Source organism: Kitasatospora sp. HPM-01-4, from assembly GCF_051374625.1.
Lineage (GTDB): Bacteria > Actinomycetota > Actinomycetes > Streptomycetales > Streptomycetaceae > Kitasatospora.
In genome coordinates, this window is the sequence record NZ_JBPQGP010000005.1 from 6,119,682 (window position 1) to 6,176,575 (window position 56,894).

The window sequence follows — 56,894 nt, forward strand, 5'->3', positions numbered from 1 at the left end:
GCCTTCACGGGGCGGCGTCATCGGTTCGCTGACGAAACCCGTTCCCTTGCAGGTCGTGCAGTACATGACTCACTCACCCCAGGTCGATTCGGCCGGTCCCTCCGCCCCGTGCCGCACCGGTGAGGGAGACCGTTCCGTGGGACGAAGCCTTGGCCGCCGCACGGTGTGCAGGGGATCGCTCCCATGATGCCCCACCCCTCCGCGCCGGTACGGCGGTTGATCCTCTCCCCGCGTCGGCGGGAGCTTCAGCCGATCGGGGAGAGGACCTCGACGGCGGCCGGGTGGAGGCTGGGGGCGGCGGCGAGGAAGCCGGCCGCGGCGGGGGTCCAGGGGGTGCCCTCGGTGGTGGTGACCCGCGCTCCGGCCTCGCGGGCGATCAGCGCGCCGGGCAGCAGGTTGACCGGGTCCAGGCCGTACTGCCAGAACAGGCCGAGGTGCCCGGAGGCGACCTGGGCGGTCTGGAGGGAGGTCGGGCCGAGGTTGCGGACGGCCAGGACACGGGGCAGCAGGGCCGACAGCGATTCGCCCGCCCGGCGCAGCGCGAGGGGGTCCTCGGCGACGGCCGGCGGCTGGCTGGTGGTGGCGACCGCCGCCGACAGCTCGTGTGCCCGCGGGCTGATCGCCTGCCCGTTCAGTCGGGCGCCGCCGCCGAGGGTCGCGGTGTAGGTGAACCCCTGGGCGGGCGAGTGTACCACGGCGAGCACCGCCTCGCCGTCCCGGACGAGGGTCGCGGTGACCGCCCAGTGGGGCAGCCCGGACAGGTACTGGATGGCGCCGTCGGTGGCGTCGCAGCTCCACCACTCGCCCTCGGCCGGGAGAGAGGTGGCCAGTTCGTCGGTCAGCCAACCGGCCTGCGGCCGCAGGGCGGTGAGCCGCTCTCGCAGCAAGTCCGAGGCGGGGCCGTCCAGTTCGGCGAAGACGGCCATCGCCTCGGCGATGTTCCCGGCGGCCGCGGGCACCGGGCGGTGGCGCTCGGCCAGGTACGCGCCCACGGCCTCGACGGCCTCGGTGACGGCGGGCAGCAGGGCGGTGATCTGGTTCATCGGGCTCTCCTCGGGTCCGGCGCTGTCGTGCGGCCGGGACAAGAAGTACCGTGTGGACAGCGAACCAGGGCGCCGGGAACCGCGATTACGGTTGAGATCGGACACGAGGGCGGCAGGTATGGCGGATCAGGTACTGGACGACCTCGACCAGTCACTGGTCTGCGCGCTCCAGGTGGACGGCCGTGCCGAGCCCGGCCGGATCGCCGAGGTGCTCGGGGTCTCGGCCCGTACGGTCACGCGCAGGCTGGCGCGCCTGCAGCAGACCGGGGCGCTGCGGGTGGTCCGGCTGCCGACGGCGGAGGAGGCGGCGCCCGGTGCGCTGCTGCTGCGGGTCCGGGTGCTGCGCGGCAGGGTCGAGGCGATCGCACAGGCGCTCGCGGCGCGCCCGGACGTGCCGTTCGTCGACATCATGCTGGGCGGACACGAGGTCGGTGCGGTGGTACTGGCGGACCCGGGCTCGCGCGACCACCTGGTGCACGCCCAGCTCCCGGCCACGGGTGCGGTGGTGGAGACGAGCGCGCACGCCGTACTGCACGTGTTCGCGGATGCCGGACGCTGGCGGGGCGGGAGGCTGACGGCGGAGCAGGTCGCGGCGCTGGAGCCGGAGCCGCCGTCCGCCCGACCGCCCGCGCTGGACGGGCTGGACCGTGGCCTGCTCGCGGAACTCGGAGAGGACGCACGGCGGTCGCACGCCGCGCTGGCCGCCGCGCTGGGCGCGCCCGAGTCCACGGTCCGCCGCCGGCTCGCGCGGCTGGCCGCCGGCGGTCTGCTGCGGACGCACGCCACCGTGGACCCGAGACTGCTCGGGATGAGGGTCGACGCCAACCTCTGGCTGGACGTCCCGCCCGGCCGGCTGGCCGAGGTCGGGGAGCGGCTGGCCGGACACCCGCAGGTGCACGGGGTGTTCGCCACCAGCGGGGCGGCCTCTCTGATGGCCACCGTGTTCTGCCCGGACCATGCCGGGCTCTACCGCTTCACCACCGAGACGCTCGGCCCGCTCGGGGTGTCCCGGGCGGAGACCGTGATCGTGGCGCGGGCGGTGAAGCGCGCGGGAGTGCCGCTGCCGGGTGGGCCGGTGCCCGGCGGGCGGCCGCCGGGGAGGCGGGCCGCCACCGGCTGAGCGGGCACCGGCCGGGTGGGCGGGGTGGCGGGGGTCAGGCGCCGGTGGTCGAGCCCGGGCGGATCACCATCATGACCGTGACCACGGCCCAGAGCAGGTTGAACACCCCGGCGGTCATCGGCAGCAGGCGCAGAGCGCCGGCGGCCCGGGTGTGCTCCTCGCTCCCGGGGGCGGCGTCGAGCGCGTCGACGGTGTTCTGCTGGGCGGGCAGCACGAAGAGCAGCAGCGAGGCGGCCGCCAGCACGGTGAGCGCGATGGCGACGATCAGCCAGGTCTGGCCGAGGACGCCCATCACCTGCGCGGTGCCCACACCCATCACCGGCACGGCTATCCCGAGCAGCGCGTAGACCTGGGTGATCCGGTGCAGCAGCTTCACCGAGGCGGCGGCCGAGACCTGGTCGGGGCCGTCCGCCAGGGCGGCCTTGGCGCGGCGCGGGAACATGCTCACGGCGACGGCCACCGGGCCGATGAACAGGACCGAGGCCAGGACGTGCAGGCTCAACAGGAGCTTGGCCATGGGAGGAGACACCCTTCGCGGACGGCGGCCGGTCCCGGTCGGATGGCGGGCAACCGGCGGGGTCCGGTCGACGGAGCCCCCGGCACGCTAACACCAGCCGGTCACCCGTCCGGCGGGCGGGGTGTCCGAGCGGTCCGGGGCAGCGGGTGCGGCCGGTGCCCGGTAGTGGTATCGGGAGGTGCCCGGAGGCGGCCTGGCACGGGCCCGGGAGGCCGATCGGGCACTCCGGTGGGAACTGATGATTCCCCGATATGCACCTAGACCGATAATCCGTACGGCTGAGCTTCCGATCCGCGCTGTGCGTGGTGTCGCGGCGGGTGCTGGGGACGGTCCTTGGATGGCGCCTGTCCGCTGCCCTTCGAGGGCAGGTCACCGCCTTTCGGAGGGCAACCAGTGCGTCCCGATGCTCGACCGCGTTCCCCCCAGCACGTCCGTACCGCCGCGCCACCCGGGCCGTCCGTACGGTCCCGGACCGTACGCAGCCGTGCGAACCGGCGCCTGGCGCTCATCGCCGGGCTGGCCCTGGTGCCGATGACCTCCTTCGTGGTCGTCGGCCACGCCGCGCAGCTGACCCCGCCGCTCGGTCCGTGCAGCGGCGGCCAGTGCCCTGCCGTCTACCCGCCGCCGAACAACGGCAACTTCGCCGGCTTCGACGCCACCGTCAACGTCTTCGCCGGTGGCGACTACACCGTCCAGGGCCGGGCCGCCGAGGCCGAGGGCAAGATCGTCGCGCTGGGCGACCTGACCGTCGCGAAGACCGGCGGCGGGGCCTTCAACATGGCCGTGGTCGGTGTCGGTTCCCGGGTCCCCCCGCCGATCGGCACGGACTACGTCACCGTCGGCGGCAACGTGCGGGTGGATCCCGGCAACAACCTCATCATCGGCGGCTCCGACGCCACCACCACCGCCTGGGGCAACCTCCGCTACGGCGGCGGACTCAGCGGCAGGGTGAGCATCACGCCACCCGGGCAGGCGATCCAGGACGAGACCGCGGGCGACGAGTTCCGCCCGCTGCGCACCACGATCACCGACACCTCCGAGTGCACGGGCACGGCCGCGGCCACCGGCACCGTCACCGTCACCAGGACCGAGGCGACGTTCGTCGGCGACGGCACCAGCGCCCGGCAGGTCTTCAACGTCCCCGGAAACCTCGGCGCGGTCGGCCAGCAGATCGGGCTGGTGTTCCGGGGCATCCCGGCCGGGGCGACCGTCGTGGTCAACATGCTCGCCACCAACCCGGTGATCAGCACCTACACCGGCACCGGCCTGCCGGGCGACCAGCTGACCGAGCTGCGGCCGAACCTGCTGTGGAACTTCCCGAACGCCACCGCGGCCCTGATCACCGGCTCGGCCCAGTTCCAGGGCACCGTGATGGCCGGCAACCCGGCCGGCACCACGACCATCTCCATCCCGGGGATCAACGGCCGCGTCTACCTGGCCGGGAACCTGATCCAGGAGGGCTCGGGCGGCTACGAGATCCACAACTACCCGTTCGACGGGGACCTTCCGGAGTGCGGCGCGACGGGGCCGACGGGGCCGACGGGAGCGACGGGGCCGACGGGGCCGACGGGGCCGACCGGGTCTACGGGTGCGACGGGTCCGACCGGTCCCACGGGGGCTACGGGGCCGACCGGTCCCACGGGGGCTACGGGTCCGACCGGGCCCACGGGGGCTACGGGTCCGACCGGGCCGACTGGTTCGACCGGTGCTAAGGGTCCGACCGGTCCGACCGGTCCGACCGGGCCGACTGGTCCGACAGGCGCTAAGGGCCCGACCGGTCCGACGGGCGCCACGGGGCCCACCGGTGCTAAGGGTCCGACGGGTTCGACCGGGGCGACTGGTGCTACGGGGCCGACCGGTCCTACGGGGGCTGCCGGTGCTACGGGTACTACCGGCGCGACCGGTTCGACGGGTGCTACGGGCGCGACGGGTTCGACCGGTTCGACGGGTTCGACCGGGCCCACTGGGGCTACGGGTGCTACGGGTGCTACGGGTTCGACCGGGGCTACCGGTGCCACGGGTTCGACCGGTCCTACGGGGGCCGCCGGTGCGACCGGTGCGACCGGCGCGACCGGTGCTACGGGTGCGACCGGACCGACCGGTCCCACTGGGGCGACAGGCGCTACAGGTGCCACCGGCGCCACGGGCCCCGTCGGTCCCACGGGCCCCGTCGGTCCCACGGGCCCTGCCGGTCCCACCGGCCCCGCTGGACCGAGCGGTGGCAAGCACCATCACCACCACGGCGACCACGGAGGCCATGACGGCGAGCACCATGAAGGCGGTCATCCCGGCCTGCCCCAGACCGGTGCCGGACTCGCGGTTCCGGCCGGGCTGGCCGCCGGCGGGCTGCTCACCACCGGTTTCGTGGTCTACGGGTGGTCCCGCCGGAAAGGGCACCGGGGCTGACGGTTCGTCACGAACTCCGCATACCGGTGGATCTCCCTCAGCCACCCGATAACCCGATGAATCGGTCACCCGCCCGGAGGGATCCGGTGGGAATCGATGCGCGGCGCACCGGGCTGTGCGACGATCGCGTCAGGCTTCGTCGGACGACCTGAAGTGATCGCTGAGGGGGAAGTCTTGCCTGAGTATGCGGAGTTCGTGACCGTCGACGGCGCCGTGGTGCGCGTCGAGGGTGCCGAGACGGAAGGCCTGGGCGCCGAGGAGCCGTACGGTATGCAGCCGGTCGGCCGTGGTTCGTCGGTCGTCTCGGCCGGGGTGGAGCGCGCGTCGGCGACCTTCGAGCAGGCGCTGGCGGGCGTCAGGGTCGCCGCCGAGTCGGCGCTCGCGGCCTTCCGTGACGGGAGCCTGAAACCGGACGCGGTGGAGATCGCGTTCGGCGTCAAACTCTCGGCCGAGGCGGGGGCGTTGATCGCCAAGACCGCCACCGACGCCCATCTGACGGTCAAACTCGTCTGGGCGCCCGAGAGAATCCCCGCCGGTCACGACGAATTCTGCTGACCGGACGGCGGACCCGGGACGAGCCCATGTTCGACGAGACGGCCCACTGCCCGCCGGACCAGGCGGTGCCCAACCCCTCGGGTCCGGCAGGCCACGGCGATCCGTCGCGCGGCGACCCGGCATCAGGTGCCCCGGCGCGCGGCGAGCCCGCGCGCCAGGAGCCCGCATGCGGCGTGCCGCTCCAGCGCGATCAACACGACCGCCGCGATCAGCACGACCGCCGCGATCGGTACGACCGGCCCGACCAGCCCGGTCAGTACGACCAGCCCGGCCGGTCCGGCCGGCACGGTCAGGCTGGCCCGGAGCCCGACTCGTCCCGGCGGGACGTCAGTTGGCTCACCCGGATCACCACCGAGGGCCCGCTCGCCACCATCGGCGCGGGAGTGCTGATCTCCGACCGCAGGGTGCTCACCTGCGCCCATGTGGTGCACGGCTGCACCCGGGCCGGCGTCCACCTGGCCGGCCGCCCCGACCACCCGCCGATCGGGGCCACCGTCGCCGTGCGCGGCCCGTGGGTGGAACGGTCCGGCGGCACCGGGGATGTGGCGGTGCTGGAGCTGGACTCCGCGCTGCCGCCGTACACGGCCACCCCCGCGAGGTTCGCGCCACTGCACGGCTGGGACGGGCTGCACGCACCGCAGTTGGCCGCGTACGGGTTCCCCGAGGGGTACGACGGCGGGCTGAGCAGCGAGATCCGGCTGACCAGGGGGGCGCTGCGGATCGGCGGCGAGCTGGTCCAGCTGGAGCACGAGGGCACGGGGATGCCGCTCGCGCCCGGGTTCAGCGGGGGGCCGGTGGTGATCGCCGCCACCGGAGAGGTGGTCGGCATCGTGACGGCGGCGCAGGACACCCTCTGGCGCGGCACCGACGAGCGGGCCCGGCGGCGCGGCGGTGTCCCGGCGGTCCGGCTCGGCCAGATGCTGCCCGGTGAGGCGATCGCCCGGTACGCGCCGGAGCTCGCCGACCGGCTGCCGGGAGCGGCCCTACCGCCCGGCGCGGTAAGGGAGTTGAGGCTGCTGCTGGCCGGAGCGCAGGTGGCGGCCGATCCGCTGGAGCTCTACCGGGCCGCGGCCGGCCGGCTCGGCTGCCCGGATCCGCCGACCCGGCCGCGCGACCTCTGGGAGGCGGGCTGGTACCTGCTCTCCGAGGTCGCGCAGCCGGTGGGCCGTCCGCACCCGGTGCTGGAATTCGCGGACCTGGCCGCGGAGTCGGCCGAGGACGAGCGGCTGCGCGCCGGGCTCTCCCGCTGGCGCGCCGACAACAGCGTCGGCAGCAGCGTCGGCGGCAGCGTCGGCGGCAGCGCCGACGACAGCACCGACGACAGCGCAGGCAACACCCCGTACTCCCTGACCTCCCGCCCCGCCGCCCAGACGCACGCGGAGCCCGTCCGCGCCGCCCCGCGCCGGGAGCGGTGGCGCCCGATCCTGGTGGACATCCAGCCCAGCGGTGCCGGTACCAGGATGTTCCACGTGTCGATCTCCGCCATCCGCGACGGAGTGCTCGGCGAGCCGCATTCGCGGACCATGCTCGGTTCGATGCTGCCGGGCTTCGTCCGGGAGCGGATCGAGGAGGAGATCGGCCGACTTGAGCCGGACGGGGCAGAGTTGATCATCTTCGCGCTGCCCCGGAAGTGGATCACCCAGCCGGTGCACAGCTGGGCCAGGCGCAAGGACTTCGGCCCGCTCGGCGCCGACCACGCCGTCGTGGTGGTGGACCAGCTGCGCCGGGGCAACGCGGCCGACCGGCGCCACCTGGAGATGAAGTGGGCCCGGATGCGCGAGGAGCACGGCGGAGCCGAGGTGTACCCGATCCCGTGCACCGAGGTCCCGGACAGCAAACGGCTCTACCAGCGGCTGCGCCCGGTGGCCCGAGCCGACCTGCCCATGCTGCCGGGGCCACCCAAGGGCAACCCGTACGAGCCGTTGCTCGCGGCGGCGCTCAAGGCCGGTGCGCCCGCCGTGCTCTGGATCCAACACGCCTGTACAACCGACCACACCTATGTGGAGACCTGCCGCAGCAGCCGGTTCCTTGACAGACTTGCAGTCGAGCTGGCCGATCTCCAGCCGGACGATCTGCCGCGCCGGGTAAGGGAGTTGCGCCACCAGGCGGAGGAGGCTGAGGACCCGGGCGCGCACTGGTCGGCCGGGCTCGTGCTGCTCTGGGAGGACCCGCAGGTCGTGCCGAGCCCTCACCGGCCCTACGGGGTCGCCCCGACCGCCCGACCACCCCGCCACCCGGCCGACTAGTACGAGAGGGTCCGCAGCATGCCGCTGAAGCCGATCTACCGGGGCGTCGAGGAACCCCACGACGCGCTGGCCGAACTCCCGCCGCCACCGCCCTGGCGCGCCTTCGACGGCGGCCCGCCGCTGGACGGCCCTGCCGTCCGGACGGACGGGGCGGACGAGCGCTGGGCCGCCCCCGCAGGCCACCGGGCGGGCACCTTCCGGCCGACCCCCGAGACCGTCGAGCTCGTCAACGCCGCCCTCTACCTGCGCCGCCCGCTGCTGGTCACCGGACCGCCCGGCAGTGGCAAGTCCAGCCTCCCGTACGCCGTCGCCCGCGAGCTCGGCCTCGGCCCGGTGCTGCGCTGGAACATCACCAGCCGCTCCACCCTGCGCGACGGCCTCTACCAGTACGACCCGCTCTCCCGTCTCTACGCCGTCAACCAGGCCGGGCCCAGGACCCACGGCAACGGGCTCGACGAGCACCTGCGCCTCGGCCCGCTCGGCACCGCCCTGCTCCCGTACCGGCGGCCCCGGGTGCTGCTCATCGACGAGATCGACAAGGGCGACCTCGACCTGCCCAACGATCTGCTGCACGTGCTGGAGGACGGCCAGTACGAGATCGACGAGCTCGTCCGCGCCGCGCCGCAGCAGCCTCAGGCCCGGGTGCTCACCGCCGACGGCTGCCACCGGGCGCCGATCAGCGGCGGCCGGGTGCGCTGCCGGGCCTTCCCGTTCACCGTGCTGACCAGCAACGCCGAACGCGAGTTCCCGGCGGCCTTCCTGCGCCGCTGCGTGGTCCTGGAGCTGCGCCGCCCCGAGGGCGCCGAGCTGGAGGAGATCGTCAAGGCCCATCTGCCCGAGGCCGACGCGCGGCTGATCGGCGAGATCGTCGAGGTCTTCCTGGGCCGCCGGGAGGACGGCGAGCTCGCCACCGACCAGCTGCTCAACGCCATATACCTGACCTCCCGCCCCGAACTCGCCGAGGCCGCCGACCGGGCGGCCCTCGCCGCCCAGGTGATGCCGTACCTCAGCAGAGGCCAGGACGACGATGTCTTCTGACCAGCCGCCGGGCACCGCCGGACCGCTCGACCGGCTCACCGCCCTGCTCACCGAACTGGGACTGGCCGACCCCGGCCCGCTGCAACTCGCCGAACTCCTCTGGCTCGCCGCCCGCAGCGGCGAGGGCGGAGCGGCGGACGGGTCGGGAGAGGGCGCCGCCGGGACCGGCGCCCGCCGACCCCACCCCCCGGCCGCCCCGCACCGGGGCGAGGGGCGCGGCACCCGTACCGCCGCCGGGGAGGGGCAGAGTGTCCGCACCGCCCTGCACCTGGCCTCCGGTGACCCGGAGGACGCGGTGGCCGCCGTCGCGGCCGTCCCCACCCCGAGCGTGCCGATGCTGGCCAGGCCGCTCGCCCTGCAGCGCGCGCTGCGCCCGCTCAAACGGCGGGTCCCCGACCCCAGGCGCGTCCAGCTGGACGAGAGCGCCACCGCCAACCGGCTGGCCGAGGCGGCCACCGCGGACCGCCTGGTGCGCGGAGCGGGGCGCGCTCCCGGCCCGCGCCCGGTGCTGCCGGTGCTGCGGCCCAGCACGGAACGCTGGCTCGACCTGCACCTGGTCTTCGACTGCGGCCCCACCATGGCGCTGTGGCGCCCGCTGCTCCGGGAGCTGCGCACCCTGCTGGTGCAGACCGGCGCCTTCCGCCAGGTGCTGCAGACCTGCCTCAACGCCGACGGACGGCTGGTGGCCCGGCCGATGGCGGACGCCCGTACGGTGGTCCTGGTGCTCAGCGACTGCATGGGCCCGCAGTGGCGGCCGGGCGCGGCCGGCAGCCACTGGTACCGGACCCTGCACGCGCTCGCCCGCCGCGCCCCCGTCGCCGTGGTGCAGCCGTTGCCCGAACGGCTCTGGCCGCTGGCCGCGCTGCCGCCCGAGGTAGGCCTGCTCTCCGCGCCCGGGGCCGGCGTCCCCAATGCGGGGTACGGCTTCGCGCCGTTCAGCGAGCTGCCGCCCGGGCCCGGCGAACTGCCGCTGCCCGTACTGGAGCCGGGCGCCGGGTGGATCGCCAACTGGGCCCGCCTGGTGGGCAGTCCGGCCGGCGGCGAGGTGGTCGGCTCGGCACTGCTGGTCGGCGCCGCCCCGGCCGAGCGCCCCGGCGACACCGAGCCGCTGCCCGAACCGCACGAACTCGGCCCGGAGGAACTGGTTCTGCGCTTCCGCTCGGTGGCCTCCCGGGAGGCGTTCACGCTGGCCGGACTCACCGCGCTCACCACTCCCGCGCTGCCGGTGATGCGGCTGCTCCAGCGTGCCAGCTTCACCCGCCCGCAGCCCCAGCACCTCGCCGAGGTGGTGGTCAGCGGACTGCTCAAGGAGCGCGAGGGCCGCCGCGACCACTTCGAGTTCCGGTCAGGGGTGCGGGAGTTGCTGCTGAACACGCTCCCGCGCTCGACCACCCACCAGGCGGTCGGGCTGCTCGCCAGGATCGGCGAGCAGATAGCCGAACGGGCCGGGCGGGTGCCGAGTGAGTTCGCCGCCCTGGCGGCCACCGACACCGGGGGAACGGCGGTCGCGGTGGAAAGCCGCGCCTTCGCCCTGATCAGCCCGGCCGCGCTGCGCCTGCTGGACGGCCCGTCCGCGCCCGTGCTCCAGCGGATACCGGAGCCGGACCGCAGGCCGGTGCCGGTTCCGGTGCCGGAGACCCCGCCCAGCCTGCCCGATCCCGAGCGGTCGCGGGCGGTGCTGCTGTTCACCAGCTCCCGCGCCTCGACGGCCGAGCCGCTCGCCGACCATGAGTTCCGCGCCCACGGCGACCTCACCAGCCTGGCCATGGCGCTCTCCAGCCGGTCCCTGGTCGGCCTCGCCCCCGAGCACGTCTGGGCCGGTGTGGACGATCCGGCCGGGTTCCAGCGCGCCCTGCGGTCCGCCGTCGGCGAGGCGGAGGACGCCCTGGTGGTCTACGTCGGCGGGGAGGTGGCCGGGCCGCGCGGTGAGCGGCTGACGCTGGGCCCCCCGAGCAGGCCGGTGGACTGCGTGGCGATGCTGGAGACCATGGCGGCGGCACGGGCCCGCAGCCGGCTGCTGGTCATCGACGGCTGGCAGGAGGTGCTGCCGGACGAGCCGGCGATCGTGGAGGACTCCTCGGACACGCATGTCGTGGTGAGCATGCGGCAGCCGTCCGCGCGCTCGTACGCCAGTCGGCTCTCCCGGGTGCTCCGGGACGGAAGTTCCTCCGGTCCGGCGGAACTGACGGTTGGTCAGATAGTGCGGGAGGTGCACGAGCGCGGCATCCGGGAGGTCGACCTCGCCCAGTCGCGGATCTTCTCCTGGGGCGACCGGCCCTTCCTCCTCTCGCGCAACCCCGCCGTCACCGGCGAGACGGGGCGGGCCTCCTCGCGCTCCTCGCAGAGCGCGCCGGCCCGCCGGCTGAACGTCCCCTCGCACTCGCGCACGTTCCGCCAGGGGGCCGGCTGGGAACCCGGGGCTCCGGGCCCCGCGCAGCCGTACTTCTTCCTGAGCTACCCCGTGGCCGAGCGCCCGCAGCCCCTGGTGGAGCAGCTCTTCGCCGATCTGACCGAGGAGGTGCTGCAGCTGACCGCCCTGCCGGGGGCGGTGCCCGCCGGTTTCATGGACCGGCTGGATCCGGTCGACGACGAGGCGCCCCGGCGGGTGTCCGAGGCGCTGGCCGGCTGCCGGGTGCTGGTGCCGCTGTACTCGCGGCGGTACTTCCAGTCCGAGCGGTGCGGGCGGGAGTGGACCGCGTTCGAGCGGCGGGGGCGGGCGGCCGGGTGGGCCAGCGGGATCGTCCCGGTGCTCTGGTCGCCGGTGCCGCGCTCCGAACTCCCGCAGGTGGCGGCCAGGTTGCAGTACGTGGAGAGCGGTCTCGGCTCCTCCTACGCGGAGGAGGGGCTGTACGGACTGGCGAGCCTGCGCAAGTACCGGCAGCAGTACGAGATGGCGGTGCACCGGATCGCCGTACGGATCGTGGACGTCGCCGAACGCACCGCGATCCTTCCCGGCACGCCGCTGCAACTCGACACCCTGGAGAACGCGTTCGCACGCTAGGGCCGCCCCCGCGTGCTCAGAACCGGTCGCGGACGGTCCAGAGTTCCGGGAAGACGTCCTGGTCGGCGGAGTGCTTCAGCCAGGTCAGGCCGCTGGAGCCGGCCGTGCCGGGCTTGGCACCCATGGCGCGCTTGACGGCCGACAGGTGGCGCTGGCGCCAGCGGGTCACCCGCTCGGCGGTGTCCAGCAGGGCCTCGCCGAGCCGCGCCAGCTCCGCGTACCCGGCCTCGGTGTACACCCGTCGCCAGGCCGCCTCGACCTCCGTGGTGGGCCGGTAGCGGGTGGTGTCCGGCAGGTGGGTCACGGTGAGGCCGCGCCGGGCCAGCAGGGCCAGGACCTCGTCGTACAGACCGGGCGCGTGCAGGGCGGCGGTGAGTTCGGCGTGCACGGCGGGGTCGCTCTCGTACATCCGCAGCAGCGACTCGCTCTTGTTGCCGAGCAGGAACTCCAGCCGCAGGAAGGCCGAGGACTGGAAGCCGGAGGCCTCGCCGAGCAGCGGCCGGAAGGCGGCGAACTCCTGGGGGGTCATGGTCGCCAGCAGGTCCCAGGAGGAGTTCAGGACGTCCTGGACCTGGGTGCCGCGCCGGAGGGCGTCGAGCGCGGCGGGCACGTCGTCCTGGTGCAGCGAGTGCTGGGCCGCGGTCCACTCGTGCCGCAGCAGGTCGAAGAGCAGCTCCATCACCTGCGTGGCGATGATGAACGACAGCTCGGCGTCCACCCCGGAGCGCGGGTGCTGCAGGCTGTGCAGGGTCTCCAACCGGGCGTACTGGGCGTACGGGGTGCCGTGGCCCAGGCCCTTGGCCTGGTCGAAGGAGAGTTTCGGGGTGGTGATGCCGTTCTGGACCATGCCGATTCCTTCTGGATACGCGGGGTCACTGCGGTCGCCGCCGAGTCACCGGCCGCTCATCGCTCGCGACACTATTGTGCGGCGGCCGTGGCAGCCCATTGAATGGGTGATGGACACCGGATCGGCGGATCTGCCTCACGTTCGGAAGCCGTCAGCCCGATCCGACCTTATGAAGCGAAACTCCCACTCCGGAGCTGCCATGGACGCCGTCGACCGCCTCCTGCTCGCCGAACTGCAGGGCGACGCCCGCCTCTCGTTCAACGAGCTGTCCCGCCGGGTCAAGCTCTCCCCGCCGGCCGTCGCCGAGCGGGTCCGGCGGCTGGAGGCGGACGGGGTGATCAGCGGCTACCACGCGCACATCGACCTCACCGCGGCCGGACTGACCGTCACCGCACTGGTGCAGATCCAGTGTTACGGCCGGCAGTGTGTGCTGCGCGACCCCGAGGTCGCCCGCTGGCCGGAGGTGCTCCAGTTGCACCGGGTCACCGGCGGGGCGTGCTGCGTGCTGCTGGTGGCGGCCCGGACCATGGCCGACTTCGAGCAGTTGATCGACCGCCTGGCGGCCTACGGCCAGCCGTCCAGCTCGATGATCCTCTCCAGCCCGGTCCCCTGGCGCCCGGTCGAAGTGCCCTGATTGCCACTACGCGTCAGTGGTACGGGATTTGGACGCCGAGGCTCTTCAGTCCGGCCAGGAACAGCTCCACCCCCACGGCCGCCAGCAGCAGTCCGAGCAGCCGGGACAGCACCTCCAGTGAGGTCTGGTGGCTGCGCCGCAGCAGCCTGGAGAGGGCCAGGACGCAGACACAGTTGATCAGCACCACCGCGAGATAGGCCCCGGCGATGGTGCTGTGCCAGGACCAGGTGTCCTTCTCCAGCGACTCGACCAGTACGGCGGTGATCGCCAGCGGGCTGGCGATGTACGGCAGCAGCAGCTCGCGCAGCCCTTCGGCGAGCGGGTTGGCCCAGTGGCCCTCCTCCGCCTCCGAGCCGCCGAGGTGGATGCCGAGTACCAGGGCGAGGGCGTAGATGAAGAAGATCACGCCGCCGGCCAGCTGCAGCGACTGGTCGCTGATGTGGAAGAAGGTGGTGAGGAAGTCCGCCAGGTACGCCATCGTGACGCCGGTCAGCGCGGCCAGCACGGTGCTCATCAGGGCCAGCCGGCGCAGCTCGGCCGCGTTGCGCTCGCGGGCGAGACGGGCGAAGGCCAGCAGGACCTTCGGCGGGCCGACCACGGCGAAGAACGTGATGAACGCACTGCTGAGGTTGAAAACGGACATGGTCCAAGCATGCGTGAGCCGTGGTGCGCGGCGGCCGCGCGCCGCGCCCCACGGACCGTCAGCCGATGACGGCCTGCGCGTCGATCTCCACCAGCATGGACTCGTGCGGCAGCTCGACGAACACCGTGGTGCGGCAGGGCTTCACGCCGCTCGGGACGTGCTTCTCGATGAACTCGCCGTAGACCTCGTTCATCGGCGCGAAGTCCTCCCGCCTGGTCAGGTAGACGCGGAACATCACCACGTCCTCGACGGTCGCGCCGCCGGCCTCCAGCACCGCCAGCACGTTCTCCAGGGTGCGCCGGGTCTGGGCCTTCACATCGCCGGGGTACAGGTACTCGGAGGTCGCCGGGTCCTGCGGGCCCTGGCCGGACACCTGGAGCATCGGGCCCTTGCGCACCCCCTGGGAGAACACCCAGGCGGGGGCGGGGGCGCCGTCGGTACGGACTTCGGTCTTCACGGAGTGCTCCTCATGGTCGGTCGGCCCGTGGGGCCGGTCATCGGCTGCCCGCCGGATGGAAGCCCGAAGCGTCCACGGCGGTCGCCGCCCAGTCGGCCTCCTCGGCCGCGAGCAGCCGCTCGGTCAGGGCGGCGGGCGGTGGCGCTCCGAGCTCGCCGCGGACGGTGAGGGCGGCGGCGGCCGTGAGGTGCCCGAGCCGCAGGCGCTGACTCTCCGTCAGATTCCTCAGTGTCCCGGCGAGATAGCCGGCCGCGAAGGCGTCGCCCGCGCCGCTCGGCTCCACCAGGTCCACCCGGAGGGCGGGTTCGGAGACGGTCGAGCCGTCCGGGGCGATCGAGGTGGCGCGGTGCGCCTCCTCCTTCAGCACCAGGACGGACGGGCGGGGGAGCAGCCTGCGCAGCGCTGCCGGGTCATCGGTGCCGAGCACCTCGCGCGCCTCGTCGGCGCCGAGCAGCACGATGCCGGAGGCGTTCATCAGGAAGCGCAGCGCCTGCCGGTCCCGCCCGGCCCAGAGCGCGGGGCGCCAGTCGAGGTCGAAGCTGACCAGCTTGTCCGGGACGGCCAGCAGGGTGCGCACCAGGCGGTGGCAGCTGTCGGAGAGCGCCGGTGTCACGCCGGTCAGGTGGATCAGCGGTGCCGCGTCCAGCAGGGGAGCGGCGGCCGGGTCGGCCAGCAGCTCGGGGCCCATCGCGGAGGCGGCGGAGCCGCGCCGGTAGTAGTGCAGCCGGCTGCGGCCCGCGCCGAGGTCGTACGGGTGGTCCTGGCCGGAACCGGTCTCCTTGACGTACAGGCCGGTGGGGCGGGACTCGTCGTAGCCCACCGCCGAGGTGTCCACACCGTGCGCGGCGATCCGCCGGGCCAGCTGCCGGCCGAAGCCGTCCGCGCCGACCCGGCTGATCCAGGCCGCCGGGATGCCGAGCGCGGCCAGGGTGCACGCGACGTTGGACTCCGGGCCGCCGAAGCCCGGGTGGAAGCTTTCCGCCTGTTCCAGCGGCCCCGGCCGGTCGGGGGTCAGGGCGGCCATCGACTCGCCGAGGCAGACGGTGGCGGGAGGTGTCACCTGGGTGCTCCTGGGGGAGTGCGTTGACCTCGGTCCAGGGCTGAGGTTAGATCAGAAAAGGCATAATATGCAACGAACGTTGCATATTATGCGGCACGGAGCTTCAGAGGAGGACGGCCATGGTGCAGGCCCCGCAGGTCATCGACCGCGCCCGAGTGGCGGCGCTCGCCGAGGAATCGCTCGACTGGCGGTTCAAGGCCGTCCCCGCCGCGGCCTGGGGCATGACCGTCACGGAGTACCTGGCCACCGGCCCCACCCTGGACGACCTCGCCACCCCGCTGGTCACCCTCGACGCCGGCGCGCTGGACCACAACCTCGCCGTCATGGCCGAGTGGTGCGCCAAGGCCGGCGTCGGTCTCGCCCCGCACGGCAAGACCACCATGGCCCCCGCCCTCTGGCAGCGCCAGCTCGACGCCGGGGCCACCGCCATCACCCTCGCCAACCTGCCCCAGGTCAACGTCGCCCGCGCCTTCGGCCTGCGCCGGATCCACCTCGCCAACACCCTGCTCGACCCGGCCGGGCTGCGCCGGCTGTCCGGGGAGCTGGCCGCCGACCCGGAGTTCCGCTTCGCCTCCTGGGTGGACTCCGTCCGCTCGGTCGAGCTGATGGACGCGGCGCTGCGCAGCGCCCCGGTCCCCGTGGACGTCTGCGTCGAACTCGGCTCGCCCGGCGCCCGTACCGGCTGCCGTACCCTCGCCGAGGCCCAGGCCGTCGCCCGCGCCGTGCACGCCGCGCCCGGCCTGCGGCTGGCCGGTGTCAGCGGCTACGAGGGTGCCATCGCCCATGACGCCACCGCCGGCTCCCTGGCCGCGGTCGCCGGCTGGGTCGCCGACCTGGCCGAGCTGTACCGGCTCCTGGACGCCGAAGGGCTCTTCGACCAGGCCGACGAGGTCTGGGTGACCGCGGGCGGCAGCGCCTACTTCGACACCGTCACCGAACTCCTCGCCCCGCTCGGCGACTCGCGCACCCGGGTGGTGCTGCGCTCCGGCGCCTACCTCGCCCACGACGACGGTTTCTACCGGGGCATCTCCCCGCTCGCCCGCGCCCACGCCGACCGGCCGTTCCGCTCCGCCCTGCACGCCTGGACCAGGGCCGTCTCCAGCCCCGAGTCCGGCCTCGCGCTGCTCGACGGCGGCAAGCGCGACCTCTCCTTCGACGACGGCCTGCCCGAGCCCCAACTGGTGCGCGGCGGCGGCCGGTTGGCCGGTGGGCGGATCACCGCGCTCAACGACCAGCACGCCTTCCTGCGGGACACCGGCGTCCAGGTCGGCGACATCGTCCGGCTCGGCCTCTCCCACCCCTGCACCGTCTTCGACAAGTGGACGCTGATCCCGGTGCTCGACGACGCCGACGCCGAACTCCCGCGCGTGGTCGACCTGGTGCGGACCTTCTTCTGATCCGTTCCGGTCCGTTCCGGTCCGCTCCGGCGGGAGGCCGATCCCCGGCCGATCCCCGGCCGGGTCCGCGGGGGGGTCTACGGGTGGTAGAGCTCGCTGATGCTGGTGATCACGTTCTGGCCGTTCGCCTTGATGACGTACTGGTTCCCGGAGCAGTGGTACGGCGCCGTCACGGCCGACTGGTTGTTCAGGCAGTCGTCCATGTGCTTCATGAAGGTGTTGAGGTCGACCTGCTGTTCGTGCACACCGTTCAGCAGCGAGGTCTTGACGTTGTTGTCGAAGGTGAAGACCGTGGGGGTGCCGTAGCCCTCGAAGTAGCCGTCGTCGGGGACGTCGGGGCCGCAGATGAACTTGGTCGGCTTGGCCCGCATCCAGATGTGGGTGAGGTAGCCGTTCTCGGTGGCCTCGACCACTCGGCCGACGCCGGCCGCCCGCGCGGTGCAGTCGTCGCTCGGGGTCGTCCTGGTCGGCTTGGCGGAGCTCTGCTTCGAGCTACCCTGCCCGGCGCTGACCGGCTTGACGGGGGTGGTGTTGCCGGATGCCTCCGGCGCGGTCGGCTGTGTGGTGCCGGCCGGGCCGGCAGTGCTTGCGGGGCCGGTCGTCGCGGCACTGCCGGCGTTGTCGGACGAGCTGTCCGGTCCGCAGGCCGTGAGAGAGAGTGCGGCCACGGCCAGAACGGCGGCGGCGGAGAAGCGCAGACGGCTGCCCTTCATGGTGTTTTCCCCCTGAGTGGTTCGGGCCGGCCGGAACGGCCGGGCACTACCACCCACGCCACGGGCCCGTCGTCCGTTGCGGCTGTTACCCGCTTGTGACGGTGGATTGCCAAGTGCTCCGCCGCTACGGGTCACGGGGCATGACGAGGCATCAGGCCGAGCCGGCAGGGGCCCGCCGCACATCCGCGCCGGTGTGTGGCGGGTGGTGCCCTTCGCTTCCGGTGCGCTCTCCTGCTTCGGGCAGGCGGTCCGGCCCCGCCGAACTCACCGCTCTCACCTGCCCGTTCGCCCCCGTCGAGGGCCGGGGCGCCGCGGCGTGACGGCCGCCTACCGCAGCTGGACGGTGACTCCGGCGTCGCTCAGGACGTCCAGGATGGCGTCGAAGTAGCTCCGGGAGCGGCCGCCCGGAGCCGGGAGGAGGCGGGTCAGACGGCGGCGGGCCTGTGTCGAGTCCTGCCAGATGAGGGTGAACGGGGGCTCGGGGCCGAAGCCGCCGCGCAGGCAGTCGGCCAGGGCGTCCAGATTGCTGCCGTAGTAGCCGTCCGGTGCCCGCAGGGCGTGGCCCAGGGCGGTGTAGAACGACGGCTCGTCGGTCACGGCCTTGCCGTCCAGGTGGTACTCGGGCTGGCGTTCCGGCACGGGTGTGTCCTCGCGTTCGGGGGCTCGCGGCCTACGGTGGCCGGGTTCGCCCGGATGGCGTTCCCGGGTCGTTCCGGGGCCGCCCTTCGGCTGGGATGGGAGGCGCACCGTCAACCGGCACGATCCGAGGGCCCATCATGACCTGTCTCAGCCGTAAGGACCTAGGACTGCTCGCCCTGCGCGCCGCCGTCGGCGGGGTGCTCATCGCTCACGGCACCCAGAAGCTGTTCGGCTGGTTCGGCGGCGGTGGCCTGGAGGGGACCGCCAAGGCCATGGAGCACATGGGATTCGTGCCGGGCCGCCGCAGTGCGATCGCGGCGGGCCTCGGTGAGGCGGGCGGCGGTGCGCTGCTGGTCGCCGGACTGGCCACCCCGGCCGCCGGGGCGGTCGTCGCGGGCACCATGGCCGGGGCCATCTCGGTCCACGCCCCGGCCGGTTTCTTCACCACCTCGGGTGGTTACGAGTACCCGGCCCTGCTCGGCGCCTGCGGCCTGGCCCTCGGCATCTCCGGGGCGGGCCGCCTCTCGCTGGACGAGGCCACCGGCCACCGCCTCGACCGCGCCTCGATCGGCGTGTTCGCCTTCGCCGTCGCCGCGCTGGGCGCCGTCTCCGTGGTGACCCGCCGGCAGGACGTGATCCGCCGCCGTGAGGCCCGCGCCGCCGACGAGGCGGCATCCCAGGTGGAGGGCACCGGCCTGTCCTGAGCAGTGGGGGACGGTCAGACGAGGAGAGGTCGTGGAGCGTCGCCGAGTTCACCGAGCACTCGCGGCAGCCGCAGCGGTGCTGACCGCCGGAGCCGGGCTCGCCGGATGTGCCTCGTCCGCCAGGCCCCCTGTCTCGCCGGCCTCCTCGGCGGTCTCGGCCGCGCAGTCCGCGCTCGCCTCGGGTGCGTCGCAATTCGCGACGGCCGCAAGCGGATTGGCGTCCCAGGCCGCCTCGGCGCTGGCCTCGGCGGAGTCCGCCGCCTCGTCCGCGCTGGCCGGGGTGAAGGGCGGTCTGAACGCCACCGGGGACGTGACGGTCGGGTCGGTGGTCAGGGGATCCGACGGGACTGCGGACGCACCGGTCACCGTCACCAACCACCAGTCCAAGCCCAGCCGTTACACCATCGAGGTCGACTTCAAGGACCAGTCCGGCAAGCTGCTCGACGCCGTGGTGGTCAACATCCCCGAACTCGCCCCGGGTGCCACCACCGAGGCGGCGGCCCGCAGCCATCGCGAGCTGCCCGGCCAGATCACGGCCGTGGTGGGTCTTGCACTGCGCTACTGATCCCTCACTCGTTGGAGTAGGGGTCAGGGTGCCCGGAGGGGGCCTCGCATGATCGCCTGGTTCATCGTGCTTCGCCGCTGAACTCTCGCGGCTCCGCCTCACAGCCGGCGCACGCGTCCCGCCTGATCTCCTCGCGCCTGGTCAGGATCTCGTCGGTGAAAACGTCGCGCCGGAACTAGGTGGCGAAGGCCAAGTGGGCGCGCAGGTCGTAAATGACATGCCTTCGTCGGTGTAGATCAGGGCGCCGCCCAGCATGGCGACGTGACCGAGTGTAGTACCATCGTTCCGTTTGGTAAGGATGGGGGTGGGCTGGATGATCCGTGCGTACAAGTTCCTCATCAGGCCCACCGTGGGCCAGGAGCAGCAGCTCGCGGCGATGCTGCGGGATCACTGCATGCTGTACAACGCCGCGTTGCAGGAGCGGCGCGATGCCTGGCGGCATGTGTCCAGGACGACGGTCCGGTATGGGCAGCAGTCCGCGCAGCTCAAGGAGGTCCGGGCGGTGGACCCGGATCAGGCGCGCTGGTCGTTCTCCTCGCAGCAGGCCACCCTTCGGCGTCTGGACAGGGCGTTCGCCGCGTTCTTCCGCCGGGTCAAGGCCGGTGGGAGTCCGGGTCATCCGCGTTTCCGCTCTGCAAAGCGGTTCGACACGGTGGAGTTCCCGAAGGACGGCGACGGCTGTCGCTGGGACAGTACCCCGCACGATCCCGTCACCCGCGTCCGGCTGCAGGGTATCGGGCACGTGAAGGTGCACCGGCACCGGCCCGTGGTCGGCACTGTCAAGACGATCAGCGTCAAGCGTGAAGGGCGACGCTGGTACGTCATCCTCACTGCCGATCGGGCCCAGCCCGAACCGCTTCCCGCCACCGGCAGCGCAGTCGGCATCGATATGGGCATAGCCAACTTCCTCGCTGACTCGGGCGGTGGGTTCATCCCCAACCCTCGCCGCGGCCAGTGCACTGCCGCCAGGCTGGAGGCCGCACAGCAGGCCCTATCCCGGTGCAAGCGCGGCAGCAAGCGCTGTCGCAAGGCCGTGGAGGTGGTGGCCCGACTGCACCGCAAGGTCAGCCGCAGGCGGGTCGACCATGCGCACAAGACCGCCCTCGGCCTGGTCCGCGAGCACGATTTCATCGCGCACGAAGACCTCAAGATCCGCAACATGCTCTGCAGTCCGGGGCCGAAGCCGGACCCCGACCGGCCGGGTGCCTTCCTGCCCAACGGCGCGTCGGCGAAGGCCGGACTCAACAAGTCAATCTCTGATGCCGGTTGGGGGGTGTTCCTTGCGATCCTCACCGCCAAGGCAGAATGCGCCGGACGGGAAATCGTTGCCGTGGATCCCCGCAACACCTCTCGGCGGTGCCCCACGTGCGGGCACACTGCCAAGGAGAACCGGCCCACTCAGGAGACATTCCACTGTGTCGGCTGTGGCCATAAGGCACACGCTGACACGGTGGGCGCTCTCAACGTCCTACGGGCCGGGCTGGTCCGTCGCGAGGCTTGCCCGGCTTAGCGAGAAGCCCCCTCGCTCACGAGGGGAGGAGTCACGGGAGTAACGATGACTGCCGTATCAGAGTGGCTCATCCCGCCGGAGGGCGGCTTCATGGCCGACGATCTCGACAACCTGCCTGGTCTCCCGCGGCACACGGAGTTGATCGACGGCAGCCTGGTCTTCAGGAGTCCGCAACAGGCCTTCCACAGTCTTGCGGTGAGCCTGTTGACACACGCTCTGAGGACGGATTGCCCAGCTTGGCTTCGAGTGGCATGCGGGATGACCGTGACTCTCGGAAGCCACGACCGCCCCGAGCCGGACGTCTCGGTCGTGCGCGCCGAAGCGGTCACCGAGGATGCCGAAGAGACCGGCTATCAGGCGAAGGACGTGCTCCTTGTGGTCGAGGTCGTCTCGCCGGACTCGCTCCAGCGGGACCGGGAGACCAAGCCGCGCAAGTACGCGCAGGCCGGGATCCCCCACTTCTGGCGGGTGGAGAAGGCGGAAGGGCGTCGGCCCGTCGTCTATGTCTTCGAGCTCGACCCGGCGACCGAGACCTACGTTCCCACGGGCATCTTCCACGACCGTCTCAAGGTCGTCGTACCGTTCGAGATCGACATCGACCTGACGGAGATCGACACGCTCTGAAGCCTCCCGCACGCCGGTCCCGCGCAGCCGCGGGGCCGGCGTTCTGCTGCCCGGACCTGAGGTGAACCTTAAGGCGGGGTCAAGCGGCAACTGGGCCTCTTGACGGCGGAGTTGGTCTAGTCCATTTTGTAGGACAGGTGCAGGGAACCCTGGGCCGGCGCCGGTGGTCCAGACCTCCGGCGCCGGTTCGGCGCATCCGGGCACCTCCGCAGCACCGTGCCTGTCCCCATTCAGCTGTCATGCCCCTGGCCACGTGGCCCCACCCCGCGTGTGCTCCTCCAAGGGGGCGGCAGTTCCCCCACGACGAGGAGTCATGCACTGATGGATCGTGCTCTCCCCCTGCGCCGGGAGCCGGCGCACAGAAGGCGGCCGAAGAGCCTGACCGCGCTCGCGGCCGGCACCGCCGCGTCCCTGCTGCTCGGCGCGGGCCTCGCCCTCACCTCGGGTGCCACCGCCCAGGCCGCGCCGACCAACTCCACCGGCGCCCCGGCGACCAGCGGCGGCATCAAGGTCGCCTACTTCGACCAGTGGTCGATCTACGCCAACGCGTACTACCCGAAGACCGTTCAGGACACCGGCGTCGCCTCGAAGCTGGACTACCTGATCTACGACTTCGCCAACATCGACCCGACCAACCTCACCTGTTTCGAGGCCACCAAGGCGGCCGACCAGAACGAGAACAACCCCAACGCCGGTGACGGCGCGGGCGACGCGTACGCCGACTACCAGAAGACGTACGACGCGAGCACCAGCGTGGACGGGGTCGCCGACACCTGGAACCAGCCGCTGGTCGGCAACTTCAACCAGCTGAAGAAGCTGAAGGCGAAGAACCCGAACCTCAAGATCCTGCTGTCGATCGGCGGTTGGACCTACTCCAAGTACTTCTCGGACGCGGCCGCCAGCGACAGCTCGCGGAAGAAGCTCGTCTCCTCCTGCATCGACATGTTCATCAAGGGCAACCTGCCCGCGCAGGGCGGTTACGGCGGGCCCGGCACGGCGGCGGGCATCTTCGACGGCTTCGACCTCGACTGGGAGTACCCGGGCGGCGGCGGACACCTCGGCAACCACGCCTCGCCGGCCGACAAGCAGAACTTCACCGCGCTGCTGGGCGAGTTCCGCTCCGAGCTGGACGCCCAGGGCAAGGCGGACAACAGGACCTACGCGCTCTCCGCGGCGGTCGGCGCCGGCCAGGACAAGATCCAGAACGTCGAGACCGACAAGATCGGCCAGTACCTGACGTTCATGGACGTGATGACCTACGACATGCACGGCGGCAGCTGGGAGCCGACCGGGCCCACCAACCACCAGGCCCCGATCTACTCGGGTCCCAACGACCCGATGAACCCGGTGCCGCCGGGCAACGGCAAGTACTCGATCGACAACGCCATCAAGGCCTGGACGGTCGGCGACCCGGCGTACGGGATTCCCGGCGGCTTCCCGGCCAACAAGATCAACATCGGTGTCCCGTTCTACTACCGCGGCTGGACCGGCGTGCCCACGGGCGCCAACCACGGTCTGTTCCAGAGTGCGACCGGGCCGGCCACCGGCGCCCCGGACTCCGGCAACGTCAACGGCATCCGGATGTACAAGGAGCTCAACGGCTTCGTCGACAATCCGGCCGACACCTACTGGGACGACGCCGCCAAGGCCGCGTACTTCTACGACGGCACCACCTTCTGGAGCGGTGAGAACGCCCAGTCGATCCAGGCCAAGCTGGACTACGCGCACTGCAACGGCCTGGGCGGCTCCTTCGCCTTCTCGCTCTACGACCTGGGCACCCAGACCTCGCTGTTCGACACGATGGTGAACGCGACCAACGGATCCGCCGCCAACTGCCCGGCGCCGCCGACCGGTTCGCCGTCCCCCTCCGCCAGTGGATCGCCGTCCGGCTCGCCCAGCGGCTCGCCGAGCAGCTCCCCCTCCGGCTCGCCGTCGTCCTCCCCGAGCGGCTCGCCGACCTCGTCCCCGTCCTCCTCGCCGACCGCCTGCTCGGGCGCCCCGAGCTGGGACGCCGCGACGGTCTACGCGGCCCCGGGCACCAAGGTCTCCTGGAAGGGCCACTACTACACCAACAAGTGGTGGACCCAGGGCGAGGACCCGACGCTCAGCGGCCAGTGGGGCGTCTGGGCCGACAACGGCCCCTGCTGAGACGCTCACCGACTGACACAGCCGCCCCGGACGCACCGGCGTCCGGGGCGGCTTCCGTCGTTCCGGGGATCAGATCGTCGGAGAGCTCCACGCGTCCCCGTCCGTCCGGACGGCCTGGCGGGGAGCCGACCCGGCCCGCCCGCCCCTGCCGCCGGGCGTGCTCAGTCCAGGTCGTCGGTGCGTCCCAGGGCGTCCGGCTGGGTCTGCTCGATCCGGCGCAGCATCCGGCCGAGCAGCGCGGAGAGCCCGGGGCGCTCGGCCTGGGTGATGTCCTGGAGCAGCTCCTCCTCGAAGACCGCGGCCATCCGCATCGACTCCAGCCACTTGTCGCGGCCTTCCTCGGTCAGCTCGATGATCACGCGGACCCGGTTGGCCTCGTCGCGCTCCCGGGTGACCAGGCCCTCGGCGACCATCCGGTCGATCCGGTGCGTCATCGCGGCGGGGGTGAGGCCCAGCCGCTTGGCCAGCTCACCCGGGCCCATCCGGTACGGGCTGCCGGAGACCACCAGCGCCTTGAGCACCTCCCACTCGGCGGAGGTGATTCCGAGCACAGTGAGCTGCCGGTCGTAGGCGACGCTCATCCGCCGGGCGACCCGGGACAGGGTGGACACTATGGTCTCGACCTGGGGGTCGACCGTGGGGAACTCCCGCTGGTAGAGGGCCACTTGTTCGGCGATGGCCAGCTCGTCGGAGGCCGCCGGAGGAGGCTTCGGTGCGCTCATGGCGCTCATTCTCCCATGAAGAGCTGCAGTCGTTAAGCCTTTGACGCTTCAGGCTTGGGATGCTTAGAGTTTAGCTCCGAAGTTTAGTAGTGAAATCTTCCGGATCGAAGAGTATCCAGTGAAAGGGTGTGCACGGTGACCGGCACGGTGAAGCAGCGGAGGCCACGGCGTCATGGGGCGGGCGGCCCGCTGCGCCGCGTCCAGATCGGCAATGCGCTCAGCGCGTTCGGCAGCGGATTCACGCTGCCGTACATGTACGTCTACGTGGACCAGGTCAGGGGCCTGGGCTCGCTCGCCGCCGGGATGGTCTTCACCGTCTTCGCGCTGGCCGCGCTGGCCGTACTGCCGTTCAGCGGCCGCGGGATCGACCGCTACGGGCCCCGTCCGGTGCTGCTCGCCGGTACGGCCCTGGCGGCCTCCGGCGCGTTCGCGTTCGGCCAGGCCACCACCGCGCCCGGCCTGCTGGTCTCGTCCTTCCTGTTCGGCGCCGGTGCCACCACCTGCCAGCCGGCCCTGGCCACGATGATCGTGCGCTGCTCGACCCGGGCCACCCGCTCACGGGCCTTCGCGCTGCAGTTCACCCTGGTCAACCTGGGCATGGGCATCGGCGCCCTGGTCGGCGGCCAGATCGTGAACGTCGCCGAACCCGCCAGCCTGACCCGGCTGTTCACCATCGAGGCGCTGACCTTCGTGGGCCTGGCGATCGTCACCGGCACCGCCCGCATCCCGGCGGCCGCACCGGTCCCGCTGGAGGAGGCCACCGGCGGCCCGCAGGGGCTGCGCGCGCTCCTCGCGGACAAGGCCATGATGCGGCTCTGCGTCCTCGCCGGGCTGATCTTCTTCACCTGCTACGGCCAGTTCGAGTCGGGTGTCGCGGCCTTCGCCACCGACACCGTCGGCACCGCGCCGTCCACCCTGGGGCTGGCGATCGGCGCCAACGCGCTGACCATCGTGGTGCTCCAGATGTTCGTGGTGAAGCTGACCGAGCGCCGCCGCCGCACCACCGCGATGGCCGCCGCCGGCCTGGTCTGGCTGGCCGCCTGGGCGATGGCGCTGACCGCCGGCCTGGTCCGCTCCGAGGCGATGGCCGCGACCGTGGCGATCGTCGCGGTGTACTCCCTGTTCGGCGTCGGCGAGGCGCTGCTGGCCCCCACCATGGGCCCGATCGTCGCCGACCTCGCCCCGGCCCGGCTGCTCGGCACCTACAACTCCGCGTACGCCCTGGTGAAGCAGATCGCCGTCGCCGTCGGCCCGGCCGTCGGTGTGCTGCTGGTCGGCTCCGGCACCTGGCCGCTGTACCTCGCGGTGATGGCGCTCTGCACCCTGCTGGTCGTCACCCTGGCCCTGCGCCTGCGGGCCCACCTGACGCCCGCGCAGGACAACGCCGTGCTGACGGCCGGCCTCCCGACGACCCGGGTACCGGCCCGCTCCTCGCTGACCTCCACCGGGGAACTCCAGGCCGTCGCCTGACACCGACTTCCGGCCGCCGCCCGCAGCCCCTCGGGGGAGAGGCTGCCGGGCGGCGGCCGGAACCGTTCGGGGCCCGTACCCGGCGCCGCCCTCGCCCCCCGGCCGACCGCCGGTGTCAGGACAGCGTGGTGGGCATCAGCAGGGAGAAGGTGTCCTCGCGGTGCGGGAAGCGGATGGCCAGCGGGGCGATCGGGCCGCCGAGCTCCAGCACCAGCTGCTCCCCGCCGCCCGCCGCGACCGCCTCCAGCAGGAAGTCGCGGTTGACGCCCACCCGCAGGCCGTCCGCCGCACCCTCCGCGTCAGCCACGGCCAGTGAGCCGTCGGCCGTCACGGTCAGCACCGACACCTCGAACGCCACCCCGTCCTGGCCGCGGACCATGTTGCGGGTCCTCCCGGCGGCCAGCTCCGCCCGCAACCGGGCGGCGTCCAGGGTCAACCGGTGGACGGGCTCCAGCCTGATCAGCTGCCGGTAGTCGGGGTAGTCCTGGTCGATCCGCTCACCCGGCACCGGCCGGCCGTCCACGGTCGCGACCAGCCGGTCGCCCTCCACCAGCAGCCGGGCCTCCCCGGCGCCGTCCAGCAGCGGGCGCAGCTCGTCCACGAAGGAGGCCGGAGCGATCGCGCTCAGCGCACCCTCGGCCGGACCGTCCAGCGGCACCTCGGCGACGGCCAGCCGGTAGCGGTCGGTGGCGACCAGCCGCAGCAGCCCCCCGTCCGTCTCCAGCAGCACGCCCCTCACGGCGGGCAGTTCGGCGTCGGTGCTCACGGCGAACCGGACCGCGTCCAGCGCTGCGGCCAACTCCCCTGCCCGTACGGTCAGTCCGGCGGTGATGATCGGGTCCATCGGGTTCTCCCTGCGGTCGAGTAGCGTCCGTACCGTGGAGAGTTCGCGGCGTGCGTCGGCCAGGCCGTCCTCCAGCCGCCGCAGATGGCCGTCCAGCACCCGGTGGGCCGTCTGAGCGGGCCCGTCCAGCACCCGGGAGATGTCCGCCAGCGGCATCCCGACCCGGCGCAGCCGGGCGATCAGCCGGGCATCGGCCAACTGCTCACCGGCGTACCAGCGGTATCCGCTCTGCGGATCGACCCACGCGGGCCCGAACACCCCGGCCCCGTCGTAGAACCGCAGCGCGCTCACGCTCAGCCCGCTGTCCCTGGCCATCTCACCGATGCTGCGCATCGCGCTGCCCCGCGTCACTCCGCTCTCCACGCCGACGACTGTGCGGCCTCGACCTGGTCGAGGGTCAAACCCACGGGGCCCACCGTAGTACGAGGTGCAGCGGCGGCTGCCACGTCGGATGCTGGCTAGGGTTCCGGTGTGAAGAGCGACATAGTGTCAGCCGGGGGCGATTCCCCACAGCGAACGAAGCGATGGATCGGCGAGGTCATGGCGGACGCGACAGTCACCGACACCGGCTCCCTGCCCCGTGCCGCCGGGCCGGCCCGGGTGGCCCGGTACCTGCGGGGGCCGACGGCGCGCTGGGTGGTGCGGCACTCGGGCTGGCTCGGGCCGGTCGCGGTCGCACTGTTCGCCGGGATCCTGCGGTTCTGGGACCTCGGCCACCCGAACGCCTTCGTCTTCGACGAGACCTACTACCCCAAGGACGCCTGGTCGCTGCTGCACCAGGGCTACGAAGGCGTCTGGCCGGACAACGCCAACTCCCACATCCTGGACGTCCCGCAGGACATCCCGCTCACCGCGGCACCCGAGTTCATCGCGCACCCGCCACTCGGCAAGTGGGTCATCTCGCTGGGCGAGGCGGTCTTCGGCCTGCACCCCCTGGGCTGGCGGGTGATGGTCGCGCTGCTCGGCACGCTCTCCGTGCTGATGCTGGCGAGGATCGGCCGCCGACTGCTCTCCTCCACCCTGCTGGGCTGCACCGCCGCGCTGCTGATGGCCGTGGACGGCCTGCAGTTCGTGATGAGCCGGGTCGGGCTGCTGGACGGCGTGGTGATGTTCTTCGTGCTCGCCGCCTTCGGCTGCCTGCTGATCGACCGCGACCACACCCGCAACGTCCTGCGGGCCGCCCGCGCCGAGGGCGGCCGGGCCGGGGACGAGGTCCGCCTGGGCGTGCGCCCCTGGCGGATCGCCGCCGGTCTGCTGCTCGGCGCCGCCTGCGCCACCAAGTGGAACGGCCTCCAGATCCTGGCCGCCTTCGGCCTGCTGACCGTGGTGTGGGACCAGTCAGGACGCCGCTGGGCCGGAGCCGCCCGCCCCTGGCGCTCGATGCTCCGCCGGGACGCGCTGCCCGCCTTCCTCTCCATGGTCGGCGTCGCCGCGCTGGTGTACCTCGCCGCCTGGAGCGGCTGGTTCGCCACCGACGGCGGCTACGACCGCCACTGGGCCGACGGCCGGGCCGGGCTCTCCCCGCCCCGCACCCCCGTGGTGGACATCCCGCTGCCGCAGGTCCCGATGACCTGGGTCCCGGAGGCCCTGCGCGGCTGGTGGCACTACCACGCGCAGATGTACGACTTCAACACCGGCCTGACCAGCCCGCACAAGTACCAGTCCAACCCGTGGAGCTGGCTGGTCCAGGGCCGCCCGGTCAGCATGTACTGGCAGCAGGTGCCGCAGGGACAGCAGGGCTGCACCGCCCCCGGCGGCTGCGGCAGCCAGATCCTCGCGCTCGGCACCCCGCTGCTCTGGTGGACCGCCTGCTTCGCGCTCGCCTACGCGCTCTGGCGCTGGTTCTTCCGCCGGGACTGGCGCGCCGGCGCGATCCTGGCGGGCGTCGCCGGGATCTACCTGCCCTGGTTCCAGTACCAGCAGCGGACGATCTTCTCCTTCTACATGGTCGTGCTGGTGCCCTTCCTCTGCCTGGCGGTGGCCCTCATGCTGGGAGCGGTGCTCGGCCCGCCCGGCTGCCCGCCGCAGCGCCGCCGGTACGGAGCCGCCGCGGCCGGCGCCGTCGTGCTGGCGATCGTGGCCTGTTTCGCGTACTTCTACCCCCTCTACACGGCGGAGGTGATTCCCATGACGGACTGGCAGAGCCGGATGTGGTTCACCAGCTGGATCTGAGCGCCGTGGCGGGCTCGGGCACGGTGGCTCTCCGTGCGGCGGCCGGCAACCAGCTGCTCCCGGTCACGCCCGGACTCGGCGTCGTCACGGCCGCGCTGCTGGTCGTGGCGGTCGCGGTGGCCGGGCGGGGGATGCTCGGACACGGGCGGGACGTCCTGCGGGCGGGCCTGCGGGCGGTGGTGCAGCTGGCCGTGGTCGCCCTGGTGATCACCTGGGTGGTCGGCTCGCTCTGGACCTCCGCGCTGTTCGTCCTGGTGATGTTCACGGTGGCGGTGCGCACCGCCGGGCGCAGGATGACGGACGGCCCCGGCTGGGGCTGGGCGGCGGCTCCGATCGGGATCGGTGTGCTGCCGGTGCTGGCGCTGCTGCTGGCCGGCGGGCTCCTGCCGCCGAAGGGCCTGTCCGTCATCCCGGTGGCCGGGATCCTGATCGGCGGTGCGCTCACCGCCACCTCGCTGGCCGGCCGCCGCGCCCTGGACGAGCTGCGCCTGCGGCACGGCGAGGTGGAGGCCGCGCTCGCGCTCGGCTTCGAGGAGCGGGACGCACGGCTGGAGATCTGCCGCACGGCGGCGTCGACCTCGCTCGTCCCGGCCCTGGACCAGACCAGGACGGTGGGCCTGGTCACCCTGCCCGGCGCCTTCGTCGGCCTGCTGCTGGGCGGGGCGAGCCCGCTCCAGGCGGGAGCGGTACAGCTGTTCGTACTGGTCGCGCTGCTCGCGGTGGAGTCGGTGGCGATCGTGGCGGTGCTGGAACTGGTGGCGAGGGGACTGGTGAAGCGTGGGGTCGCCGCGAGCCCGGGGGCGCGCGGCGCCCGGTGGCGAAGCCGGTGAGCGTCGCCGCAGGCCGAGGGCGCGCGTAGGCGGGCGGGGCATGGTGCGCAGGTCAGGTAGGCTGGTCGGAGTTGAAGGGGAGTAGCCCTCCACCGGACCGTCGACATACTGGCCTCGCCTCGTGCGGGCCCGGCGCCCGGGGCACCGCACTGGCTGGGGTGTCGGCGAGACCTTCGGCCGCAGTGCTGTGACCATGACCAGTGCTGTCGGGCCGAGGCGTCCCCGATGGGCGGTCATCCGGCCGGGCAGCCCGACCAAGGGAAAACCACCCCGATGAGCCTGACCATCGCCGCGCTCACCTTCGGCATCATCTTCCTCGCCGAACTGCCCGACAAGACCGCCCTGGCCAGCCTGGTCCTCGGCACCCGCTACCGGGCTGGCTACGTGTTCGCCGGGATCGCCGCCGCCTTCGCCCTCCAGGTGGGCCTCGCCCTGGCGGCGGGCAGTCTGCTCTCCCTGCTGCCGCAGCGCTGGGTGGAGGGCGTCACCGGGCTGCTGTTCCTGATCGGTGCGCTGATGCTGCTCTGGCACCGGGACGAGGACGAGGAGGGCCACGCCGCCAAGGAGCCGTCCTCGGGCAGCTTCTGGAAGGTGGCCGGAGCCAGCTTCGTGGTCGTCGCGATCGCGGAGTTCGGCGACCTGACCCAGATCATGACGGCCAACCTCGCCGCCAAGTACGCCGATCCGGTGTCGGTCGGCATCGGCGCCTGGCTGGCGCTCTGCGCGGTCGGCGGGATCGCGATCGTGGGCGGGCAGAAGCTGCTGCAGTACGTGCCGATGAAGGTCGTCGTGCGGGTGGCCGCCGGGGTGATGCTGCTGATGGCCGCCTTCAGCGTCTTCAACGCCGTCACCGGCTGATCCGCCCGCCACGGAACGGGGCGGGCGGAGTGCCCCGGGCTCCGGGGCCTCCCGTTCAGCAGTACGCGTCGGCTAGGGCGGCCTGGGTGTTCGGGCCGTAGACACCGCTGGGGTCGCCCTGGACGTTGGCGTCCCACTGGAAGTTCCTGACGGCCTTGGCGGTCGGGCCGTCGTAGCTGCCGTTCGACCGTACGTGGTAGCCGCAGGTGGCGAGCTGCTGCTGCAGCGCGGCGACGTCCGGGCCGGTCATGCCGGGGCCCAGCGTGCGCGGCCCGCTCGGGGTCGGGGACGCGGACGGCGAGGCCTTCGTCACGGTGGGGGACGGGGACGGCTTGGTCGTCGTCGCCTTCGCGATGACCGGGGGACGGCTGAGGGAGAGGGTCGGCCTGGGGCTGGACTTGCTGGGCGACGGGGAGGGGCTCTCCGAGGGGGCGGCGGTGGTCGGCGGGGCGCTGGGCACCGCGCTGGTGGGCATGGGCTGGAGGGAGCCGACCGGGACGGGGCCCGCCTGGTCGTTGCCGTTCTTGCCCGCGCCGGGCACCAGGGCGAGGGCGATCCCGGCGCCGATCGCGACGATCCCCACCCCCGCCGCCGCCATGCCGGCCTTGCGCTTCACCGGCGTCGCCTGCCGGCCGGCCCGCCGCTCGGCCCGTCCGCCGGGCCCCTTGCCCGGCTCGAAGGCGAAGACCCCCAGCTCGGAGGCGTCGGACCGCGGCCGGTACGGGGGAGTGGGCCGGTGCTGTTGCGGCTGCTGCTGGTGCGGCTGCTGCTGGTGTTGGTAGGACTGCTGCTGGTGCGGCTGGTGTTGGTAAGGCTGCTGCTGGTACGGCTGCTGCGCGGGTATCGACGCGTACTGCTGCGGCGGTACGGGCGGGAGCAGCGTGGTGGCCTGCGCGTCCGGTGCCGGTACCGGTGGGAGGAGTGTGGTGGCCTGCGCGTCCGGTGCCGGTACCGGTGGGAGGAGTGCGGTGGCCTGCTGGTCCGTCGCGGGCACCGGGGGGAGCAGCGCGGTCGGGAACTCGTCCGGGTGCGGCTCCTCGTACTCGGCCGCCGCCGGGACGTACGGGCGGACCAGCTGCGGGCCCTCGGTGTGCGGGAGGATCGCGGTCTCTTCCAGGTCCGGATGCACCGGCTGGTAGCCCGGCCGGCCGTACGGGACCGGGGTGCAGGCGCAGCCTCCGGGGGTCCGGACGGTGCCGCAGCCTGCGCAGTGCTCTCCCGGCATGGGCCGGTCCTCCTCGGTTCTGATGGCGAACCCGCCTGATTATGCAGGAGGCGCCTGGGAGTTGGCAGAGTCGAGTGTCCGTTCCTGGGGTGGTTGTCCGATTCTGTAGTGATCTGTCTTATGTGAACGATTGGCTGCCGACCGACGGCGACGATGTGCGGGCGATGCAATCAGATGTGATGAATTCGGACAATCCTGACATCATGGTGAGGCTGGACGATCATCAGCCCGGACTTCACCGAGGAGCTGGCATGGCGAACCCGGCAGCCGAGTCCGACCGTGCCGGGGCGGCCGGCCCCGTCGCCCCGCAGGTGAATGCCCACAACCTCTGGGTGCCCATCGGGGCGTTGCTGCTGGCGCTGCTGCTCGCGGCGCTCGACCAGACCATCGTCTCCACCGCGCTGCCCACCATCGTCAGCGACCTCGGCGGCCTGGAACACCTCTCCTGGGTGGTCACCGCCTATCTGCTCGCCTCCACCGCGGCCACTCCGCTCTGGGGCAAGCTCGGCGACATGTACGGCCGGAAGCGGCTCTTCCAGGCCTCGATCGTGATCTTCCTGATCGGCTCCGCGCTCTGCGGACTCGCCAGGAACATGGGCGAGTTGATCGGCTTCCGGGCGTTGCAGGGCCTGGGCGGCGGCGGGCTGATCGTGCTCACGCAGGCGATCGTCGGCGACCTCGTCCCACCCCGCGACCGGGGCAGGTACCAGGGTCTGTTCGGTGCGGTCTTCGGGGTCACCAGTGTGCTCGGGCCGCTGCTCGGCGGGGTCTTCGTCGACAACCTGAGCTGGCGCTGGGTCTTCTACATCAACCTGCCGATCGGTGTCGTCGCGCTGGTGGTGATCGCCGCCGTACTCCCCGGCGCGGGGGAGAAGCGCCGGCACGCCATCGACTACCCGGGCACCTTCCTGATCGCCTCGGTCGCCACCTGTCTGGTGCTGATGACCTCGCTCGGCGGCACCACCTGGCCGTGGGGCTCCTGGCAGGTCGCCGGACTGGCGGTGCTCGGCGCGGTCCTGCTGGTCGCGTTCGTCGCCGTCGAGCGGCGGGCGGCCGAACCGGTCATCCCGATGCGGCTGTTCCGCTCCCGGACCTTCAGCCTGGTCGCGGTGATCTCCTTCGTGGTCGGCTTCGCGATGTTCGGCGCGCTCACCTACCTGCCGACCTTCCTCCAGGTCGTCAGGGGGGTCTCGCCCACCCTGTCCGGCATCCACATGCTGCCGATGGTGCTCGGCATGCTGTTCACCTCGATCGGCGCCGGTCAGATCGTCGCCCGCACCGGCCGCTACCGGATCTTCCCGATCGTCGGGACCGCGGTCACCGCCGTCGGCCTGGTGCTGCTCTCCCGCCTCACCGAGCACAGCGGCAACACCGAGACCAGCCTCTACTTCCTGGTCTTCGGCCTCGGGCTCGGCCTGGTCATGCAGGTGCTGGTGCTGATCGTGCAGAACACGGCCGACTACCAGGACCTCGGGGTGGCCACCGGCGCCGCGACCTTCTTCCGCTCCATCGGCGCCTCCTTCGGCGTCTCCATCTTCGGCAGCGTCTTCGCCGGCGGCCTCAACCGCAGACTGCCCGAGGCTCTGGCCGGACTGGCCCTGCCGCCCGGTTTCACTCCCTCGGCCCTCACCGCCGACCCGCGCATCATCGCCACCCTGCCCGCCCCCGTGCGGGCCGCGGTCCACCACGCGTACGCAGAGTCGATCACCAGGGTCTTCCTGTACGCCGTACCGGTGGCGGTCGTCGCCTTCCTGCTCTCGCTGTTCATCCGGGAGCAGAAGCTCCGCACCACGGTCACCGCCCCCGACCTCGGCGAGTGCATCGGCGTCAACCCGGTCGAACGCTCCTCGCTGGACGAGATCTCCCGCGCGCTGTCCGTGCTCGGCTCCCGTAACGCCCGGCGCGACCTCTTCCGCCGGATCACCGAGGAGGCCGGACTCGACCTCAAACCCGCCTCCAGCTGGCTGATCCTCGCCATGCACCAGCAGGGCCAGATCGAACCGGCCGAACTCGCCGAACGCCGGATCGTCCCGATCGACGTGATCGAGGAGGCCGCCAGGGAGGTGGAGAGCCGCGGCCTCGCGGTCCGCAACGGGCGCCCGATGCACCTCACCGAGCACGGTGAGCAGATCGCGCTGCGGCTGGTCGCCGCCCGGCGCACCCAACTCGCCGCGCTGCTCGGCGACTACGACGAGAAGCGGTACGGCGACCTGGCCGAGCTGCTCAACCGTCTCAGCAGACAGCTGTGCACCGACGTCCGCGACCGCCCGGACCGCACCGGTCCCGAGCACATCCAGCGCGGCGAGGGGCGCTCCTTCTGATTCCCCGGCCTGATTCCCTGGCCTGATTCCCCGCCGCCCGGTGGTCAGGACGCGGCGCGCCCTCCGCCCCACCTGCGGAGCAGCAGCCTGCGGCCGGGAACCTCGATGAAGGTGTGCAGGGTCCAGGCCACGGCCAGTGCGGCCGTGAAGGCCGTCTCCGCCAGCAGCAGGCCGTTCGGCCACCACGGCTCCTTCGGGTGCGAGCGGAACAGCTGCTCGCCCGTCCGGACGACCAGGATGTGGACCATGTAGAAGGCGAAGGAGAGCTCGCCCAGCCGCACGCTGAGCCGGCCTCGCCAGGGCGAGGGCTCGCCACGCAGATCCGCCGTCGCGGCGGCCGCGATGAGAGCGGTGAAGCCGACCACCGTGCAGGCGGCGTAGCGGTACGCCCAGTCGGCCTGCGAGCTGAGGAAGTAGCCCGCCATCGTCAGGCCGAGCGAGACCGTCAGGCCGGGGCCGCGCCAGCGGCCCGCCCGGACCAGCTCCGCGAGGGCGATGCCCAGGAGGAACTCCGGGAGCCGGGCGAGCGGGAGGTAGTAGACGGCCCAGTTCCGGTCGGCCGCGGGGGCGAGATGGCCGATCAGGACGGGCATCGCCACCACGACAGCGGTGCAGGCCGCCGCGACGACCGCACCGCCCCGCTGTCCGAGGGCCCGCAGCGGACGGACGACCAGCGGAAAGAGGAAGTAGAAGAACGCCTCGCAGGCGAGCGACCAGCTGACCGAGTTGACGCTCTCGAAGTACGGATACCGCGGCACCCACGACTGGACCAGGAACAGGTTCACCAGCAGCTGCCGGTGCAGCGGCCAGGCACCCGCGCCCAGGAAGTAGGCCAGGAGGAGTGCGATCACCGCCGTCACCGCGTGGAGCGGGTACACCCGGGCGAACCGCCGCCGCCAGAACCCCGCGACACCGCCGCCGGGCGGCGTGGACCAGGCGAGCACGAAGCCGGAGAGGATGAAGAAGAACGACACCCCCGTGTCGCCGGCCCCGAAGGCGAAACCGACCAGATCCCCCACGCGGCCGCCGAAGTACTGGGCGATGTTCACGTGGTAGAGGAACACCATGAGCGCGGCACCCCACCGCAGCCCGGTCAGCGACGGTAACGCCGCCGGCCGGACGGACCGCGTCGCACCGCCGGCCGCACCGCCGACCGCAGCCGGTCGGCCGACCGAGGCGGTCTCTGAACGCTCGGGAACGAGGCTGACTGCGCGATCGGGGGTCACCGACCGGAAGGTAGTATGAGCATATGAACAACAGTGCTGCAGCTACTGTGAATTGACGAGATGTCAGGTTGCTCCGTTCGCCCGTTGAATGCGGTGCGGAGAGGGCTCTTCGGTCGTCAGTGGGGCGCGGATCCGGGCCCGCTGCGCATGTGAGTGGCGCGCGGAGGTGGCCTTGGGAGCGGCCGGGGCGGTAGCCCGGGTCATGGCTCGTACGCTTGGCGAGGGCGGCGCCCGGTCGCCCGAGAGTCGTACGTCGAGAGGTTTCCCATGGCTGTTGCGAAGGTCAATGAGCGTGCCAAGCGACTCGCATAGAGCGCGGACGGTGTGGAGCCCCGCCCAACGCCACGGGGGACCACGCATGGACGGGTGGTACCGGGGTCACTCAGGCTGAACTCGTCTTGTCGTGGGTGCCGACGGACCTTGATCCCCCAGCGATGTCCCAGCTCCCGGGGCAGGCGCCCGCGAGCGCGTCATGACCAGCCACGCGGCGTCGATCTGGAAGTGGCGGCAGGGGAAGCGGCCGAAGCCGGTGGTCTTGCCGCAGTGGATGCGGTCCTCGATGCGTGCGTGCGCACGGTGGCGGGCCTCCAGCAGTTGCAAGGAGCCTTGGCCGTAGGGGGTGTCGGTGAGAAAGACCTGGTGGCGCACGCCCTCATCCATGTCGAACAGCGTGAGCTGGGCTCCGGGGTGTGGGTGCTTGCGGCGGACGGTGATCCGGGTGTCCTCGGCAGGTCCGGCAGGCCGGCGCCGAGCGGTCTCACGGTTGTGACACACGGTGCACAACGGGTCGAAGCCTGCCACGCATCCGGATCGGCCACGCCCTGAGCGACCAACCGCCTCTGCTGTGGCGGGAAATGATCCTTAAACCGTCGCCATGCCCTCCTGCAGGACAGGCACCACGGATTCGCGTAGATGTACGCCTTCCGGATGTACCCCCATCGGGTGCCGTAGTCGCGCTGCCCCGTCGTTCCTTGCTGTTCCTGAGCTCCGCGCCTATGCCGCTCACAGCGGCCACCATTCGTCAGCTCGTGACACCCGGGAGCCGGGTAGGGGCATGCCGTAGGACGGCTTCGCCCTCGCGGCAGCGCTGGCCGCAGTGCTCCGGCGGACACCGGGGCACACTTGCCATCGAAGGGCACTCCTATCTCCCGGCTCGGAACATCAGAGGGCAACTGCGCAACGCGTTTGGAGTATCAATTCAGGCTGCAAGTTAGCAAGCACGAGAAGATGGGGGAGCGAACGATTTTATGATAGGTGTGCCATGGGTGATACAGGGAAGTCAATCTCAAGGCAGCGGGAGTGGCATAGCTTCTGGACGCATCTATCGCCCGATTCCAAGGCCAGCGTGATTACCCAGGGCGTGATTGCGGGATTTGCAATTATGGCATTCGCCCTCTCGACCTACGGGGTTATTGAGGCGTCGGAAGCCGCAGATGAGGCCAATAGAAATCAGATCGAATCCAACCAGCTTGTAAGTGCCGACAAGGTCTCGTGGTACTTTGGTCGAGCCGACCCAAATCAGCAGGCTGGAAGCGGTCAGTACCAGCTGCGAATCGAAAATCATGGCCTCGTTCCAGCCATCAACGTCTTGCTCTGGGATCCAGGGCAAGACTGGAGCTATTACTACCTTTTCACCTTGGCTCCATGTACGCGCTATCTGGTTAATTTCCCATTGGCTATCCCGGGGCGCGACTATAGTAAGAACGTTGGCAACTGGCAGTTTCAGTTCTTGTCTGCTGGAAGGCCATATCGCATGGCGAGTAATCGATCTGTCGTAAAGATGTCAGATGCGGAAGCCGCACTGGCTGCTTCCAGGTGGACAAATAGTCTTAAAAAGGGCCTCGATGTTGCCCATAGGGATAACTGGTATAAGGACTATAAGGATTTGGCTGGATGTGCATAAAATTGCGGCTGCCGCCCCCGTCCCGCCTCGAAGTCCTCTCGGGCTTCCTCCTTGTGGCACTGGTGGCACAGCGCCTGAACGTTGCCGTCCGTGTCCTCGTCTCTGAGCGGCAGCGGGACGAAGTGGTCGATGCACCTGCCGCAGGTTGCCTTGCCCGCCCGGCGCTGAGCCCTCCGCAGCCTTGCCGCAGCCGAGTTCTCCCGGCTATCACGGCCTGTCGAGCACGCCTTGTCCGGACGCTTGGGCTTCCCTCGTACGCCTGGTGGCGCTCCTCGCTGGATGAGCCGCTCGCGCGACGTGATTCAAGGCGCTTGGTGTCCTTGTCGCCCAGCGTGGTCACCTTGGTCGGTACGTCCGACTTGGTGAGCAGACGCGCTATGTCTCCGGCGGACACGCCTCATGGCCTCCAGGCGCCCTGCCTCGTGAGGCGGGAGAGTGAGAAGAGCACCACAGCGTCAACCTGACCGGCGCGGACGGCCGCCATCGTCTCTTCGAACCCGGCCGAGTGATGTTGAGGCCCCAGCCCCACTTGCCGACGTCTTCGAAGTGACCGAAATCGCCTCGGCGCTTCGCGACGACCAGGGCTTCGGTCTTCGTCCGCTGGGCAGCCAGCGAAGCCTGCGAGTCGTCTTCGCGCTTCTTGGGCTGTCATATGTAGGAGACTGCTCGCACATGGTCGAGACTAGACGCCCAGGTAGAGGGCCTAGTGATGAGAGGTGTCATGTGCCTAGCGTGGTAAAGATCAACGTACTGACCGTCCCCGCCGAGCAGCGGGAGACGCTGGAGAAGCGGTTCGCCTCTCGCGCGCACGCGGTGGAGAACTCCGACGGCTTCGAGTGGTTCGAGCTCCTCCGCCCGGTCGAGGGCACCGACAACTACCTCGTGTACACGCGCTGGCGCGACGAGGAGTCCTTCCAGGCCTGGCTCGAGGGCCCGATGAAGGCGGCACACCAGGGCGGCGGAGAGGGCGGCGAGCGGCCCAAGCCCGCCGCCTCCGGCTCGACGCTCTGGTCCTTCGAGGTCGTTCAGCACGCCGGCCCCAAGAGCGCCTAGGACGCGTATCGGGCTGTGATCAATCTGCGGGATTCGTCCTCACGGCTGGGCCTGATCCGGTAGGCCGTGTTGTATGACGCGATTGCAACTGGCCGAAGCGGAACGGGAATTCACCGGGCCGTACCTGCCGATCGGCGAGTACGGCCCGAAAGCCGGGCGGCTGCGGCAGCAGTTCGAGGGTGTGATCTGGCGCTTCAGGACCGGCGGGAGATGCCGAAGGATTTCGGCGCCTGGTCGACCGTCCGTTACGGCTTCCGGAAGTGGAGGGACGCCGGTGTCCTCGAAGTCCCGATGGAGGGCCTGATTGCCGAAGCCGCAGAGCGGGGTGAGGTGGACATGCCCCTCAAGGAACGGAACACCGTCGAGCGCCTCGATGATCTGGGCCGAGGACCTCACCCGGAGCATCCCTTGACCACGGCCAAGTACGCGCCCCGGCGCCCTTCCGAGGCTTGGTGAGTTGCCATCAGGCCCGTTAACCTCAGGCTTCGCAGTCGGGGACAGGGCCGGTGGGTCCAGAGCAGGGGGAGTCATGGATTCGGAGATTGCGACCCTCGCGACCAAGGCGAGCACCACAGTGGTGGCGCTGATGGCCACGGAGGGCTGGCAGCTCGCCCGGGACGGCGTGGTGGCGCTGTGGCGCAGGTTCCGTCCGGAGGACGCCGAGATCGTCGGCGACGAGCTCGAGACCAGCCGGGAGGAGCTGGAGGCCGACTCGGGCGACGGTGACACCGAGGCCCAGCTCCGGATCGAGTGGCAAGGGCGGATCCGGCGCTTCCTGCGCTCCGACCCCGCTGCGGCGGCCGAACTGCGACGCCTTCTCGACGAGTTGCAGCCGGAACTGCGTGAATCGACGTCGATCGGCGAGGTGCACCTGCGGGCCGAGGCGCGCGGGCACGGCCGCGTCTACCAGGCCGGGCGAGACCAGCACATCACCGAACGGTGACAGGGTCGGACCGCGAGGGCGCCCTGCCCGCCCCGTACGGCGGCCGGTCGCTGTCCTCGCACGCTACCGCGTCGGAGCATGGCCGGGTGTACCAGTCGGCCGGCACGCAGCAGATCACCGAGCACCACTACCACTACTCGGTCGAGCTGCAGGGCCAGTTGGCCTGCGCGATCGCCCAACGCCAGTCGGCCGATCAGACGATGGCGGGGACGGAGAAGGTCGTCCTCTTCCTCCTCGACATGGTCGCCTCGCTGGAGGTCCGCTGCGTCAATCTGGAGGAGCGGGAGAGCAAGGCCAGGGCTGCCGGGCGGGCGGAGGCGCTGGCGGAGATCCAGCAGGAGCTCAGGGACTCCGAAGAGCGGCTGGTCCATGCCCAGGACCGCCTCGCCCGGGCTCGCCGGGAGCGCGAGGCCGCCGAGAACCTCCGGGCCGACGCGCTGCGTCGCGCCGAGGAGTACCGGCTGGCCTACGAGGAGTTGAAGCGGCAGCAGGACCCAAGTGACCGCCGGGACCGGCTGACGGACTGGCGGACCGCCGATCTGATGGAACTGTCCGAGTATGACCGGGCACTGGAGGCGGTGGACGCGGAGCTTGCGGCGTATCGGCAGGAGATCAACCGCCTCAGCGAGCAGGCGGGCCGTCGTTTCCCGACGTCCGACCCGGAGGTGGTTCCTGGCGAGGTCGTCGGGCGCACGGCCGAGGACCAGCACCGGATCGAGTTGCGGGGGCGGATCCGGGAGGTCCTGGATTCGTCACCGTACGTCGTGAGATCCGAACTGCCCGCACAGCCGGGTGGCACCGCACCCCCGGCACCGAGAAGCGGCATGGTCGGCTGGTTGATCGCCTGGCTGGTCAGGATTGTCCTGTTGCTGCTGCCACCGCTGACGCTGATGGTTGTCGGAGCCGGCATCAGGACCATGTACTCGAGTGATCCGGGGCCGACGGTCCTGGCGGGCGTGCTGTTCACCGTCTTCGGGGTCGGGGGCTGTGTCGTCCTGGAGGCCGTCCTGCTCTTCGTCAACTACGTGAGCCTGGTCGAGCCGACCGATGCGGCGAAGAACGACAGGCGGCTCAAGGCCTTCCGTCGGTGCCGCCCCTTCTATTTGCTGACCTCGGTCGCCCTGTTCGTCGTTTCCACCGCATGCTCCCCGGCCGTCCTGGGGTGCGTCGGCGTGTGGGGACACGCCCTGGTCCATGCGTTGGGACTCGTGCACTAGGACGCGGCGCCGGGCGTGCCCTCAACGCTTCCATGGCCGTAGCCGCGCATGCCCGCCTGAATTCGATCCTGCGAGGGGCACTGTCGCGCTCAGGCACCCGGACACCTCGCTCAGATCCGGCAGTAGGAAGGCCGATCACGGCGACCGAGCTCCCCGGGGAGAGAGACCGCCGAGGACTCCGGGCGGATCCGCCGACACGTGAGCATCGCTGTGTTCCGGTTTGATGAGGAGGCGATCGTGATACCGATCCTGGCCCGTAGGGTGGGGAACGACTCGCCGATGACGCAGCTGCGACGGCTCCAGGACGGCAGCGTGTTCGACCGCTTCGCCGAGCGCGTCGACGAGTTGTGGCCGCGTGGCCGAAGCGTAGGGGACCTGGAGGTGCGGCATGCCGAGGCGTGACTACGAGGACGACCCGGATGCCCCGAGGGCCAACAGCCTGGTCCCGGCCGCATCCGTGGTCGTGGTGGATGAGGAAGGCCGCGTCCTGCTCCAGCGCCGTACCGACAACGGCCGATGGGCGCTCCCTGGCGGGACGATGGAGATCGGCGAGTCGCTCGCCGACTGCGGTGTCCGGGAAACCTTCGAGGAGGCCGGTATCACCATCGAAGTCACCGGCATTGTGGGCACGTACACCAACCCCGGGCACGTCCTTGCCTACGACGACGGCGAGGTCAGGCAGGAGTTCTCCGTCTGCCTGCTGGGGCGGCCGACCGGAGGCGAACTGCGGGTATCCGACGAATCCCACGAGGTGGCCTGGTTCACGCCGGCCGAGACGGACGATCTACCGATGCTCCCGAGTATCCGCAAGCGTCTCTCGGACTGGCGAGCCGGACGCGGTCCGGTGGTTCGCTGACCGATTCCTCGGAGGTTGCGCGGCTCAAGGCGGCGTGATCCGAGCGATGAAGGCTCCCACCGGCATGGCGGGGCCGTTCTCGATGGACTGCCGGTCGGCGCGGCGACCGCCGCCAGGCCCCACGAGCGCCAGGCCCGGGCGGTGGCAGGCGAGTTGGACGGGCCGTCGGCCGGGTGGCACGGTTTCACGGCCGGAAGTCGGTGGGGGCCGCGAAGGCGGCGCGGCGGCCGGCGCGGCGGAGGGCGCGGAGGACCGGGCCGCCGATGGTGAGGCAGAGGACGGCGGTCAGGGCGGCCCGGGGGAGGTCCCAGCCGAGCGAGGTGGTGAGGCAGTAGGTGAGGAAGCGGGGCAGGTTGGCACTGAGCGGGTCGCCGGGGACGAAGGAGATGCTGCTGCTCAGGCCGCCGATGTAGGGCCAGCCCTGCAGGTTCATCACGGTCCCGTAGGCGACGGCGGCGATGCTGCCGTAGCCGGCGAGCAGGGCGAGTTCCCGGCGCCCGCGCAGGGTGGCCGCCCCCGGCAGCAGGCCGGCGCCGAGGCAGACCCAGCCCATACTGAGCATCTGGAACGGCAGCCAGGGCCCGACCCCGGCGGTGAGCAGGGCGGAGGCGAACATCGAGACCGAGCCGAGGACGAAGCCGAAGCCCGGGCCGAGTACCCGGCCCGCCAGCACCATCAGGAAGAACATCGGTTCCAGCCCGGCCGTTCCGGCCCCGAGCGGCCGCAGCGCGGCGCCCGCCGCCGCCAGGACGCCGAGCAGGGCCACCGCCTTGGCGTCCAGACCGCGCTCGCCGCCGTCGGCCGTGCGGCCCTCGGAGATCTGCGCGATCACCACGGCCAGCAGCAGCGGCATCAGCAGTGCGAACAGCCAGGGCGCGTCGGCGGAATGGCCGACCAGCGCGGAGGACCGGTCGGCGAGCAGCGGCCAGCCGAAGGCGGCCACGCCGATCGCCGAGATCAGCACGAGCAGGGCGATCGACCGCCGTCCCAGCGGGACCGGCCGGGAGAGCGCTACCGGGGTGCTCACGGCATCTCCTCACCAGCGGGGGAGGCGAGCGCCTCGACGACCTGGGGCACCGTCAGCCAGGGAGCGGGGGAGAGGATCTTGGCGACCTGGGGTGCGAACGCGGGTGAGGAGACCACGACCTCGGGGGTCGGGCCGTCCGCGACGATCTCGCCCTCGGCCAGGATGACCGTGCGATGGGCGAGTTCGGCGGCGAGCTCGACGTCGTGGGTGGCGAGGAGTACGGCGTGCGAGTCGGCGGCGAGGCCGCGCAGGATCTCTATCAGCCGCGCCTTGGCGGCGTAGTCGAGGCCCCGAGTCGGCTCGTCCAGCAGGATCACGCCGGGGCGGGCGGTGAGCACCACGGCCAGGGCGAGGCTCAGCCGCTGGCCCTCGGAGAGGTCCCGGGGGTGGGCGTCGTCGTCGATGCCGGGGAGCAGCCGGGCGACCAGGGCGCGGCAGGTGCCCGGCTCGGCGGCGGAGTCCCGGTCGGCGGCGGCGCACTCGGCGGCGACCGTCTCCGCGTACAGCAGGTCGCGGGGGTCCTGCGGGACCAGGCCGACCTGGCGGATCAGCTCCTTGGGCCGGCTCTGGTGCGGGACCAGGCCGCCGACCCGGACCGAGCCCGAGGCGGGACGGTGCAGTCCGACCAGTGAGCCGAGCAGGGTGGACTTCCCGGCGCCGTTGCGTCCCATCAGCGCGGTGATCTCGCCGGGGCGCAGGTCCAGCCCGACCCCGCGCAGTGCGGGAGTCGGCCCGCGCCGGACGGCGAGGCGGTCCACGGTGGCGGCGCTCCTCGCGGGCGCCGGTGCGGTGACGGGCGCGGGCGTGCGGCCGTCCAGGCGGGCGCGCAGCGGCGCGGCCCTGCGCCGGGCGTCGCGGACCGAGAGCGGCAGCGGCGACCAGCCGGCGGCTCGGCCGAGCGCGACCACCGGCGGGTGGACGGGGGAGTGGGCCATCACCTCGGCCGGTTCGCCCAGCACCGGCGCCTCGCCGCGTCCGGGGAGCAGCAGTACCCGGTCCGCGTACTGGACGACCCGCTCCAGGCGGTGCTCGGCCATCAGCACGGTGGTGCCGAGGTCGTGGACCAGCCGCTGGAGTACGGCCAGCACCTCCTCCGCCGCGCCGGGGTCGAGCGCGGAGGTGGGCTCGTCCAGGACCAGCACCCTGGGGTGGGTGGTGAGCACCGAGCCGATCGCGACCCGCTGCTGCTGGCCGCCGGAGAGGGCGGTCAGCGCGCGGCCGCGCAGTTCGGCCAGACCCAGCAGGTCCAGGGTCTCCTCGACCCGGCGGCGCATCACGTCGGGGGCCAGGCCCAGGGACTCCATGCCGTAGGCGAGTTCGTCCTCGACGGTGTCGGTGACGAAGTGGGCGAGCGGGTCCTGGCCCACCGTGCCGACGACGTCGGCGAGTTCACGGGGGCGGTGGGTGCGGGTGTCGCGGCCGGCCACGGTGACCCGGCCGTGCAGCACCCCGCCGGTGAAGTGCGGGACGAGTCCGCTGACGGTGCCCAGCAGGGTGGACTTCCCGGCACCGGACGGGCCGACCAGCAGGCAGAGTTCGCCCTCGGGGATGGTGAGGTCGACGCCGCGCAGGGCCGGTTCGGCCGCATCGTCGTACTGGACCGAGACCTGCTCGAAGGTGATCACGAGGAACTCCGGGGCGGGGTAGGGGCGGTGACCGCGGGCAGCAGGCCGATCAGCGCGGCGAGGGCGGGCAGCAGGGGCAGGCCGGGCGCGGTGAGCGGGATCAGCGAGGGCGTGAGCGCGCCCGGGTCGCGGCTCGCCAGCCACACCATCAGGGCGGCGGCGGCCACCCCCGAGCCCGCGACCGACCACTCGCGCGCCGTCCAGGGATCGGGGCGGTAGCGGGTCCGCACGGCCCGCCTGCTGCCGAGCAGCAGTCCGCCGCCCGCCGAGGCGAGGCCGAGCAGCAGCAGCGGCAGTGCCCAGCCGGCACCGTCCGCGGTGAGCAGCCCGTACGCGGCGACGCAGACCCCGAGCAGTCCGAGCAGGGTGAGCGCGGCGGTGCCCCGGGCGACCCGGGGCGCGACGGCGGCGGTGCGGCCGAAGCCCCGGGTGTCCATCGCGGCGGCCAGGCTGACGGAACGCTCCAACGCGCTCTCCAGCACCGGTAGTCCGACGCCGAGGACGGCGCGGATGCCCCGGTCGGAGCCTCCGCGCAGCCGGCGGGCGGCGCGCAGCCGCTGGACGTCGGCGACCAGGTTGGGGGCGAAGGTCATCGCCACCACCACGGCCACCCCGGCCTCGTAGAGCGCACCGGGCAGGGCGCGCAGCAGCCGGGCCGGGCTGGCGAGCGCGTTCGCGGCCCCGACGCAGACCAGCAGGGTGGCCAGCCGCAGGCTGTCGTACAGCGCGAAGAGCATCCCCTCCGCCGTCACCCGGCCGCCGATCCGCACCCCCTGCGCCCAGTGCGGCAGGGGGAGTTGGGGCAGGTTGGCCAGCACGTGGGTGCCGGGGACCGGCGAGCCGAGGACGACCGCGAAGACCATCCGCATGCCGAGCACCAGCAGCCCGATCCGCAGGAACGTCCCGTACGAGCGCGCCCAGGGCGCGTCACCGCGCCGGGCGGAGACCACGTACCCGGCGACGGCGGCGATCAGCAGGAGCAGCAGCGGGTTGGTGGTCCGGGAGGCCGCCGCGCCCAGCCCGAGCGCCCACAGCCACCAGGCGCCGGGGTGCAGCTGGCGCGGGCCGGTGGCCGGGCGCTGGGCGGGGGACTTGGGCACGGCGGGATGTCCTCGAAGAACGCTGGCGGGATCGGTCAGTTGCGGCGGCGACGGGCCTGCCAGACCGCTCCGCCGGCCAGGGCGGCGACCAGGGCGCCGCCCGCGATCAGGCCGAGGGACGGTCCGCTGCCCGAGTGCCCGGTGCCGGTGGAGCCGGTGGACCCGGTGTCGGAGACGGTGTCACCGCAGCCGGTGTGCGGGTATCCGGCGATGGCGCAGAGCAGGCCGTTGGTGCCGTAGCGCAGCGGGGGCAGGGCGACGGCGAGTACCTCGGCCGAACTGGCGCCGGCCGGGACCGCGGCGCAGGCGGTGCGCGGCGCGGGCGGGGTCTCGCCCGACGGCGCGTCGGCGGCGGTACCGAAGTCCAGCACCACGGCGACCCGCTTCCTGCCGGGCTCGGCCGGGGTGGCGGCGCAGATCGCGCCGAAGTCCCCGGCGGCGGTGGGCCGGGCGGCGTCCTGGCCGCCGTCCGGGCTCACCGCGAAGCGCCAGCCGTCCACGCCGCCGTCCTGCGGCACGTGGACGGTCGGTCCCTGCTGCTGGTACGCCCAGGCGGAGCCGGACCACTTCCAGAACGACCAGTAGCGGTAACCGGCGGCCTGGGCGGGGGCGGCGCCGAGCAGCAGGGTGAGCGGGACGGCCAGTACGGCGGCGAGCAGGGCCGCCGCCGTACGGCGCGGGACGCGGGTCACTTCTTCGGGTCGCCTTCGGGCTGCCCGGCCTCGGGCTCGGCCTTGGGCTCGGCCTTGCCGGCCTCCGAGCCGTCGGCTTCCGGCTTGTCGCTCTCGGGCTCGCCGGTCTCGGCCTTGTCGCTCTCGGCCTTGCCGGCAGCCGGTGACGCGTCGGCCTTGCCGTCCTCGGGCGTTTCGGTGGCCGGCGAGGCGTCGGGCCTGGTCTCGGCACCCTGCTGGTGGGCGCCGCGACGGCGGTTGAGGCTGAGCAGCAGACCGCCGCCGATGCCGATCGCGAGGCCGATGCCGACCAGCCAGATCGGGGAGAAGCCGCTGTTGTCGTCGGCCTCGGTGATGCCGGAGCCGGGGGCCTTGGTGCCGTCGGGGTTGTCCGAGGCGGCGGACACGGCGGCGGTCGGGAGCTTCTTCGGGGCCGGACCGGCGTTGATCAGCAGGTGCACCACATCGGTGCCGCCGAAGTTGTACGGGTCCAGCTTGGCGGCCTGCGCGACCAGGAGCATCGCCGCGGCGGCGGACGGGTCGGTGCCCGACTTGCCCTTGGCGGCCCAGTCGTAGCCGTTCCCGGCCAGCCAGTCCGCGGCGCTGGCGGCCTCCTGCGGGTGCCCGGCCTGGATCAGGCCGAGCACGGCCCAGGCGGTGGCGGTGTAGTCCGGGGCGGGCGCGGCGCCGGGCAGGGCCTGCATCAGGTGCTGGCCGTTGGCGGCGAGCTGGGCGTGCAGGTACGCGGCGGCGGCCTCGGCGGAGCCCTCGCGCGGAGCGGTCTTCTCGGTCGAGCCGGCGGGGCAGTCGAGCGCCTTGGGCGCGCCCGCCGTCCGGTCGGTGGTGGTCACCAGCAGCCCGCCGCCCGCCGCGGCGAGGGCGGCCTGCGCGGTGGCCAGGCCGTTGGCGGCGAGGGCGCCGTCGGGAGCGGGCTGGTAGGCGAAGGCACCGCGCTGCTCGGCCGGGGAGGCGCAGCCCAGCTGGAGGCCGCCCAGACCGTCGTAGGCGGACTTGCCGTCCTTCGCCACGGTGGCGGGGTCGGTGTGGGTGGTGAGCAGGGCGCTGACGGCCAGCCCGGTGGAGTCGGCGTCACCCGGGTTGCCGGGGTTGAAGGACCAGGTGCCGTCCGCGTTCTGGTTGTTCCTGAGCCACTCGACGCCCTTGCCGACGGCCTGCTGGTGCCCGCCGAGCGCGGACAGCGCCTGGATCGCGACGGAGGTGGCGTTGCTGTCCTCGGTCTTGGGGTCGCAGGCGGCGCCTTCGGCCCGGTAGGACGGCCAGCCGCCGTCGGCGCACTGCTGCCCGGCCAGCCAGTTCACGGCCTTGTCGGACGGGACCACCTGCGCGCCGACCAGCGCGGTGAGCGCCAGCGACTGGCGCCAGACGCCGTCGTACGTCGGGTCGCCCTTGCCGTAGAGGTCCGCGGGCGCGGGCTGGGCGGCCGGCACGCTCGCGGGCGCGGTGGCGGTGTCGGCCAGCGCCGGTCCGACGGCGGTACCGGCCAGCAGCAGGCCGGCCAGCGTGGAGGCGCCCAGACGGGCGGCGGTCAGCATGACGGAGGAGTGCCTTTCGGTGAGCGGTGCGGCGGCCCGTGAGGGCGGCAGGTGGACTTCGACGGGGACCACCGGGCCGGGAGCCATCGACTCTATCCGGCCCGTCCGGGTGCCACTGCCCCGCCCGAACTGGAACGTGTATCAGAACCGGGAGGGGCGGCTTTCGGGGTTCGGGCGGGCACGTGCCCGGCGGAGCGGAGGACGGCGCCGCCTACGGCAGCGTGAGCAGCCGCGCGGCGGTGTGCAGATCGGCCCGCACGTCCGCCGGTGAGGCGCGTCCGGACAGCCAGGCCAGCAGCGTGGCGTACCAGGTGTGCCCGATCACCCGCAGGGCCGCCCGCTGGGCGGTGGTGGGCTCCTCCCCGAGCCGGGCGGCGGCCAGCACGATGGCCGAGGTGAGCGAACCGACCTCGTCCACCTCCCGGCTGACCGAGCGGTCGGCGAAGGAGAGCGCCCGGACCATGGCCTCGGCCAGCCGGGGTTCGCGCCCGAGCGCGTGGAACGCCCGGGTGAGTGTCTCGGACACCCGGGCGGCCGGGTCCTCCCCGGCCGGCGGGCGGCGGAGCACCTGCTCGTGCAGGCGCCCGAGCTGTTCCAGCATCACCGCCACCAGCAGGTGCACCTTGGAGGGGAAGTAGCGGTACAGCGTGCCGAGCGCGACGTCCGCGCCCTCGGCGACCTCGCGCATCTGCACCGCCTCGTATCCGCCGCGGGCGGCCAGCGCGGTGGCGGCCCGCAGGATGCGCCGGCGGCGCTCGGCCTGACGGGGAGTGAGCTCCTCTGTCGACAGGGCGGAGGCGGGGAGCGCGGCGGCTGGGGTCAGGGCGGACAAGGCGGGCTCCTTCTCGCTGCGGGCACGCGCACCGGGCCGGGCGCCCGCCCGCGGTCGCGGCCCGCGGCGGGGCGGGGGCACAGCGTGGCGTGAATCACCAGCCCTGGATCCTGAGCGCAAGCTACGGGCCGGTATCTTCGAGGTCTCTCATTGTTCACTCGCTGGGCGGTGAGCTCCACACCGCCATGAAACGTGATCTACTTTACCGCCGAGGCAGTCCGTGCCCGGGTGAGTAGGGATAAGGGGCCCGGATGACCGCGCTGCCACCATCGCTGCGGATCGCCCTGCTCTCCTACCGCGGTGACCCGTTCTGCGGCGGCCAGGGGGTCTACGTCCGGCACCTCTCCCGGGAGCTGGCCCGGCTCGGCCACCACGTGGACGTGATCGGTTCGCAGCCGTACCCCGTACTGGACGAGGTCGAGGGCCCCGGTTCGGTGCGGCTGGTGGAGCTGCCCAGCCTGGACCTGTACCGCGCCGACGACCCGTTCCGCACCCCGAAGCGCGCCGAGTACCGGGACGTGGTGGACGTGCTGGAGGTGGCCACCATGAAGACCGGCGGCTTCCCCGAGCCGCTGACCTTCTCGCTGCGGGCCCGCCGGTACCTGGCCGCGCACAAGGGCCGCTACGACGTGGTGCACGACAACCAGACGCTCGGCTACGGACTGCTCGGCCTCGCCCGGCACGGCTTCCCGCTGGTCACCACCGTCCACCACCCCGTCACCGTGGACCGGCAGCTGGAGCTGGACGCGGCTGACACCAGGCTGCGCCGCCTCTCGCTGCGCCGCTGGTACGGCTTCACCCGGATGCAGGCCCGGGTCACCCGGCGCCTGGACCACATCATCACCGTCTCCAGCAGCTCCAAGAGCGAGATAGCCGAGCACCTGGGCGCCGCGCCCGGGAACATCTCGGTGGTCCCGATCGGCGCGGACACCCGGATCTGGTCGCCGGACGAGTCGGTGCCGGTGGTGCCGGGCCGGATCGTCGCGACCTCCAGCGCTGACGTCCCGCTCAAGGGGCTGATCCACCTGGTCGAGGCGCTGGCCAAGCTGCGGACCGAGCGCGAGGCGCACCTGGTGGTGGTCTGCAAGCGCCGTGAGGACGGACCGGTGGCCGAGGCGGTCCGGCGGTACGGCCTGGAGGAGCACATCGAGTTCCGCAGCGGGCTGAGCGACCAGGAGCTGGTCGACCTCTACCGTTCGGCCGAGGTGGCCTGCGTCCCTTCGCTGTACGAGGGCTTCTCGCTGCCCGCCGCCGAGGCGATGGCCACCGGGACCCCGTTGGTGGCGACCACCGGCGGCGCCATTCCCGAGGTCGCGGGGCCCGACGGCGAGACCTGCCTGGCGGTGCCGCCCGGCGACGCGGGCGCGCTGGCCGCGGCCCTCGGCCGGCTGCTGGACGATCCGCGGCTGCGCGCCGCGCTCGGGGCGGCGGGGCGCGAGCGGGTGCTGGCCAACTTCACCTGGCAGCGGGCCGCCGAGCTGACCGCCGACCGCTACCGGGCGGCCATCGCCACCGGGGCGGGACAGCCTGCCCGCTCCGGCAAGGGGTGGCGCTACGTCGCCTGAGCAGGGCTGACGCGGCGTCAACTACGCAGTAGGGGAACGGATCCCGGGGCCGCTCCCGGGATCGAGTACAGCAGCAATGAATGGGAGCCCGCAGTGCTGACCGTCGATTTCTCCCGCTTCCCGCTCGCCCCCGGCGACCGGGTGCTCGACCTGGGCTGCGGCGGTGGCCGACACGCGTTCGAGTGCTACCGGCGCGGTGCCGATGTCGTCGCCCTGGACCAGAACGGCGACGAGATCGCCGAGGTGCGCAAGTGGTTCGCGGCGATGGAGCAGGCCGGCGAGGCCCCGGCGGGCGCCTCGGCCGTCGCGATGGAGGGCGACGCGCTGGCGCTGCCCTTCGAGGACGACACCTTTGACAAGATCATCATCTCCGAGGTGATGGAGCACATCCCCGACGACAAGGGCGTGCTCGCCGAGATGGTGCGGGTGCTGAAGCCGGGCGGGCTGCTCGCCGTCACCGTGCCGCGCTACCTGCCGGAGAAGATCTGCTGGGCGCTCTCCGACGAGTACCACGAGGTCGAGGGCGGCCACATCCGGATCTACAAGGGCGACGAACTGGTCCGGAAGGTCCGCGACGCCGGCCTCACCCCCTACGGCACCCACCACGCCCACGCGCTGCACTCGCCGTACTGGTGGATCAAGTGCGCGGTCGGCGTGAACAACGACAAGGCGCTGCCGGTGAAGGCCTACCACCAGCTGCTGGTCTGGGACATCGTCGGCACCCCGGTCATCAGCACGCTCACCAAGGCCGCCGAGAAGGCGCTCAACCCGGTGATCGGCAAGAGCTTCGTGGTGTACGCGTCCAAGCCGCACCGGGCAGCCGAGTGACCGCCGCCATCCCGGAGGCCCTGCTGCTGGACGGCGTACTCGACGCCGAGCAGGCCGCCGCGACCGTACGCTCCATCCTGGCCGACCAGCGGCCCGACGGCGCCATCCCGTGGTTCGGCGGCGGCCACCTCGACCCCTGGGACCACACCGAGGCGGCGATGGCACTGGACACCGCGGGCGAGCACGCCGCGGCCGAGGCCGCCTACCGCTGGCTGGCCGAGCGGCAGAACCCGGACGGCTCCTGGTACGCCGCGTACACCGACGGCGAGGTGACCAACGCGTCGAAGGAGACCAACTTCTGCGCCTACATAGCCGTCGGCGTCTGGCACCACCACCTGAGCACCGGGGACGACGTCTTCCTGGAGCGCCTCTGGCCGGTCGTCCGGCGCGCGCTGGACTTCACCGTCGGCCTGCGGCTGCCCGGCGGACCGATCGCCTGGCGGCTGGACGAGGACGGCACCGCCCCCGAGGAGGCGCTGCTCACCGGATCCTCCAGCATCCTGCACGCGCTGCGCTGCGGACTCGCCATCGCCGACCACCTCGAAGAGCCGCAGCCCGACTGGGAGTTGGCGGCCGGCCGGCTGTGCCACGCGATCGCCGCACACCCCGAGCGGTTCCTCGACAAGGACCGCTACTCGATGGACTGGTACTACCCGGTGCTCGGCACCGCGCTGCGCGGCGCCGCCGCCACGGAGCGGATCGAGCGCGACTGGGACCGCTTCGTGGTGCCGGGCCTGGGCGTGCGCTGCGTCAGCGACCGCCCCTGGGTCACCGGCGGCGAGAGCGCCGAACTCGCCCTCGCCCTCTGGGCGGTGGGCCAGTCCGACCGCGCGGTGGAGATCCTGCGCTGGATCCAGCACCTGCGGCACACCGACGGCTCGTACTGGACCGGGTACGTCTTCGAGGACGACGCCATCTGGCCCGAGGAGCGCACCACCTGGACCGCCGGAGCCCTGCTGCTTGCGGTCGCGGCCCTGGGCGGCGACCACGCCACGGTCGCGGTGTTCGGCGGCGAGCAGCTGCCGAGCGGACTGATCGTCGACGACTGCTGCTGAGAGCGCGCGGCCCCATCGGACCGCCGCCGGGCCCCGGCGGCGGTCCGGGCCCGCGCGGCGGCGCGGAGGCGGCGGGCAGGCGGTGGGCAGGCGACGCGGAGGCGTACCGCCGCGGGCCTTTCCCGGCCGGGACGGTCTCTAGCCGGGCGGTTTCAGCGACCGGGGGTCGAAGCCGCCGAACTTGCTCCAGAGCAGCACCAGGACGCCCACCTGCGCCAGGACCCAGGCGATCTGCGCGGAGAGCCCCCGCAACTGGTAGACCGAGAGCAGCAGCCCGAACCGGGTGGACCACAGGCGCCGCTCCGCGCGGAAGGTGGCCGTGTCCAGGAAGAAACTGGTGACGGTCAGCACCGGAAGCATCAGGCCCATGGCGAAGGCCGAGTTGTCGCGGGGCTGGTCGGCGAAGTGGTTGCCCACGATGTCCAGGACGATCAGCACGGCGTAGGCGGACCACAGGCTCAGGACGCGTACCGGGCCGCGGCGGCCGGGGAGCAGCCGCCACAGTGCTCCCAGCATCAGACCCGCGCCCGCCCAGACCAGCTCCCAGGACGCGAACTTCCACAGCATGTCGGCGACCCCGAACGGGTCCTCGCCCATGGCCAGTTGCACCGGCTTCGGCGAGTAGTCCTTCCAGACCAGGAAGACGCTGCCGGGGAAGCCGAAGGCGGCCGCCAGCGCGCCGGACAGCAGGGCGTTGCGCCACCACCTGGCATGCGGACCCCAGCTCAGGGCGACGTCCAGGACCGTGATCTGGCCGGGCAGACACCGCTCCACCGGACCCCCGGCACAGGGCACGTCCTGCCAGCAGTGCAGTCGCCTCAGCTCCTCCTCCACGTCGGGGCGGCCGCGGCCGCCGTTGTCCTGCCCCTGCTCCAGGCGGCGCAGCTCACCGACCAGCTCCCGGTAGCAGCGGGCACGGTCGATGAGGTCCTGGTGGCCCGCCTCGTCGGTGACCGCCTCACTCAGCGCGCAGGCGTCGCCTCCCTCGAACCGCTGGCTCAGCACCGCCCATCGCCGGCCCACCGCCAGCAGGATCAGCAGCGCGGCGACGTCCAGCACCAGCCAGAGACCGTTGAGCAGCTGGCTTCCCGCGTACGAGCCCTCGCGCCAGGCCACCACGAGCGCGAAGAACAGGGCGAGCAGGAGGCAGTCGAGGTAGCCGGGGTTCGCGACGGGCACCGGGCGCCCCAGGTCCCTGGCCCGTAGCAGCACCAGGATGCCGAAACCGGTCAGCACCCAGATGTGGGAGTAGAGCCAGGTGGGGACGGTGGCGGCGAAGTCCACCGCCCGCTGGCTCAGCACCAGCTGGTGCAGTGAGTGGTACGCCGGTGAGGTGCTGTCGATCAGCCAGCTGATCCGCTGCCAGTACTGGTCGCCGGCCCACAGCGCCCACCCCGTCATCAGGACGGTGACCGAGGCCAGTGCCAGGCCGGTCCAGAGCAGGCGCCGGGGGTTCGCCGCCGGTCTCAGCAGTCCGCCCTCGCACGCGAACCGCCAGGCCCAGCAGACCAGTCCGGTCAGCCCCAGGAACAGGCTCGCCGAGGTCAGCGTCGCCAGCGCGGCGAAGGCGACGGCGGGCAGGCTCTCATGGGGAGGGTGTGGAGCGTGAAGCCCGAACAGTGACGGCCGCACGGCCACCAGTGTCCCCGCGATCGCGACCAGCGTGGCGGTCAGCCGTACGGACCTGCCCGGGCGGGCGAGGACCGTCAGGCCCCAGCCGATCAGCACCCCGCTCAGGATCACCCAGTGCTGCTGCTGGCTCCACAGCGCCAGTGGTCTGCCCGCCGGGGCGAGGACCAGGTTGAACAACAGCGAGATCGTCACCCCGACGGCGGCATTGACCAGGGCCCAGACCAGAAGCGCCCCGCCGATGCGCCGCTCCGCACCGGGGGCTTCGGTGCCGGCCGGATCGAGGCGGGCCCGGTGGGCGGCGAACGCGAGCACGAGCAAGGGGCCCACCAGCAGGATGCTCTGCCCGGCCAGGTTGACGGTGTGCCACGGATCGATGCCGGTGTTCGCCGCCCAGGCACGCTGCCAGGACGGAACCGTCTCCACCGTCACCGAGAGGTCCGGCGCCCGGGGCGCACCGGGCTCGTGCCAGACCAGGCTTCTGCCGTCGTCGCTCGAAGGCAGCGGAGAGACGTCGGAGGCCGCCAGCCCGCCGAGGTCCACCAGGACGCTGCCCCAGTCGGCGCCCTTCAGCGCGGGCGGCGGGACGAGGGACAGGTGCCACCGTCCGGGAGCCACGACGGCCTTCCAGGGACCCACCATGATCGTGCCCTGGTGGTTGAGCCAGGAGAAGGCGTCGTACTCCACCCTGACCGAGGACGTTCCCTCGGTCACCCGCGGGCTGTCGACGCGCCACTCGTCCCTGCGGAGGTGGCCGTACCCGGCTTCCGGCTCCTCCTCCCGCAGCACGCACCGCATCGCGTGCTGATGCCGGCTGGAACTCTCCGCCAGCAGCAGGTCCTTGGCGTACGGCCAGGTGACGGGTACCTGGACGGTCAGCTGTGTACTGGCCCTGATGAAACTCTGCCCGTGCTGCCGGAGTGTGAGTGAGGCGTCCGTCCGGGCCCCGGTCAGCTGCTCCACACGGCAGTCCGAGGGAGCGGCCGACGCGGGCCGGGCCGCCCACCACGACAGGCCCAGCAGTAACAGCGGCAGTGCGCCGCACCAGCTCCACCAGCGTCGCGGAAGCAGCCCGAAGGGCGTGTTCAACGCACGTCGTTCCCACGGCCCGGGCACCCGCTGGCCGGACTGCACTGCAGGATCACCTGGAAGGCGTGGCCCTTGCCGCCGCCTCGGGCGGTCTTCACGAACCGCCACTGGGAGGGCTTGGTGTGGGCCGTCGCACCGGCCTTCTCCACCTGGACGCGGAGGGTCCGCGCGGCGGGGTCGTGGGTCTCGACCAGGATCTCGTCGGCGCCCACGGGGAAGTGGTCGTGCAACAGGACCAGGCCGAAGCGGTCGAGATTCCCGTGCTTCTCCAGCACCGCGACGAGATCGTCCACGAACTCGCCGTCCTGTGGTCCCAGGCCCTCGGCCTCTTCGAATCGAGGAAGCACTCGCCCGGAGGTGGTCGTCCGCTGTCCCATGACCCGCTCCTCAGCGTCATCGGAATGTCACCCGAGTGGCACTTCGGAGCGTAAGTGGGGCGGTATACGCCCGCAATCCGGAGCAGACGGCCGGAGCGGCGGTGACCGGACGGCCCCCGTCGTGGAGGACGGATCAGGCCCGGTGGACGCGAAGGCCCGCGGCCGCCGAATCCTCATCTCGGCGGCCGCGGGCCTTGAACGGGGTGCTCGAGGGGGTCAGCCGCGCTGGATGCCCGAGACGTCGGTCAGCAGACCGGGGCTGCCGTCCGGCAGCTGGGCGACCAGGGCGCTGCCGCGCTGCTCGATCGCCAGGTACCAGGTGCCCGGGACGAGCTCGCCGACCGGCGCGCCCGCCGGGTTGTCCTTCGGGGTGACCTTGCGGGTGACCGGGACGGCGAACCAGAACGGTGCGAAGTCGGCGGCCGGGGCGGGCGCCGGGGTGGCGGCCACGGGAGCCGGCGCCGGGGCGGCGGCCTGCTCGGCCCGCGGCTGGGCGGCGGCCGGAGCCGGGAAGCCGTAGCCGCCCTGCGGCTGCCCGCCGTACGGAGAGCCGTTCTGCTGGGCGGCGCCGTGCTCGGCGGCCGACGCCGGCGCGGGGTACCCGTACGGGCCCGGCTGACCGGCCTGGTCGGACGGGCCGAACGGCTCGTGCTGACCACCGGGCTGGCCGGGCTGGCCGTACGCCTCGTGCTGACCCGGCTGGCCCGGCTGACCGAACGGCTCGTGCTGACCGGGCTGGCCCGGCTGACCGGCGCCGGCCGGCTGGTACGCGGAGAAGCCCTGGGGCGTGGCGGGCTTCTCGGGCATCAGCGGACCCTGCAGCGCGGGCACCAGCGGACCGCCCGCGGCCGCACCGGCGAGGACCAGAAGCGAGAGCAGGGCCAGCCAGGCGCCGAAGCCGCTGCCGCTGCTGGTGCTGACGGTGTAGCCGTTGGGCCCGGCCACCGAGGTGTCGGCCGGGCCGCCGGCCAGCGACCACAGGCCGGACCACAGCGCGGCGACGGCGAGCGCGGTTCCCCACTGGTCGAGCCGCAGGCCGAGCACCTGGCGGGTGGCGGCGGCCTGGCCCTGGAAGCGCTGGAGCAGGATCAGGGCGGCGGCGATGACACCGAGCAGGAAGACCGACGGAAGCACCGGGAAGATCGCGGTCGACCAGCCGCTCACCGAGGCCGAGTGGCACTGCTGACCGCCCTTCGGGCCCGAGCAGCCGGTGGAGGTCCGGTATGGCAGGAAGGAGGCGATGAGCAGGAGGAGAGCCGCACCTGCGACGGCAGCGTCTCCTCTGGTGAGAGCACGCAGATTCACTAACGTTCTCCTCGTCGGCGTGTCGTGGACGGCGGTCGGATGGTCGGATGACCGGCCGGGCGGGATGCCCGAACCGGGCAAAAGCCTAGGGGCAAGCCGTTCACAACGGCACGCCACCCTCCGGAACCGCCCCGAATCCCCGCAGATCGGCAGCGCCGAGCGCGGTGCGCTCAGCCGGCGGGAGCGGTGAGGTAGCCGGTCAGGGCGTCGGCGATGGCCTGGGCGGCGAGCTGGCGCCACTTGGGGTCGGTCATCCGCTGGGCGTCCCCGGCGTTGCGCATGTTGCCGCACTCGATGAACACCTTGGGCACCTTGGAGAGGTTGAGCCCGCCCAGGTCGCTGCGGGTGTCCAGACCCTGCTCGCCGATGTAGTCCGCGTACGGCTCACCGGTGGTGGCCTTGAAGGTGTCCCGCAGCGTCACGCCGAGGCGGCGCGAGGGATCGACGATCGCCGAGGTGTCCGCGATGCCCGCCGTCACCTTGGCCGGAAGGATCACGTGGAAGCCGCTGACCGAGGTCGGCGCGCCGTCGCCGTGCACCGAGACGGCGGCGTCCGCGTGCGCCGCGTTCCCGATCGCGGCGCGCTCGTCGACACACGGCCCGTAGGCGCGGTCGCCGTCCTGGGTGAGCACCACCTTCGCCCCGCGGTCCTGGAGGATCTCCCGCGCGCGGTGCACGACGTCCAGGGTGAACGCGGCCTCGCTGTACCCGTCGTTGGTCTCGGTGCCGGT

50 protein-coding genes and 1 pseudogene (1 of these 51 only partly in view) are annotated in these 56,894 nt (G+C 72.4%); 28 read left to right on the top strand and 23 right to left on the bottom strand.

What is annotated here, in order from left to right; translation table 11 throughout:
• Positions 1-245: 245 nt before the first annotated feature.
• Complete coding sequence (locus ACSMTC_RS26700; RefSeq protein WP_436562245.1) at positions 246-1,043, bottom strand: inositol monophosphatase family protein; 798 nt, start codon at positions 1,041-1,043, stop codon at positions 246-248.
• Positions 1,044-1,161: 118 nt separating this feature from the next.
• Between ACSMTC_RS26700 and ACSMTC_RS26705 the strand changes: the two genes are divergently transcribed.
• A complete protein-coding gene (locus ACSMTC_RS26705) occupies positions 1,162-2,163 on the top strand; it encodes an Lrp/AsnC family transcriptional regulator (RefSeq protein WP_436562246.1) in 1,002 nt (333 codons plus the stop codon).
• Positions 2,164-2,197: 34 nt separating this feature from the next.
• Here the strand turns inward: ACSMTC_RS26705 and ACSMTC_RS26710 are convergent, their stop codons facing one another.
• On the bottom strand, positions 2,198-2,680 hold the full coding sequence (locus ACSMTC_RS26710) for a hypothetical protein (RefSeq protein WP_436562247.1): 483 nt from the start codon (positions 2,678-2,680) through the stop codon (positions 2,198-2,200).
• A 531-nt stretch (positions 2,681-3,211) separates the two neighbouring features.
• Between ACSMTC_RS26710 and ACSMTC_RS26715 the strand changes: the two genes are divergently transcribed.
• From ACSMTC_RS26715 to ACSMTC_RS26735, 5 genes are all read left to right on the top strand, one after another.
• Entirely contained in the window at positions 3,212-5,086 is a 1,875-nt protein-coding gene (locus tag ACSMTC_RS26715) for a choice-of-anchor A family protein (RefSeq protein WP_436562248.1), read from the top strand.
• 96 nt (positions 5,087-5,182) lie between these two features.
• Entirely contained in the window at positions 5,183-5,641 is a 459-nt protein-coding gene (locus ACSMTC_RS26720; RefSeq protein WP_436562249.1) for a CU044_2847 family protein, read from the top strand.
• Positions 5,642-5,667: 26 nt separating this feature from the next.
• On the top strand, positions 5,668-7,887 hold the full coding sequence (locus ACSMTC_RS26725; RefSeq protein WP_436562250.1) for a VMAP-C domain-containing protein: 2,220 nt from the start codon (positions 5,668-5,670) through the stop codon (positions 7,885-7,887).
• Between the two features lie 18 nt (positions 7,888-7,905).
• Positions 7,906-8,925, top strand: coding sequence for an AAA family ATPase (locus ACSMTC_RS26730; protein ID WP_436562251.1), 1,020 nt, complete (start codon positions 7,906-7,908; stop codon positions 8,923-8,925).
• A complete protein-coding gene (locus ACSMTC_RS26735; protein ID WP_436562252.1) occupies positions 8,915-11,926 on the top strand; it encodes a TIR-like protein FxsC in 3,012 nt (1,003 codons plus the stop codon). Before ACSMTC_RS26730 ends, ACSMTC_RS26735 begins: the two co-directional genes overlap by 11 nt.
• A 16-nt stretch (positions 11,927-11,942) precedes the next feature.
• Here ACSMTC_RS26735 and ACSMTC_RS26740 read toward each other — a convergent pair whose 3' ends face one another.
• Positions 11,943-12,773, bottom strand: a complete 831-nt coding sequence (locus tag ACSMTC_RS26740; RefSeq protein ID WP_436562253.1) for a tryptophan 2,3-dioxygenase — start codon at positions 12,771-12,773, stop codon at positions 11,943-11,945.
• A gap of 199 nt (positions 12,774-12,972) precedes the next feature.
• Here ACSMTC_RS26740 and ACSMTC_RS26745 point away from each other — a divergent pair, with 199 nt between their 5' ends.
• Complete coding sequence (locus tag ACSMTC_RS26745; RefSeq protein WP_436562254.1) at positions 12,973-13,407, top strand: Lrp/AsnC family transcriptional regulator; 435 nt, start codon at positions 12,973-12,975, stop codon at positions 13,405-13,407.
• Between the two features lie 13 nt (positions 13,408-13,420).
• On the opposite strand, the gene ACSMTC_RS26750 is transcribed toward ACSMTC_RS26745, so the two are convergent.
• Genes ACSMTC_RS26750 through ACSMTC_RS26760 form a run of 3 tightly spaced genes read right to left on the bottom strand, consistent with a single transcriptional unit; the run spans position 13,421 to position 15,567 of the window.
• A complete protein-coding gene (locus ACSMTC_RS26750) occupies positions 13,421-14,050 on the bottom strand; it encodes a MarC family protein (protein ID WP_436562255.1) in 630 nt (209 codons plus the stop codon).
• 58 nt (positions 14,051-14,108) lie between these two features.
• Complete coding sequence (locus ACSMTC_RS26755) at positions 14,109-14,507, bottom strand: RidA family protein (protein WP_436562256.1); 399 nt, start codon at positions 14,505-14,507, stop codon at positions 14,109-14,111.
• 37 nt (positions 14,508-14,544) lie between these two features.
• The gene (locus ACSMTC_RS26760; RefSeq protein WP_436562257.1) at positions 14,545-15,567 is read right to left on the bottom strand and encodes a sugar kinase; all 1,023 of its coding nucleotides are present in this window, start codon (positions 15,565-15,567) and stop codon (positions 14,545-14,547) included.
• A gap of 119 nt (positions 15,568-15,686) precedes the next feature.
• On the opposite strand from ACSMTC_RS26760, the gene ACSMTC_RS26765 reads away from it, so the two are divergent.
• Entirely contained in the window at positions 15,687-16,964 is a 1,278-nt protein-coding gene (locus ACSMTC_RS26765) for an alanine racemase (RefSeq protein ID WP_436562258.1), read from the top strand.
• A 77-nt stretch (positions 16,965-17,041) separates the two neighbouring features.
• Here ACSMTC_RS26765 and ACSMTC_RS26770 read toward each other — a convergent pair whose 3' ends face one another.
• Both ACSMTC_RS26770 and ACSMTC_RS26775 read right to left on the bottom strand, forming a co-directional pair.
• On the bottom strand, positions 17,042-17,677 hold the full coding sequence (locus ACSMTC_RS26770) for a hypothetical protein (RefSeq protein ID WP_436562259.1): 636 nt from the start codon (positions 17,675-17,677) through the stop codon (positions 17,042-17,044).
• 327 nt (positions 17,678-18,004) lie between these two features.
• The gene (locus ACSMTC_RS26775; RefSeq protein WP_436562260.1) at positions 18,005-18,316 is read right to left on the bottom strand and encodes a barstar family protein; all 312 of its coding nucleotides are present in this window, start codon (positions 18,314-18,316) and stop codon (positions 18,005-18,007) included.
• A 137-nt stretch (positions 18,317-18,453) separates the two neighbouring features.
• Here ACSMTC_RS26775 and ACSMTC_RS26780 point away from each other — a divergent pair, with 137 nt between their 5' ends.
• The 5 genes from ACSMTC_RS26780 (at position 18,454) to ACSMTC_RS26800 (ending at position 23,867) form a co-directional block, all read left to right on the top strand.
• Positions 18,454-19,020 carry a DoxX family protein gene (locus ACSMTC_RS26780; RefSeq protein WP_436562261.1) on the top strand — a complete coding sequence of 189 codons (567 nt, stop codon included), beginning with the start codon at positions 18,454-18,456 and terminating at the stop codon, positions 19,018-19,020.
• A 31-nt stretch (positions 19,021-19,051) separates the two neighbouring features.
• Entirely contained in the window at positions 19,052-19,585 is a 534-nt protein-coding gene (locus ACSMTC_RS26785; protein ID WP_436562262.1) for a hypothetical protein, read from the top strand.
• Between the two features lie 313 nt (positions 19,586-19,898).
• Positions 19,899-21,095, top strand: a complete 1,197-nt coding sequence (locus tag ACSMTC_RS26790; RefSeq protein ID WP_436564816.1) for an RNA-guided endonuclease InsQ/TnpB family protein — start codon at positions 19,899-19,901, stop codon at positions 21,093-21,095.
• Between the two features lie 90 nt (positions 21,096-21,185).
• Positions 21,186-21,719 carry a Uma2 family endonuclease gene (locus ACSMTC_RS26795; protein ID WP_436562263.1) on the top strand — a complete coding sequence of 178 codons (534 nt, stop codon included), beginning with the start codon at positions 21,186-21,188 and terminating at the stop codon, positions 21,717-21,719.
• A 321-nt stretch (positions 21,720-22,040) separates the two neighbouring features.
• A complete protein-coding gene (locus tag ACSMTC_RS26800; protein ID WP_436562264.1) occupies positions 22,041-23,867 on the top strand; it encodes a glycosyl hydrolase family 18 protein in 1,827 nt (608 codons plus the stop codon).
• A gap of 161 nt (positions 23,868-24,028) precedes the next feature.
• Here ACSMTC_RS26800 and ACSMTC_RS26805 read toward each other — a convergent pair whose 3' ends face one another.
• Positions 24,029-24,589, bottom strand: a complete 561-nt coding sequence (locus tag ACSMTC_RS26805) for a MarR family winged helix-turn-helix transcriptional regulator (RefSeq protein WP_436562265.1) — start codon at positions 24,587-24,589, stop codon at positions 24,029-24,031.
• A 135-nt stretch (positions 24,590-24,724) separates the two neighbouring features.
• Between ACSMTC_RS26805 and ACSMTC_RS26810 the strand changes: the two genes are divergently transcribed.
• Positions 24,725-26,059: an MFS transporter gene (locus tag ACSMTC_RS26810; protein ID WP_436562266.1), complete on the top strand. Its 1,335-nt coding sequence runs from the start codon at positions 24,725-24,727 to the stop codon at positions 26,057-26,059.
• Between the two features lie 115 nt (positions 26,060-26,174).
• Here the strand turns inward: ACSMTC_RS26810 and ACSMTC_RS26815 are convergent, their stop codons facing one another.
• Entirely contained in the window at positions 26,175-27,266 is a 1,092-nt protein-coding gene (locus tag ACSMTC_RS26815; protein ID WP_436562267.1) for a DNA polymerase III subunit beta family protein, read from the bottom strand.
• Between the two features lie 177 nt (positions 27,267-27,443).
• On the opposite strand from ACSMTC_RS26815, the gene ACSMTC_RS26820 reads away from it, so the two are divergent.
• The 3 genes from ACSMTC_RS26820 (at position 27,444) to ACSMTC_RS26830 (ending at position 30,763) form a co-directional block, all read left to right on the top strand.
• On the top strand, positions 27,444-29,075 hold the full coding sequence (locus ACSMTC_RS26820) for a dolichyl-phosphate-mannose--protein mannosyltransferase (RefSeq protein ID WP_436562268.1): 1,632 nt from the start codon (positions 27,444-27,446) through the stop codon (positions 29,073-29,075).
• A 23-nt stretch (positions 29,076-29,098) separates the two neighbouring features.
• Positions 29,099-29,905 carry an ABC transporter permease gene (locus tag ACSMTC_RS26825; RefSeq protein ID WP_436564817.1) on the top strand — a complete coding sequence of 269 codons (807 nt, stop codon included), beginning with the start codon at positions 29,099-29,101 and terminating at the stop codon, positions 29,903-29,905.
• A gap of 273 nt (positions 29,906-30,178) precedes the next feature.
• A complete protein-coding gene (locus ACSMTC_RS26830; RefSeq protein WP_436562269.1) occupies positions 30,179-30,763 on the top strand; it encodes a TMEM165/GDT1 family protein in 585 nt (194 codons plus the stop codon).
• A 55-nt stretch (positions 30,764-30,818) separates the two neighbouring features.
• On the opposite strand, the gene ACSMTC_RS26835 is transcribed toward ACSMTC_RS26830, so the two are convergent.
• A complete protein-coding gene (locus tag ACSMTC_RS26835; RefSeq protein WP_436562270.1) occupies positions 30,819-31,988 on the bottom strand; it encodes a peptidoglycan-binding domain-containing protein in 1,170 nt (389 codons plus the stop codon).
• 251 nt (positions 31,989-32,239) lie between these two features.
• On the opposite strand from ACSMTC_RS26835, the gene ACSMTC_RS26840 reads away from it, so the two are divergent.
• Entirely contained in the window at positions 32,240-34,309 is a 2,070-nt protein-coding gene (locus ACSMTC_RS26840) for an MDR family MFS transporter (RefSeq protein WP_436562271.1), read from the top strand.
• Positions 34,310-34,353: 44 nt separating this feature from the next.
• Here the strand turns inward: ACSMTC_RS26840 and ACSMTC_RS26845 are convergent, their stop codons facing one another.
• On the bottom strand, positions 34,354-35,535 hold the full coding sequence (locus ACSMTC_RS26845; RefSeq protein WP_436562272.1) for an acyltransferase family protein: 1,182 nt from the start codon (positions 35,533-35,535) through the stop codon (positions 34,354-34,356).
• A 477-nt stretch (positions 35,536-36,012) separates the two neighbouring features.
• Positions 36,013-36,273, bottom strand: a pseudogene (locus tag ACSMTC_RS26850) (IS1380 family transposase); the annotation flags it as partial.
• Positions 36,274-36,796: 523 nt separating this feature from the next.
• On the opposite strand from ACSMTC_RS26850, the gene ACSMTC_RS26855 reads away from it, so the two are divergent.
• From ACSMTC_RS26855 to ACSMTC_RS26885, 7 genes are all read left to right on the top strand, one after another.
• Entirely contained in the window at positions 36,797-37,438 is a 642-nt protein-coding gene (locus tag ACSMTC_RS26855; RefSeq protein WP_436562273.1) for a hypothetical protein, read from the top strand.
• Between the two features lie 723 nt (positions 37,439-38,161).
• Entirely contained in the window at positions 38,162-38,491 is a 330-nt protein-coding gene (locus tag ACSMTC_RS26860) for an antibiotic biosynthesis monooxygenase family protein (protein WP_436562274.1), read from the top strand.
• 210 nt (positions 38,492-38,701) lie between these two features.
• Entirely contained in the window at positions 38,702-38,947 is a 246-nt protein-coding gene (locus ACSMTC_RS26865) for a hypothetical protein (protein WP_436562275.1), read from the top strand.
• Between the two features lie 73 nt (positions 38,948-39,020).
• Complete coding sequence (locus ACSMTC_RS26870) at positions 39,021-39,434, top strand: hypothetical protein (protein ID WP_436562276.1); 414 nt, start codon at positions 39,021-39,023, stop codon at positions 39,432-39,434.
• The gene (locus ACSMTC_RS26875; protein ID WP_436562277.1) at positions 39,431-40,651 is read left to right on the top strand and encodes a hypothetical protein; all 1,221 of its coding nucleotides are present in this window, start codon (positions 39,431-39,433) and stop codon (positions 40,649-40,651) included. The genes ACSMTC_RS26870 and ACSMTC_RS26875 overlap by 4 nt, the downstream gene beginning before the upstream one ends.
• 237 nt (positions 40,652-40,888) lie before the next feature.
• On the top strand, positions 40,889-41,053 hold the full coding sequence (locus tag ACSMTC_RS26880; protein ID WP_436562278.1) for a hypothetical protein: 165 nt from the start codon (positions 40,889-40,891) through the stop codon (positions 41,051-41,053).
• Positions 41,040-41,507, top strand: coding sequence for an NUDIX hydrolase (locus ACSMTC_RS26885; RefSeq protein ID WP_436562279.1), 468 nt, complete (start codon positions 41,040-41,042; stop codon positions 41,505-41,507). Before ACSMTC_RS26880 ends, ACSMTC_RS26885 begins: the two co-directional genes overlap by 14 nt.
• Positions 41,508-41,691: 184 nt before the next feature.
• On the opposite strand, the gene ACSMTC_RS26890 is transcribed toward ACSMTC_RS26885, so the two are convergent.
• The 6 genes from ACSMTC_RS26890 to ACSMTC_RS26915 all read right to left on the bottom strand — a co-directional run bounded on the left by ACSMTC_RS26890 (position 41,692) and on the right by ACSMTC_RS26915 (position 48,315).
• A complete protein-coding gene (locus ACSMTC_RS26890; RefSeq protein WP_436562280.1) occupies positions 41,692-42,534 on the bottom strand; it encodes an ECF transporter S component in 843 nt (280 codons plus the stop codon).
• Positions 42,531-44,159 carry an ABC transporter ATP-binding protein gene (locus tag ACSMTC_RS26895; protein ID WP_436562281.1) on the bottom strand — a complete coding sequence of 543 codons (1,629 nt, stop codon included), beginning with the start codon at positions 44,157-44,159 and terminating at the stop codon, positions 42,531-42,533. The genes ACSMTC_RS26890 and ACSMTC_RS26895 overlap by 4 nt, the downstream gene beginning before the upstream one ends.
• Positions 44,156-45,259: an energy-coupling factor transporter transmembrane component T gene (locus ACSMTC_RS26900; protein WP_436562282.1), complete on the bottom strand. Its 1,104-nt coding sequence runs from the start codon at positions 45,257-45,259 to the stop codon at positions 44,156-44,158. The genes ACSMTC_RS26895 and ACSMTC_RS26900 overlap by 4 nt, the downstream gene beginning before the upstream one ends.
• 35 nt (positions 45,260-45,294) lie before the next feature.
• Positions 45,295-45,951 carry an SCO2322 family protein gene (locus tag ACSMTC_RS26905; protein WP_436562283.1) on the bottom strand — a complete coding sequence of 219 codons (657 nt, stop codon included), beginning with the start codon at positions 45,949-45,951 and terminating at the stop codon, positions 45,295-45,297.
• Positions 45,948-47,570, bottom strand: a complete 1,623-nt coding sequence (locus ACSMTC_RS26910) for a prenyltransferase/squalene oxidase repeat-containing protein (RefSeq protein WP_436562284.1) — start codon at positions 47,568-47,570, stop codon at positions 45,948-45,950. The genes ACSMTC_RS26905 and ACSMTC_RS26910 overlap by 4 nt, the downstream gene beginning before the upstream one ends.
• Before the next feature lie 124 nt (positions 47,571-47,694).
• Complete coding sequence (locus tag ACSMTC_RS26915; RefSeq protein WP_436562285.1) at positions 47,695-48,315, bottom strand: TetR family transcriptional regulator; 621 nt, start codon at positions 48,313-48,315, stop codon at positions 47,695-47,697.
• Positions 48,316-48,566: 251 nt separating this feature from the next.
• Here ACSMTC_RS26915 and ACSMTC_RS26920 point away from each other — a divergent pair, with 251 nt between their 5' ends.
• The 3 genes from ACSMTC_RS26920 to ACSMTC_RS26930 all read left to right on the top strand — a co-directional run bounded on the left by ACSMTC_RS26920 (position 48,567) and on the right by ACSMTC_RS26930 (position 51,763).
• Complete coding sequence (locus ACSMTC_RS26920; RefSeq protein WP_436562286.1) at positions 48,567-49,880, top strand: glycosyltransferase family 4 protein; 1,314 nt, start codon at positions 48,567-48,569, stop codon at positions 49,878-49,880.
• A gap of 93 nt (positions 49,881-49,973) precedes the next feature.
• Entirely contained in the window at positions 49,974-50,708 is a 735-nt protein-coding gene (locus ACSMTC_RS26925; RefSeq protein WP_436562287.1) for a class I SAM-dependent methyltransferase, read from the top strand.
• The gene (locus ACSMTC_RS26930; RefSeq protein ID WP_436562288.1) at positions 50,705-51,763 is read left to right on the top strand and encodes a prenyltransferase; all 1,059 of its coding nucleotides are present in this window, start codon (positions 50,705-50,707) and stop codon (positions 51,761-51,763) included. Before ACSMTC_RS26925 ends, ACSMTC_RS26930 begins: the two co-directional genes overlap by 4 nt.
• Before the next feature lie 138 nt (positions 51,764-51,901).
• Here ACSMTC_RS26930 and ACSMTC_RS26935 read toward each other — a convergent pair whose 3' ends face one another.
• From ACSMTC_RS26935 to ACSMTC_RS26950, 4 genes are all read right to left on the bottom strand, one after another.
• Positions 51,902-54,481 (bottom strand): DUF6185 family protein, encoded by a 2,580-nt coding sequence (locus ACSMTC_RS26935; protein WP_436562289.1) that lies wholly within the window; start codon positions 54,479-54,481, stop codon positions 51,902-51,904.
• On the bottom strand, positions 54,478-54,858 hold the full coding sequence (locus ACSMTC_RS26940; protein ID WP_436562290.1) for a hypothetical protein: 381 nt from the start codon (positions 54,856-54,858) through the stop codon (positions 54,478-54,480). The genes ACSMTC_RS26935 and ACSMTC_RS26940 overlap by 4 nt, the downstream gene beginning before the upstream one ends.
• 216 nt (positions 54,859-55,074) lie before the next feature.
• The gene (locus ACSMTC_RS26945) at positions 55,075-56,163 is read right to left on the bottom strand and encodes a hypothetical protein (protein ID WP_436562291.1); all 1,089 of its coding nucleotides are present in this window, start codon (positions 56,161-56,163) and stop codon (positions 55,075-55,077) included.
• Between the two features lie 170 nt (positions 56,164-56,333).
• On the bottom strand, positions 56,334-56,894 hold the 3' portion of the coding sequence (locus ACSMTC_RS26950) for an N-acetylmuramoyl-L-alanine amidase (RefSeq protein ID WP_436562292.1). Its footprint extends 405 nt past the window's final position; the window shows 561 of its 966 coding nt (coding positions 406-966); the start codon falls outside the window, past its right edge; the stop codon is at positions 56,334-56,336.

Coding starts and splice junctions, on each gene's coding strand:
- ACSMTC_RS26700 (WP_436562245.1), bottom strand. CDS start 1,043: ATGAACCAGATCACCGCCCTGCTGCCCGCCGTCACCGAGGCCGTCGAG.
- ACSMTC_RS26705 (WP_436562246.1), top strand. CDS start 1,162: ATGGCGGATCAGGTACTGGACGACCTCGACCAGTCACTGGTCTGCGCG.
- ACSMTC_RS26710 (WP_436562247.1), bottom strand. CDS start 2,680: ATGGCCAAGCTCCTGTTGAGCCTGCACGTCCTGGCCTCGGTCCTGTTC.
- ACSMTC_RS26715 (WP_436562248.1), top strand. CDS start 3,212: ATGACCTCCTTCGTGGTCGTCGGCCACGCCGCGCAGCTGACCCCGCCG.
- ACSMTC_RS26720 (WP_436562249.1), top strand. CDS start 5,183: ATGCGCGGCGCACCGGGCTGTGCGACGATCGCGTCAGGCTTCGTCGGA.
- ACSMTC_RS26725 (WP_436562250.1), top strand. CDS start 5,668: ATGTTCGACGAGACGGCCCACTGCCCGCCGGACCAGGCGGTGCCCAAC.
- ACSMTC_RS26730 (WP_436562251.1), top strand. CDS start 7,906: ATGCCGCTGAAGCCGATCTACCGGGGCGTCGAGGAACCCCACGACGCG.
- ACSMTC_RS26735 (WP_436562252.1), top strand. CDS start 8,915: ATGTCTTCTGACCAGCCGCCGGGCACCGCCGGACCGCTCGACCGGCTC.
- ACSMTC_RS26740 (WP_436562253.1), bottom strand. CDS start 12,773: ATGGTCCAGAACGGCATCACCACCCCGAAACTCTCCTTCGACCAGGCC.
- ACSMTC_RS26745 (WP_436562254.1), top strand. CDS start 12,973: ATGGACGCCGTCGACCGCCTCCTGCTCGCCGAACTGCAGGGCGACGCC.
- ACSMTC_RS26750 (WP_436562255.1), bottom strand. CDS start 14,050: ATGTCCGTTTTCAACCTCAGCAGTGCGTTCATCACGTTCTTCGCCGTG.
- ACSMTC_RS26765 (WP_436562258.1), top strand. CDS start 15,687: ATGGTGCAGGCCCCGCAGGTCATCGACCGCGCCCGAGTGGCGGCGCTC.
- ACSMTC_RS26770 (WP_436562259.1), bottom strand. CDS start 17,677: ATGAAGGGCAGCCGTCTGCGCTTCTCCGCCGCCGCCGTTCTGGCCGTG.
- ACSMTC_RS26780 (WP_436562261.1), top strand. CDS start 18,454: ATGACCTGTCTCAGCCGTAAGGACCTAGGACTGCTCGCCCTGCGCGCC.
- ACSMTC_RS26790 (WP_436564816.1), top strand. CDS start 19,899: ATGATCCGTGCGTACAAGTTCCTCATCAGGCCCACCGTGGGCCAGGAG.
- ACSMTC_RS26795 (WP_436562263.1), top strand. CDS start 21,186: ATGGCCGACGATCTCGACAACCTGCCTGGTCTCCCGCGGCACACGGAG.
- ACSMTC_RS26800 (WP_436562264.1), top strand. CDS start 22,041: ATGGATCGTGCTCTCCCCCTGCGCCGGGAGCCGGCGCACAGAAGGCGG.
- ACSMTC_RS26805 (WP_436562265.1), bottom strand. CDS start 24,589: ATGAGCGCACCGAAGCCTCCTCCGGCGGCCTCCGACGAGCTGGCCATC.
- ACSMTC_RS26820 (WP_436562268.1), top strand. CDS start 27,444: ATGGCGGACGCGACAGTCACCGACACCGGCTCCCTGCCCCGTGCCGCC.
- ACSMTC_RS26830 (WP_436562269.1), top strand. CDS start 30,179: ATGAGCCTGACCATCGCCGCGCTCACCTTCGGCATCATCTTCCTCGCC.
- ACSMTC_RS26835 (WP_436562270.1), bottom strand. CDS start 31,988: ATGCCGGGAGAGCACTGCGCAGGCTGCGGCACCGTCCGGACCCCCGGA.
- ACSMTC_RS26840 (WP_436562271.1), top strand. CDS start 32,240: ATGGCGAACCCGGCAGCCGAGTCCGACCGTGCCGGGGCGGCCGGCCCC.
- ACSMTC_RS26855 (WP_436562273.1), top strand. CDS start 36,797: ATGGGTGATACAGGGAAGTCAATCTCAAGGCAGCGGGAGTGGCATAGC.
- ACSMTC_RS26865 (WP_436562275.1), top strand. CDS start 38,702: ATGCCGAAGGATTTCGGCGCCTGGTCGACCGTCCGTTACGGCTTCCGG.
- ACSMTC_RS26870 (WP_436562276.1), top strand. CDS start 39,021: ATGGATTCGGAGATTGCGACCCTCGCGACCAAGGCGAGCACCACAGTG.
- ACSMTC_RS26885 (WP_436562279.1), top strand. CDS start 41,040: ATGCCGAGGCGTGACTACGAGGACGACCCGGATGCCCCGAGGGCCAAC.
- ACSMTC_RS26910 (WP_436562284.1), bottom strand. CDS start 47,570: ATGGCTCCCGGCCCGGTGGTCCCCGTCGAAGTCCACCTGCCGCCCTCA.
- ACSMTC_RS26920 (WP_436562286.1), top strand. CDS start 48,567: ATGACCGCGCTGCCACCATCGCTGCGGATCGCCCTGCTCTCCTACCGC.
- ACSMTC_RS26940 (WP_436562290.1), bottom strand. CDS start 54,858: ATGGGACAGCGGACGACCACCTCCGGGCGAGTGCTTCCTCGATTCGAA.